The organism is Halomonas colorata (assembly GCF_014897985.1).
Lineage (GTDB): Bacteria > Pseudomonadota > Gammaproteobacteria > Pseudomonadales > Halomonadaceae > Vreelandella > Vreelandella colorata.
Genome location: NZ_JABUZA010000005.1, coordinates 1 through 57,671, shown reverse-complemented (window position 1 = coordinate 57,671; position 57,671 = coordinate 1). Strand labels below are relative to the sequence as shown.

49 protein-coding genes and 1 tRNA gene (1 of these 50 running past the window's edge) are annotated in these 57,671 nt (G+C 54.7%); 22 read left to right on the top strand and 28 right to left on the bottom strand.

The features are described 5' to 3' along the window. Both INT33_RS04160 and INT33_RS04155 read left to right on the top strand, forming a co-directional pair. Positions 1-688, top strand: partial view of a LysR family transcriptional regulator gene (locus INT33_RS04160; RefSeq protein ID WP_193091193.1) — the 3' portion only. The gene continues 182 nt to the left of window position 1, outside the view; 688 of the gene's 870 nt are visible here — the last part of the coding sequence; its start codon lies off the left edge, out of view; it ends in the stop codon at positions 686-688. A gap of 179 nt (positions 689-867) precedes the next feature. Further along, positions 868-2,277 carry a PhoH family protein gene (locus INT33_RS04155; protein ID WP_192536841.1) on the top strand — a complete coding sequence of 470 codons (1,410 nt, stop codon included), beginning with the start codon at positions 868-870 and terminating at the stop codon, positions 2,275-2,277. 72 nt (positions 2,278-2,349) lie between these two features. On the opposite strand, the gene INT33_RS04150 is transcribed toward INT33_RS04155, so the two are convergent. The 10 genes from INT33_RS04150 to INT33_RS04105 all read right to left on the bottom strand — a co-directional run bounded on the left by INT33_RS04150 (position 2,350) and on the right by INT33_RS04105 (position 15,181). Next, a complete protein-coding gene (locus INT33_RS04150) occupies positions 2,350-3,333 on the bottom strand; it encodes a YihY/virulence factor BrkB family protein (protein ID WP_193091192.1) in 984 nt (327 codons plus the stop codon). Further along, the gene (locus tag INT33_RS04145; protein WP_193091191.1) at positions 3,333-5,102 is read right to left on the bottom strand and encodes a proton-conducting transporter transmembrane domain-containing protein; all 1,770 of its coding nucleotides are present in this window, start codon (positions 5,100-5,102) and stop codon (positions 3,333-3,335) included. Before INT33_RS04145 ends, INT33_RS04150 begins: the two co-directional genes overlap by 1 nt. Next, positions 5,099-6,604 (bottom strand): proton-conducting transporter transmembrane domain-containing protein, encoded by a 1,506-nt coding sequence (locus INT33_RS04140; protein ID WP_193091190.1) that lies wholly within the window; start codon positions 6,602-6,604, stop codon positions 5,099-5,101. The genes INT33_RS04145 and INT33_RS04140 overlap by 4 nt, the downstream gene beginning before the upstream one ends. Continuing rightward, on the bottom strand, positions 6,601-8,091 hold the full coding sequence (locus INT33_RS04135; RefSeq protein ID WP_193091189.1) for a complex I subunit 5 family protein: 1,491 nt from the start codon (positions 8,089-8,091) through the stop codon (positions 6,601-6,603). The genes INT33_RS04140 and INT33_RS04135 overlap by 4 nt, the downstream gene beginning before the upstream one ends. Next, positions 8,088-8,768 (bottom strand): hydrogenase subunit MbhD domain-containing protein, encoded by a 681-nt coding sequence (locus tag INT33_RS04130; protein ID WP_193091188.1) that lies wholly within the window; start codon positions 8,766-8,768, stop codon positions 8,088-8,090. Before INT33_RS04130 ends, INT33_RS04135 begins: the two co-directional genes overlap by 4 nt. A 73-nt stretch (positions 8,769-8,841) precedes the next feature. Continuing rightward, the gene (locus INT33_RS04125) at positions 8,842-9,507 is read right to left on the bottom strand and encodes an alpha/beta hydrolase (protein WP_193091187.1); all 666 of its coding nucleotides are present in this window, start codon (positions 9,505-9,507) and stop codon (positions 8,842-8,844) included. 92 nt (positions 9,508-9,599) lie between these two features. After that, entirely contained in the window at positions 9,600-11,369 is a 1,770-nt protein-coding gene (locus INT33_RS04120; RefSeq protein ID WP_193091186.1) for an SLC13 family permease, read from the bottom strand. Positions 11,370-11,561: 192 nt separating this feature from the next. Next, the gene (locus INT33_RS04115) at positions 11,562-11,768 is read right to left on the bottom strand and encodes a cold-shock protein (RefSeq protein ID WP_018916514.1); all 207 of its coding nucleotides are present in this window, start codon (positions 11,766-11,768) and stop codon (positions 11,562-11,564) included. 208 nt (positions 11,769-11,976) lie between these two features. Next, entirely contained in the window at positions 11,977-13,632 is a 1,656-nt protein-coding gene (locus INT33_RS04110; protein ID WP_193091185.1) for a GMC family oxidoreductase, read from the bottom strand. Between the two features lie 37 nt (positions 13,633-13,669). After that, positions 13,670-15,181 (bottom strand): CoA-acylating methylmalonate-semialdehyde dehydrogenase, encoded by a 1,512-nt coding sequence (locus INT33_RS04105; RefSeq protein ID WP_193091184.1) that lies wholly within the window; start codon positions 15,179-15,181, stop codon positions 13,670-13,672. 129 nt (positions 15,182-15,310) lie between these two features. On the opposite strand from INT33_RS04105, the gene INT33_RS04100 reads away from it, so the two are divergent. Then, positions 15,311-16,207 (top strand): LysR family transcriptional regulator, encoded by an 897-nt coding sequence (locus INT33_RS04100; RefSeq protein WP_192536831.1) that lies wholly within the window; start codon positions 15,311-15,313, stop codon positions 16,205-16,207. Between the two features lie 250 nt (positions 16,208-16,457). Beyond that, complete coding sequence (locus INT33_RS04095; protein WP_193091183.1) at positions 16,458-17,840, top strand: NAD-dependent succinate-semialdehyde dehydrogenase; 1,383 nt, start codon at positions 16,458-16,460, stop codon at positions 17,838-17,840. 90 nt (positions 17,841-17,930) lie between these two features. On the opposite strand, the gene INT33_RS04090 is transcribed toward INT33_RS04095, so the two are convergent. The 6 genes from INT33_RS04090 to INT33_RS04065 form a co-directional block, all read right to left on the bottom strand. Beyond that, positions 17,931-18,650, bottom strand: coding sequence for a tellurite resistance TerB family protein (locus tag INT33_RS04090; protein ID WP_193091182.1), 720 nt, complete (start codon positions 18,648-18,650; stop codon positions 17,931-17,933). Positions 18,651-18,702: 52 nt separating this feature from the next. Next, entirely contained in the window at positions 18,703-21,765 is a 3,063-nt protein-coding gene (locus INT33_RS04085) for an AAA family ATPase (RefSeq protein ID WP_193091181.1), read from the bottom strand. Further along, entirely contained in the window at positions 21,762-22,910 is a 1,149-nt protein-coding gene (locus INT33_RS04080; RefSeq protein ID WP_193091180.1) for an exonuclease SbcCD subunit D, read from the bottom strand. The genes INT33_RS04085 and INT33_RS04080 overlap by 4 nt, the downstream gene beginning before the upstream one ends. A gap of 80 nt (positions 22,911-22,990) precedes the next feature. Then, complete coding sequence (gene nadE / locus INT33_RS04075) at positions 22,991-23,815, bottom strand: ammonia-dependent NAD(+) synthetase (RefSeq protein ID WP_193091179.1); 825 nt, start codon at positions 23,813-23,815, stop codon at positions 22,991-22,993. A gap of 78 nt (positions 23,816-23,893) precedes the next feature. Further along, the gene (locus tag INT33_RS04070) at positions 23,894-24,403 is read right to left on the bottom strand and encodes a CinA family protein (protein ID WP_192536825.1); all 510 of its coding nucleotides are present in this window, start codon (positions 24,401-24,403) and stop codon (positions 23,894-23,896) included. A gap of 195 nt (positions 24,404-24,598) precedes the next feature. Then, positions 24,599-26,239 (bottom strand): DASS family sodium-coupled anion symporter, encoded by a 1,641-nt coding sequence (locus INT33_RS04065; RefSeq protein ID WP_192537035.1) that lies wholly within the window; start codon positions 26,237-26,239, stop codon positions 24,599-24,601. Positions 26,240-27,129: 890 nt separating this feature from the next. Between INT33_RS04065 and INT33_RS04060 the strand changes: the two genes are divergently transcribed. After that, positions 27,130-27,441 carry a hypothetical protein gene (locus INT33_RS04060; RefSeq protein WP_193091178.1) on the top strand — a complete coding sequence of 104 codons (312 nt, stop codon included), beginning with the start codon at positions 27,130-27,132 and terminating at the stop codon, positions 27,439-27,441. A 64-nt stretch (positions 27,442-27,505) separates the two neighbouring features. Here INT33_RS04060 and INT33_RS04055 read toward each other — a convergent pair whose 3' ends face one another. Continuing rightward, a complete protein-coding gene (locus INT33_RS04055; protein ID WP_192537030.1) occupies positions 27,506-27,835 on the bottom strand; it encodes a hypothetical protein in 330 nt (109 codons plus the stop codon). A 258-nt stretch (positions 27,836-28,093) separates the two neighbouring features. Here INT33_RS04055 and sstT point away from each other — a divergent pair, with 258 nt between their 5' ends. The 4 genes from sstT to INT33_RS04035 all read left to right on the top strand — a co-directional run bounded on the left by sstT (position 28,094) and on the right by INT33_RS04035 (position 31,067). Continuing rightward, positions 28,094-29,323, top strand: a complete 1,230-nt coding sequence (sstT, locus tag INT33_RS04050; protein WP_192537029.1) for a serine/threonine transporter SstT — start codon at positions 28,094-28,096, stop codon at positions 29,321-29,323. Positions 29,324-29,482: 159 nt separating this feature from the next. Beyond that, entirely contained in the window at positions 29,483-30,013 is a 531-nt protein-coding gene (locus INT33_RS04045; protein WP_193091177.1) for a helix-turn-helix domain-containing protein, read from the top strand. Then, positions 30,010-30,732 carry an AzlC family ABC transporter permease gene (locus INT33_RS04040; RefSeq protein ID WP_193091176.1) on the top strand — a complete coding sequence of 241 codons (723 nt, stop codon included), beginning with the start codon at positions 30,010-30,012 and terminating at the stop codon, positions 30,730-30,732. The genes INT33_RS04045 and INT33_RS04040 overlap by 4 nt, the downstream gene beginning before the upstream one ends. Further along, entirely contained in the window at positions 30,729-31,067 is a 339-nt protein-coding gene (locus tag INT33_RS04035; RefSeq protein WP_192537026.1) for an AzlD domain-containing protein, read from the top strand. The genes INT33_RS04040 and INT33_RS04035 overlap by 4 nt, the downstream gene beginning before the upstream one ends. Positions 31,068-31,285: 218 nt before the next feature. Here the strand turns inward: INT33_RS04035 and INT33_RS04030 are convergent, their stop codons facing one another. Beyond that, a complete protein-coding gene (locus INT33_RS04030) occupies positions 31,286-32,080 on the bottom strand; it encodes an SDR family NAD(P)-dependent oxidoreductase (RefSeq protein WP_192537034.1) in 795 nt (264 codons plus the stop codon). A gap of 38 nt (positions 32,081-32,118) precedes the next feature. After that, on the bottom strand, positions 32,119-32,925 hold the full coding sequence (locus tag INT33_RS04025; RefSeq protein WP_192537025.1) for an aldo/keto reductase: 807 nt from the start codon (positions 32,923-32,925) through the stop codon (positions 32,119-32,121). 639 nt (positions 32,926-33,564) lie between these two features. Here INT33_RS04025 and INT33_RS04020 point away from each other — a divergent pair. Next, positions 33,565-34,167 (top strand): TetR/AcrR family transcriptional regulator, encoded by a 603-nt coding sequence (locus INT33_RS04020; protein WP_225736037.1) that lies wholly within the window; start codon positions 33,565-33,567, stop codon positions 34,165-34,167. A gap of 34 nt (positions 34,168-34,201) precedes the next feature. On the opposite strand, the gene INT33_RS21320 is transcribed toward INT33_RS04020, so the two are convergent. From INT33_RS21320 to INT33_RS04010, 3 genes are all read right to left on the bottom strand, one after another. Continuing rightward, a complete protein-coding gene (locus INT33_RS21320; RefSeq protein ID WP_264298929.1) occupies positions 34,202-34,333 on the bottom strand; it encodes a hypothetical protein in 132 nt (43 codons plus the stop codon). A gap of 138 nt (positions 34,334-34,471) precedes the next feature. Beyond that, complete coding sequence (locus INT33_RS04015; RefSeq protein ID WP_193091175.1) at positions 34,472-34,756, bottom strand: DUF2218 domain-containing protein; 285 nt, start codon at positions 34,754-34,756, stop codon at positions 34,472-34,474. Positions 34,757-34,845: 89 nt separating this feature from the next. Beyond that, a complete protein-coding gene (locus INT33_RS04010; RefSeq protein ID WP_193091174.1) occupies positions 34,846-37,017 on the bottom strand; it encodes a TonB-dependent receptor domain-containing protein in 2,172 nt (723 codons plus the stop codon). A 288-nt stretch (positions 37,018-37,305) separates the two neighbouring features. Here INT33_RS04010 and INT33_RS04005 point away from each other — a divergent pair, with 288 nt between their 5' ends. The 4 genes from INT33_RS04005 to nadS all read left to right on the top strand — a co-directional run bounded on the left by INT33_RS04005 (position 37,306) and on the right by nadS (position 41,070). Then, complete coding sequence (locus tag INT33_RS04005) at positions 37,306-38,229, top strand: LysR family transcriptional regulator (protein WP_193091173.1); 924 nt, start codon at positions 37,306-37,308, stop codon at positions 38,227-38,229. A gap of 376 nt (positions 38,230-38,605) precedes the next feature. Continuing rightward, the gene (locus INT33_RS04000) at positions 38,606-40,219 is read left to right on the top strand and encodes an endo-1,4-beta-xylanase (protein WP_193091172.1); all 1,614 of its coding nucleotides are present in this window, start codon (positions 38,606-38,608) and stop codon (positions 40,217-40,219) included. Positions 40,220-40,449: 230 nt separating this feature from the next. Further along, a complete protein-coding gene (locus INT33_RS03995; protein WP_226940068.1) occupies positions 40,450-40,689 on the top strand; it encodes a hypothetical protein in 240 nt (79 codons plus the stop codon). A gap of 96 nt (positions 40,690-40,785) precedes the next feature. Further along, entirely contained in the window at positions 40,786-41,070 is a 285-nt protein-coding gene (gene nadS, locus INT33_RS03990; protein ID WP_193091171.1) for a NadS family protein, read from the top strand. Positions 41,071-41,115: 45 nt separating this feature from the next. Here nadS and INT33_RS03985 read toward each other — a convergent pair whose 3' ends face one another. Beyond that, on the bottom strand, positions 41,116-41,373 hold the full coding sequence (locus tag INT33_RS03985) for a hypothetical protein (RefSeq protein ID WP_192537019.1): 258 nt from the start codon (positions 41,371-41,373) through the stop codon (positions 41,116-41,118). A 284-nt stretch (positions 41,374-41,657) separates the two neighbouring features. Further along, positions 41,658-41,734, bottom strand: a tRNA-Ile gene (locus INT33_RS03980). A 112-nt stretch (positions 41,735-41,846) separates the two neighbouring features. Here INT33_RS03980 and INT33_RS03975 point away from each other — a divergent pair. Beyond that, the gene (locus INT33_RS03975) at positions 41,847-42,437 is read left to right on the top strand and encodes a hypothetical protein (protein WP_193091170.1); all 591 of its coding nucleotides are present in this window, start codon (positions 41,847-41,849) and stop codon (positions 42,435-42,437) included. A gap of 19 nt (positions 42,438-42,456) precedes the next feature. On the opposite strand, the gene INT33_RS03970 is transcribed toward INT33_RS03975, so the two are convergent. From INT33_RS03970 to INT33_RS03955, 4 genes are read right to left on the bottom strand one after another with little or no spacing between them, the layout of a single operon-like run. Beyond that, positions 42,457-43,266: an ABC transporter ATP-binding protein gene (locus INT33_RS03970; protein WP_192537014.1), complete on the bottom strand. Its 810-nt coding sequence runs from the start codon at positions 43,264-43,266 to the stop codon at positions 42,457-42,459. Beyond that, entirely contained in the window at positions 43,263-44,396 is a 1,134-nt protein-coding gene (locus INT33_RS03965) for a FecCD family ABC transporter permease (protein WP_193091169.1), read from the bottom strand. Before INT33_RS03965 ends, INT33_RS03970 begins: the two co-directional genes overlap by 4 nt. 8 nt (positions 44,397-44,404) lie before the next feature. Further along, on the bottom strand, positions 44,405-45,418 hold the full coding sequence (locus INT33_RS03960) for a FecCD family ABC transporter permease (RefSeq protein WP_192537012.1): 1,014 nt from the start codon (positions 45,416-45,418) through the stop codon (positions 44,405-44,407). After that, positions 45,415-46,338 carry an ABC transporter substrate-binding protein gene (locus INT33_RS03955; protein WP_193091168.1) on the bottom strand — a complete coding sequence of 308 codons (924 nt, stop codon included), beginning with the start codon at positions 46,336-46,338 and terminating at the stop codon, positions 45,415-45,417. The genes INT33_RS03960 and INT33_RS03955 overlap by 4 nt, the downstream gene beginning before the upstream one ends. A 245-nt stretch (positions 46,339-46,583) precedes the next feature. Between INT33_RS03955 and INT33_RS03950 the strand changes: the two genes are divergently transcribed. The 7 genes from INT33_RS03950 (at position 46,584) to INT33_RS03920 (ending at position 57,561) form a co-directional block, all read left to right on the top strand. Continuing rightward, positions 46,584-48,800 carry a TonB-dependent receptor domain-containing protein gene (locus tag INT33_RS03950; RefSeq protein ID WP_193091167.1) on the top strand — a complete coding sequence of 739 codons (2,217 nt, stop codon included), beginning with the start codon at positions 46,584-46,586 and terminating at the stop codon, positions 48,798-48,800. Positions 48,801-49,238: 438 nt separating this feature from the next. Then, positions 49,239-51,296 carry a TonB-dependent receptor domain-containing protein gene (locus INT33_RS03945; protein WP_193091166.1) on the top strand — a complete coding sequence of 686 codons (2,058 nt, stop codon included), beginning with the start codon at positions 49,239-49,241 and terminating at the stop codon, positions 51,294-51,296. 179 nt (positions 51,297-51,475) lie between these two features. Beyond that, on the top strand, positions 51,476-52,390 hold the full coding sequence (locus INT33_RS03940; RefSeq protein ID WP_193091165.1) for a LysR family transcriptional regulator: 915 nt from the start codon (positions 51,476-51,478) through the stop codon (positions 52,388-52,390). Between the two features lie 77 nt (positions 52,391-52,467). Then, positions 52,468-53,343 carry an AEC family transporter gene (locus tag INT33_RS03935; protein WP_193091164.1) on the top strand — a complete coding sequence of 292 codons (876 nt, stop codon included), beginning with the start codon at positions 52,468-52,470 and terminating at the stop codon, positions 53,341-53,343. A gap of 134 nt (positions 53,344-53,477) precedes the next feature. Beyond that, positions 53,478-54,653 (top strand): PQQ-dependent sugar dehydrogenase, encoded by a 1,176-nt coding sequence (locus INT33_RS03930; RefSeq protein ID WP_193091163.1) that lies wholly within the window; start codon positions 53,478-53,480, stop codon positions 54,651-54,653. A gap of 50 nt (positions 54,654-54,703) precedes the next feature. After that, positions 54,704-56,149, top strand: a complete 1,446-nt coding sequence (locus INT33_RS03925; RefSeq protein ID WP_192537005.1) for a sensor histidine kinase — start codon at positions 54,704-54,706, stop codon at positions 56,147-56,149. An 11-nt stretch (positions 56,150-56,160) separates the two neighbouring features. Further along, positions 56,161-57,561 carry a sigma-54-dependent transcriptional regulator gene (locus INT33_RS03920; RefSeq protein WP_192537004.1) on the top strand — a complete coding sequence of 467 codons (1,401 nt, stop codon included), beginning with the start codon at positions 56,161-56,163 and terminating at the stop codon, positions 57,559-57,561. Positions 57,562-57,671: the final 110 nt, after the last annotated feature.

The following is a 57,671-nucleotide window of genomic DNA, read 5'->3' as shown; positions in this document are numbered from 1 at the left end:
TGAAAGTGTACTGCCCGACTGTTACCGGCTGCTGACCAGCGCCAGCCGCATTAAAAAGCACTGCCACCAGCACCTGCAAGGGGTTGAAAACCAGCTGTGCATCGCCCGCGACGATGCGCTTCCCGAGCGGTTCTGGCGCCAGGTAATGCACGATTTAAAGCAGCAGTTTCCGTTAACGGCCATATCGGTCTATCTCGTTCCCCCACAAGAGCACAGCCAATTTATTTTGCGCCAAACGGTGGATATCGCTTTTGGTTTATATACTGCTGAAGGCGTGGTTACCAGCGCAGCTAATCTCGCGCCGGTAGGGATGCGCTTAGTCGCCTCCCCTCAGCATCCGCTTAGTCGGCTACCCAGCGTTAATCGCGATGATTTGGCGCAATACACTCAGGTGTGCCTAACCCATATTCAGGACGACAAACTGGTCAGCGAAGCGCTTTTTTCGGCTAATTACCTGGGATTCACCATGTTTGAGGTGATTCGCGACGCGGTCATTAACGGCACGGGCTGGGCGCTGCTCCCCTATCCGCTGGTGAAGGAGGCGCTCAAGAAAAAAACGCTTTGCGCGCTTAATCATGACCTTGCGCTCGACAGCCATTATTACCGTTACGTTGAGGGCGAAAACCTTGGTGTAGTGGCCACCGCGCTACTAAATAATGTGGCGCGTTTTCTAGGTAATACGCGCTAACGGTCACTTCGTTGAAATATAGCAGTGGAAAAAAACGCGATTGCCTTCCACGCTATAAAAAAGTGCTAAAGAAGGAGACTTAAGGACACGCCAGAGGAACGACACAGGCAAGTGTCATATAGGCGTAAGATGTAACTGCCAGTGTCGATGTTGCCGTCAACCAAGGAGTTATTCCACCGATGGTAAGACTCGATAAGAAAGCGACTAGGCTTTATGTCCTGGACACCAATGTCCTGATCCATGACCCCGCTGCGCTCTATCACTTCGACGAGCATGACGTGGTTATCCCCATGACTGTCCTTGAGGAACTGGATAAGCACAAAAACGGAATTCGAGAAATCGCCCGTACGGCACGGCAAATTAGCCGTACGCTCTCTGACCTTACCAACCAAGTTACTTTTGATGAAATTCAGCGCGGCATTCCCATCCCCCGGATCAGTGGGGAAACCGGGCGCCTGCACTTTTTGTGCTACAACGACCTGAAACCGTTCGATGCATTAGACGATAGCCCCGATAACCGCATTTTGGCTGAAACCTGTCGCCTGCGTGACGAACGCCCTGACGCGTCCGTCATCCTGATCACCAAAGACATCAATCTACGCGTCAAGGCCGCGGCACTTAAGGTACCGGTAGAAGATTACTTTAACGACCGGGCATTCTCAGATAGTGACGCGATGATCGAAGGTGCCCAGATCTATGCCGATGCCGGGCATGATGGCGCCACGCTTTGGGAAACGCTCAATGTCGATGTCACCGTTGAACGGGTAGACCATCATACGTTTTATCAGCTAAGTGGTGACATGCCCCGCCATTGGCACTTGGGGATGCTGGTATCCGATTGCGAAAACGGCGCCGAGTTTGAAGCCATTATCCGTGAGCTTTCCCCCTCATCAGCCCGCTTGCAGCTCTTAACCAACTACCGCCACCACTCCGGCGTATGGGGAGTTCACGCTCACGATAGTCGTCAAAACTTTACCCTTAACCTACTGATGGACCCGGACATCGACCTGGTGACGATTGCCGGTAATGCAGGCACGGGCAAAACGTTCATGACCCTGGCGGCAGCTTTCCAGCAGACCCTGGATACCAAGCAGTTTGAACGCATTGTGTTTACCCGCGCCCCTATTCCCATGGGTGAGGACATCGGGTTTCTGCCCGGCACTGAAGAGGAGAAAATGTCGCCGTGGATGGGTGCCTTCCACGACAATATGGACAACCTGCTGCGCAATGACGAAGGGGAATCCACCTGGGATAATGGCGCCACACGGCAACTGATCGGCTCGCGGGTGCAAATTCGCTCGCCCAGCTTTATGCGCGGGCGCACCTTAAACGACACCTTTTTGATTATTGACGAGGCGCAGAACTTTACTCCTAAACAGCTTAAATCGCTGGTGACCCGAGCCGGGCGTAATACCAAGATTGTCTGTTTAGGCAACGTAGGGCAAATCGATACGCCTTACCTGACCGCCAATACCTGCGGCATGGCGGCCGTGGTCGAGCGTTTCCGTGATTGGCCGCATGCCGGGCACATTACGCTTAAAAGCGTTGAGCGCTCGCGCCTGGCGCTGGCGGCTGAAGAACTTCTGTAAAGAGCCTTATATAACGAGGGTAAATATCCTCGATAAGCGTACGGGAAACCCGCCAGCTAGCTACTGGCGGGTTTATTCTTTATCACCGTTCCAAGGGTTTTCAACACCTAGCGTATCGGCGGCAAAGGCTTCGCGTTCACCTAATGGACGATCCTCGCCTATGGTGGTGTCCCTATAGGTCTGGCGCTCCATCTCACTGTTCACTTCTGCGCCAAGCAATACCACAAAGGCAGAAAGCCAAAACCACATCATTAACACCACCACCGCGCCCAGTGAGCCGTAAAGCTCGCTGAAGCTTGTGAAGAAGCGCACATAAAGGGAAAGCCCACCCGATCCCAGTAGCCATAATATGGTGGCCAACAGCGTGCCGTAGCTTAACCAGCTCCACTGCGCTGCTCGTCGATACGGCGCAAACCGATACAATAAGGCAATTAAAAAGCTCATGATGACCAATAACGCAGGCCAGCGCAGCCACTTAAATAGCTGATCAAAGGGAGGTTCCACGATTAATGCGTCGACCAGCACCGGTACGATAGCGATAAAGCCAAGCGATATAAGCGTCATGCCGATCAGCCCAAACGTCAGCAGTGTTAATACAACGCCACGAAGAAAGACGTTACGCCGCTCCTTTTCGCCATAAACCACATTGAGTCCCACCACGAGCACACCTACCCCTTTGGAGGCGATATACATCGCGACCAAAAGCCCCACAAGCACCGTCATCACGCTGCCTGATTCGGTACTTTCAACCACTGCCTGGGTCTGCTGGTCAATAAGGTCTGCCGCATCAGGCGGCATAAAGCGGCTTATCTCATAAAGCTGCCGACCCGCTTCAACCGGGTCGAACAGTAATCCCCACAGCGAGATCACTGCGGCAATGGTTGGAAATAGCGCTAACAGTGCGTAAAACGCAACGCCAGCGGCCAGCATGGTAAGACGGTCACGCTTGGCGGCGCGCAGCACGCGCCACACGATGTCAAACCAACCACGGCGCGTAATTTCATCTGGCTTCTCGGCATCCCGTCCCCGATGGTTCGGTGCATTCTCGTGGCTCATTATGCCCCTTCCCAGATTAGTAACAGTGCCAGTGTGATAGCGAGCGCCATCATCAAACCGCTCGTATGGTGCCGCATCCAGCCTTCCATGCCCGTTAGTTGAGTTAAGCGCCTCATTACCTGCTTTTCAATCAATAGAGTGATATCAACAGATGTCGATTTAGCATTCTTAAGCCACGCGCCGCTTAAGCGCAGCGCATTCACCACTGTGTAACCGAGCGGTGCATAAAGCCACCACAAATCACCGGCAGGTGGCGTGCCGATACGCAGGCGGCGCGTTAATAGCAAGCCAAACCCAATCATTAACACCCCAGCAGGTAGCGGCCACATCAGGCTAACCCATTCTTTCAGCGGTGGGATGGCAACGCTTGCCTCGGGAAGTGGCAGCCACACCGGGGTCATTAGCGCAGCGACCAATGTCGCAAGCCAGGCGCCCCACTGGCCCGGATGGCTACCGCCTGCGCTACGCTGCTGCCATTGGCGCCATAAGCTAACGCTTACCAGTGCTGACGTACCAATGGCTGCCCAGGTTAACAGTGTAATCAACTGCTCATGGTGCATCTCATACAGAGCGCTCTTCACGGTCCACTTGCTGATCAGGCCCGCGCCAAACGCCCCGGTAAGCGATAACGCGGGGAGTGCCAGCAATATCCACACGACCGCTAACGGCCAGCGAGGTAAGTGTTCACTAATACTGGTACCCATAAACAGCGCCCCTTTCGCCAGCGCGTGATGGGCAGCAAACAGCACAACGCCCGGTAACAGCAAAGGCCATACGTCTGGCGCTGCCAACCCCATGGCAATCATCGCGGTGAGCATGCCCATCTGGCTGATACTGGAGTAGGCAAGTATTGCTTTGGGATGACGCTGCCACACGCCATATAGCGCCGCTCCAAAAGCCGCGGCTAATCCCGCTATCAGGATTATTTCACCCAGACGGACTAGCGCTTCTGACATGGCGGGCTCCCCAAGGGGCAGTACATAAATCCAGCCGAGCAACCCTGCCTTGATCATCGCCCCGCTTAATACGGCGCTAGCCGGTGCCGGGGCAGCGGGATGCGCCAGCGGCAGCCACACATGCAGGCCGATGACACCCGCTTTAATGCCCAGCCCCAGCCACAGCAAGCCCGCCATCAGAGCGCCATGCTCGGCAGTGGCGATACCTTCACGCACGCCCTCCAACAACAGCGTTTCCGCACTGCCCGCCGCCCAAAGTAGGCCACCCAAAATCAAGTTTTCACCGATGACCGCCAGAATCAGATAGGCTTTCGCGCCCAGCTTCGCCTCAGGCGTGCCGTTATGTATTACCAGGGCGTAGGCGGCAAACGTCATCACCGCGAACCCCAGGTAAAAGCTGGCGATATCCTGAGCGATAATCAGCAAAACATTGCCCACAAACGTCAGCGGCCATAGCAGGGCCAGGCGCAGCAAGCGGCGTTCGGCGGCATGATCGCCCGTCTGAGCCTTTGCCTGCTCCTTGGCAAAGTAACCCCGGGCATGAAAGGCCGCGAAGCTCCAGAGCAGCGCCGTGAATGCCAGCCATGGGCGGCTAAGCGCGTTCAGTGACCACTGCCCGCCCAGCATCCAGGCATCGATTATCCACTGGGATTCGCCTGCGTAAGCTAGCAAGAGCGCGGGCCACGCCGCACTTAACCACCACCATGAGAAATAACGCCGCTGAACAGCGGGAGTACGATAGGCCTGCCATATCCCCAGCAGCATCACGCACAGCGGCCAGCAGAGTGCACTTACCAGCAGCAGCGTTATCATTGTAAATACTCCCCTACCGCTACCCGGGTTGCCCAGTCCAGCGGGCTAAACGGCAGCCCGGCAAGCAGCCCCGCGGCCAGACTGATCACCGCGGTAAACACCGCCGGCCAAAGCAGCCAACCATGGGTTTCCAAACGCCCCAGGCGCTGCTCGTTTGGCCAGCGGCCATGGCCATGGGCAGGCCCCACACGAAACCACAGGCGATACACAATCGGCAGAAAATAGGCCGCATTCAGCGCACTACTGGCAACAAGTACGGCAATGACCCAGTACATTTCAGCCTGAATGGCGCCAATACCCAAATACCATTTGGTGATAAACCCAGCGAAGGGGGGTAAACCAATCATGCCTAGCGCCCCCACCGTAAAGGCCAAGCTGGTAAGCGGCATGCGCTTACCAGCTCCGTCCATCTCATCAATACGGTGAATGCCCAGCTCTTCTGCATAGATGCCCGCACAGAAAAACAGCGTCACCTTCATAAGTCCCTGGTGCAACAAATGGGCAAGCGCACCGATCGTTCCAAAGGGGCCAAATAAGCTTACGCCAAGCACGATATACGACACCTGACTGATGGTAGAGAAGGCGAGCCGAGGCTTTAACTCGTGCTGAGCGATGGCCCGCACCGAGCCATAAATAATGGTAATACAGGCCGCCACGGCAAGGGCTGTGGTCACGCCCAGCTCAACGCTTAGCTCGATACCGTAAAGATCATAAATAACCCGCAAGATCCCAAAGGCGCCGGCTTTTACCACGGCTACCGCGTGCAGCAGCGCGCTGACCGGCGCAGGCGCCACCATCGCCCTGGGCAGCCAACCATGCAGCGGTACCATGGCGGCCTTCACGGCAAACCCGCCCACCAGCAGGGCGAAGATAAACGTGAGTAAAGTGCGGTGATCGCCCAGGTAGTCACCCAGGCCTCGTTCAGAGGCAAACGAATGCTCGCCCGTTACGCTATATAACAGCACCACGCCGAAAAGCAGCACGACACCGGCGGTCAAGGTATAGCGCAGATAAATCCGCCCCGCATTCAGGGCTTTATCAGTGCCCGAATGAACCACGAGCGGATAGGTGGAAAGCGTCAGCATTTCGTAGAAAATCAGAAAGGTAAACAGATTTCCCGCAAGCGCGATGCCTAACGTACTCGCCACACACAGGCTGAAGAAGCCAAAGAAGCGCTTACGATTCGCAGTGCCCTCTAGATACCCGATAGCGTAAACCGTCGTACACAGCCAAAGCAGTGACGACAGCCCGGCAAACATCACCCCCAGCGCATCAGCACGCAGGACAAAATCAATATTGCCCACTATCTGAAAACTGAAAATAGCCTCATCGCCCGCCACTACCCGCTGAATCATCAACGTGACCAGCGTGATTTTAATCACGGCGGCCAGCAAGTTAATGCTGGTACGCAGCCGCCTTGACTCTTCAGGTAGGGAGAAAATAATCACGGCGGCCAACAGGGAGGCGGCAATGGCCGTTAAAGGTAGCCAAGCGGCGTTCATAAGCTACCCCCATGGAGAAGTTCTAACGGAAAGTGAGCGAGCAGCCCCAAGACAAAGGCTGCCAATGCCAAACAAAGCGCGATGATATCCATACCCGGGGAAAGCGGCTGATAGTGGTGGCGCGGGGCAGTTTCCATAAAAGAGTAGCGGAAAAACCGAAAAACATACGCAGCCGTTAACAGCGTGCCGATTAATAGCGCGGCCACCGCCCACCACTGCTGGGATATCACCATGGCCTGCAACAGCAGCCATTTGGCCGTAAAGCCTGCGCTAGGCGGCAGCCCCATTAATGTGACCGAGGCAATGCCAAACACTAATAACGAAAGCGGCAGCTTGCGGCTACAGCCTGCCAGCCCCTTCAGCGTGGTTTCACCGGTTGCCAGAATCAAATTGCCGGCGGCCAGAAACATGGCGGCTTTGGCTAACGCATGACCCATTAACTGCAGCCAGAACCCTTCCCAGGCCAGCGCCTTGGCAAGTGGCCCAACGTTTGGGCCTAACAACAACGGAAATACCACCATCAGGTACCCAAGCTGGGCAACCGTTGATGAAGCCACCAGCGTTTTAAGCGACTCGGCGCGCCAGGCAATCAATCCGCCCCAAATAATCGCCAGCATCCCCATCCAGGCGACTAGGCGAGGCGCCCAAAAGGTATCCGGTAGCAAAATACTCCACAGCTGCAGCAACACAAACAGCGAAGCTTTAACCACCAGCCCTGCATGCAGCGCGCTTACCGGTGTCCAGGCACTGGCATGCACCGGGGAAAGCCAGGCGTGCAGCGGAAACAAGGCAGCCTTTAAGGCAAGCCCGCCACCGATCAACGCCGCTGCCACCCAGGTAACCGGGCCTGGTTCAACCACCTGCGCAAGCCCGGCTAAATCAACTTGCCCCCAGTAGCCCAGCAGCAGCGCCACCCCTAATAAATAGGCAAGCGACCCCACCAGGGTGAGCAGTAAATAGCGCATGCTGGCAAAAAGCGCTGGCGTCTTACCTGACAATAACAGCATGCCGACGGCTGCCAACCCCATCAGCTCCAATGCGAGGTAGAGCGTAATAAGGTCGGTCGCCAGCCAAACCAATGAAAGCGCGCTGACTACCACGCCCATCAGCGGCCACAGCCAGCGGGCTAGGCGTTCCGGCGGCGAAACGCTCAGCAGGCCAGGCGTATAGAGTGCCGATGCCGCGCCCAGCCATTGCGTCAAGAGTAACAGCAGTATGCTTACCCCATTAAGGCGCAGTCCAATGCTGACTCCCAGCACCTCCTCTTGCCAACGCAGCAACCCTATCTGCGTAAAGTCGATCAATAATAAAAGCCCAGACACCAGCAGTGGAGCACACGCCAGGGCCACTACCCACATGCGCTTTGGAGGCCATACCGCCGCCAAACCACCCAATACAAGCGGCAGGCACAAGGCAATGGCCAACGCCCAGTGGCTGGTTAACAGCGGCTCAAACGTGCTGTCTGTTAGACCAAATCGCCACATCATTGCTTCGACTCCTGAGGCTCGCTGGCACCCAGTAACGCCGCTGGCCCTTCGCGCAGATAGAGCGTTCGAATCAACAAGGCGCTCAGCAAGGAGCCAAGCCAAGCGACCACCAGCCCAATGGTAATAAACGCTTGGCCTTGCACGCTCGTGCCCGCCATCCCCGCCAAGAGTAAAAACACACCGGAACCCATCACATTAAACGCCAGCAGACGGCGTAATAAATGCCGATGCCAGGCAAAAGCGCCCATCGCGGTGGCAACGATCACCACACCAACGAACAGCAATGGATGCTCAAGCGGGGAATAAACCATAGCGGGGAGTACAAAGCGGATGACTGTGCCAACCATGACGCACCAGGCAAGCGCCAACAGCGTGCGAGTCATGCCCCGTGTCAGCGACTCTTTAAAGTGATCATAGCGCGGTAAAGCAGACGAGTTGGTGGAAAAGATGCCTAACGCGTAAAAAAAGCAGGGTACGGTGAGTAGCGCGCCAATGATTGCTTCTGCAATTGCTAGCCAAGGCGCGCCTAATGTCAGCCAGGCCAGCGCCATGCTCAGGGTAAACACCCCAAAGCAGCAGCAGGCACGCACCAAGTGGCGATCAAATAAACACAACAGCGCTGCTGTCAGAAGACAAAGCGCTAATAGAACTTCTATAACATCAAGGGACGCTATCACTGCCTTTGCTATCCTTGCACCGGCTTTTCGATAGGTTACTGTGCCTGCCTTTTGATCACTTGTCGACGCAGCCTTACGCTAAACGCTCACTTAGCCAGCGGCCAATATCGCCTACCTGCTGGGGGCAAAGCGCGTGAGCCATCGGGTACTGACGGTAGTTAGCTGCGTAGCCCTGCGTCTTGAGCCGCTCAAGCGCTGCACGGCCTAAACTCTCCGCCACGATCGGGTCAAAGTTGCCGTGATGCACTTCGATAGGAATGTGCTGGTTCGCCTCGCTGGCTTCAATGCTGTCCGCGGTGGCAAAGTAGGTCGACATTGCCAACAGCCCGCCTAACGGCAGCGGAAACGATAACGCCGCCTGATAGGCAACCGCTCCACCCTGAGAGAAACCCGCCACGATAATCCGCTGGCTGTCGATACCTTGATCGATCTGTTCCTGAATCAGCGCCTGAATACGTTCAGCAGAGCGTTTGAGCTGAGCTTCATCCACCCTACGGCCTAAATCCATGGCTAATATATCGTACCAGGCAGGCATAACCATCCCGCCGTTAACGGTGACCGGCAGCCGAGGCGCGTGAGGCATGATAAAACGCACGCTGGCATCCTTGGGAAGGTTAAGCGCGGGTACCAGCGGCTCGAAATCATGCCCATCAGCGCCCAAGCCATGAATAATAAACACGCAGGCATCGGCGGGCTGCCCATTTTGCGGTTCAATAATCAGTTCGCCAGGTTCGGTCATGTTACTTGTCCTTACGTATTAATTAAAAAAGCACCCTAGCGCAAACCGGCAGTGGCGGCGAGCACTTGCGCTTAAAAGGGCTATATCCGAGCTTAAAAGGGCCACACCAAGGGAATCAGGGCCAGCGCGATTGCCCCGGTAATGACGTTTAAACCACCGCCTACGCGTAGAAAATCACTGATACGATAGCCGCCGGGGCCATACACCATCAAATTGGTTTGATAGCCGATCGGGGTTAAAAAGCTGGCCGAAGCGGCAAACATAACAGCGACCACATACGGCATGGGGTTTACTCCCAGGCTCTCGGCGGCGGCCATCACCACAGGGAAGATAATCACGGCAGCGCCGTTATTGGTCACCAGCTCAGTCAATAGCGCGACCACACAGTAAGTGCCTATCAAGAGCAGCCACGGATTACCGCCCACAATATTCAAAACGCCACCGGCAATAGCGTCAGCCGCTCCCGAACTTTGCAGCGCCGCCCCTACCCCGAACGATGCAGCAATAGTTAAAAGCACCTGACTATCCAGCCCGCGCTTGGCCGCTTCTACCGAGCAGCAGCCAGTAACAAGCGCCAGTGCCGCGCCCAGCATGGCGGCATTTAGCATGCTCACCACGCCGAATGCCGCCAGCAGCACCGCACCTAATAAAATTCCCCAGGCCAGCGGCGCCTTTTCATGAACCGGCCGTGCAGAGCCGTTCAACTCACTGATCAGCAGGAAGTCTTTTGACTGTCGATGACGCTCGATAAACGGCGGGCGAGCTTCCAACAGCAGCACGTCAGCAGACTGCAAACGCACCTGCCCAAGGTTACCGGTGACCCTTTCGCCGCCTCGGCAAATCGCCAGTACGGCCGCCCCGTAAAGCGTTCTAAAGCGCCCGTCGCGAATGCGCTGACCGATAAACTGACACTGGTTGGAGACTACGGCCTCGACCAGGCGGCGTTCTTTAAACTCTTTTTCCAGGCTTGAAGCGCTATCGCGCGAGGGTATCAGGCCACGAATCTGCTGAAGCTCCACGGCGGCATCGCTGGTACCGGCAAACACCAACCGGTCGCCGCCCTTTAACTGCTCCCCGGGCCCCACGACGCTTACCACGTTGCCATCGCGCTCGATTTCAACCAGAAAAAGCTCTTGGAGATGGCGCAAGCCTGCTTCTTCGACCGTGCGATTGACCAGGACGCCCTCCCGATCGACTTCCATTTCAATGGTGAACTCACGCGGATTGGCAAAGGCATTCCCCAAGCCCTCACGGGCAGGCAGCAGGCGTGGCCCTAACAGGATCAGGTAAGTCAGCCCCACCACGGCCACGGGGATCCCCACCCAGGCAAGATCAAACAGCCCCATGGTCAAATCAGGATAGCGATCAACCAGCAGCCCATGCACGACCAAGTTGGTGCTGGTACCGAACAGCGTAATAGTGCCGCCCAGAATGGAGGCAAAGCTTAACGGCATGAGTAGCCGTTGAGGTGAGCGCCGCAGCCGACGGCTCCAGCTCATCACGGCCGGTATGTAGGTAGCGACTACGGGCGTGTTATTCAAGAAACCGCTTAACGAGGCAACCGGTAACAGGAGCCGAACCAGGGCGCCGCGCTCGCTTTTCGGCCGCCCCAGAACATAACGAATAATCAGATCGATGCCGCCCGTTTCGCGGATGCTGGCCACCAGCACATACATAAAGGCGACCGTGAACAGACCGCTATTGGAAAAGCCGCTTAACGCCTGGGCGGGATCAATCACCCCCAGCGTCATCAGTAGAATAACGGCACCCAGCAGAATAATATCCGGCCCTAACCGCGATACGCTCATTAATGGAAAAATAGTGATAACAACAGCGATCGCAATCCAAGCATCCAGCGTCATAACGCAGCATCCCTAACAAAAAAGCATGCGCTATTGTGACGCCAACCTCATATTCTAAAAAGTTATTTTTAGAAACATTTAAATATCGAAATAGAATAAAAAGTTTTTCTTTGCCACACAAAAAACCCCGCACATGGCGGGGTCTTAAGCCAACTAGCGTTAACCGCTAGCTGCAAACATCAATAGTGAAACTTAGTTCACAACTTTGATGTTAGAAGCCTGAAGGCCTTTTTTACCCTGAGTGACGTCGAAGGAAACCTTCTGGCCGTCTTGCAGAGTTTTGAAACCGTCAGCTTGAATTTCGGAGAAGTGCGCGAACAGGTCGTCGCCATTGTCGTCCGGAGAAATGAAGCCGAAACCTTTAGTGTCGTTAAACCACTTAACGGTACCAGTTGCCATGATCGAAATCCTCGATGTAGCTTAATGTAAAGCCGGGAAATACCCGAATTGCAGTGGGTAGAACAAGAAACTTTCACCAGACTCACGCTTAGGCGTTCGATACTGCTGACAACGTTCGACTTGCTAACCAACTGCGTGAAGCATGCGCTTAACTCAGCCGCACGTCAACACTATGCTGAAAAAAAAACTTTATGCAACAATTTTTATTCTAAATCTCATTTAATATCCATTTAGCCGCTTTTTCGGCGATCATCAGGGTCGGAGAATTGGTGTTTCCGCTGGTAATCGTCGGCATGACTCCCGCATCAGCAACGCGTAGTCCCTTGATTCCATGCACTCTTAATTTTGCATCTACCACAGCCAAGGGATCATCTGCACGGCCCATTTTTGTAGTGCCTACCGGATGGAAGATAGTCGTGCCAATATCGCCGGCCAGACGCGTCAGTTCGTCATCGCTTTGATACGCAGGGCCAGGCTTCACTTCCTCCGGCGCGTATTTGGCAAACGCGGGCTGTTCGGCAATCCGGCGAGTCATTCTGAGCGAATCTGCGGCTACCTTGCGGTCTTCAGGCGTACTTAAATAGTTGGGCGCAATTGCCGGGGCCTGGGAAGGGTTGCGGCTTTTTAAACGCACCGTTCCGCGGCTGGTGAGATTTAAGTTGCATACACTGGCGGTAATGGCCGGATAAGGATGCAGCGGCTGCCCGAACGCCTCAAGACTTAATGGCTGAACGTGGTACTGAATATTAGCGTACTCATACTCGTTAGAACTGCGGGTAAAAGCGCCAAGTTGTGACGGCGCCATGCTCATGGGTCCAGTACGCTTGCATAAATACTCCCAGCCAATACCTGCCTTACCCAGCAAAGTGCCTGCTACAGCATTAAGCGTTTTTGCATTGGTGACACGATACACTGAGCGGATCTGGAGATGATCTTGCAGATTCTCACCTACCCCCGGCAGGTCATGCACCACCTCAATGGCGTGCTCTTCAAGATGCGCTTTAGGCCCGATACCCGATAGCTGCAAAATATGCGGCGAGCCAATGGCACCAGCGCACAAAATTACTTCTTTGCTGGCGCGGGCGTTCAGGTTTTTACCGCGCTGGGTAACGTCTACTCCTTTACAGCGTGGGCTGCCCTGATCATTTTCAAAGCAGAGCCGATTCACCTGGGTAGAGTGCCAAAGCGTCAGGTTTTTACGTTTAAGCGCGGGGCGCAAAAACGCCTTGGCCGTGTTCCAACGCCAACCATTGCGCTGGTTTACTTCAAAGTAGGCAACGCCTTCATTATTGCCGCGGTTAAAATCCTGGGTGCGGGGTATACCAGCCTGCACGGCCGCCTCGGCAAAATCGTCCAGCACATCCCATTTCAAGCGCTGCTTTTCAACCCGCCACTCACCGCCATCGCCGTGAAAGTCGCGCTGCTCGGCATCCGCATCGCCTCCTTCATCCAGCCGGTAGTGGCTTTCATGCTGCATAAAGTCCGGCAGGCAGTTCTCCCATCGCCAGTCATCATCACCCACGAATTCTGCCCAGTGGTTGTAATCGCGCGCCTGGCCGCGCATATAAATCATGCCGTTGATACTCGAACAGCCGCCCAGGGTTTTACCGCGCGGGTAAATCAGCGAGCGGCCGTTCAAGCCCTGCTCGGGTTCGGTACGAAACAGCCAGTCGGTGCGCGGGTTATTAATGCAGTACAGATACCCCACCGGAATATGGATCCAGTGATAGTTGTCGCGCCCGCCCGCCTCGATCAGCAGCACCCGATTATTCGGGTCGGCGCTTAACCGGTTGGCCATCAGGCACCCTGCGGTGCCTGCGCCTATCACGATGTAGTCAAATGCCAAGGTTTGTTGTTGTGTCATTTGCCTTGCTCCGCATCAACTTATTACTGCTTATTTATTACTTGGCAGTTGGCATCACAAACTCAGCCCCGTTATCGATCGACTCTGACCAGCGCTGCATAATCGACTTCTGCTTGGTATAAAAACGTACGCCCTCCTCACCGTAGGCGTGGGTATCGCCGAACAATGAACGCTTCCAACCACCAAAGCCATGCCACGCCATCGGCACCGGAATAGGTACATTGATCCCCACCATGCCGACCTGAATGCGGCGCCCAAACTCTCTTGCCACGCTGCCGCTTTCGGTAAAGCAGCTAACGCCATTGCCGAATTCGTGATCGTTGATTAACTGAATGGCCGTGGCGATATCCGGCACGCGCACACATACCAATACCGGGCCAAAGATCTCTTCTTTATAGATCGTCATTTCCGGCATGACGTGATCGAAGAGCGTTCCGCCCATCCAGAAGCCGTCGGCACAGTCATCACCTGCCTGGGCGGTATCAAAGCTGCGGCCATCCACAACCAGCTCAGCGCCTTCCGCTACGCCTTTTTCGATATAGCCGGTAATACGTTGGAGGGCCTGGCGCGTTACGATCGGCCCCATTTCGGCGTCCTGCTGCATGCCATCTTTTACTTTTAGCGTTTTGGCACGCTCGGCAAGCTTGGCCACCACGCTATCGGCCACGTCGCCAACCAGTACCGCCACGCTAATCGCCATGCAGCGTTCGCCCGCCGAGCCGTAGGCAGCGCCGATTAATGCATCCACCGCTTTATCGAGATGCGCATCGGGCATGACGACCATATGGTTTTTCGCCCCGCCCAGCGCCTGTACCCGCTTGCCGTGTTTGGCACCCCGCTCATAAATCAGGTTGGCAATTGGTGTAGAGCCGACAAACGAGAGCGCTTTTACCTCGGGGTGATCGATTAAGGCTTCGACAGCTTCTTTCCCCCCCTGCACCACATTAAACACGCCATCGGGTAAACCGGCCTGCTTTAGAAGATCTGCCAGCATTAATGAAGCGCTAGGGTCGAGCGGGCTGGGCTTGAGAATAAAGGTGTTACCCGTGGCGATGGCGATTGGGAACATCCACATCGGCACCATCACCGGGAAGTTAAACGGCGTGATACCCGCCACAACGCCAAGCGGTTGGCGGACAGTCCAGTTATCGATACCGGTACTCACCTGCTCGGTGTAGTCACCTTTAAGCAGTTGGGGGATGCCGCAGGCAAACTCGACAATATCGATTCCACGCGCCACCTCGCCCTGAGCATCGGTAAATACCTTGCCATGCTCCTGGGTAATCGCCTCGGCCAAGGCATCTTTATGGGTATTCAATAATTCCAGAAACTTGAATAACACCCGGGCCCGGCGAATGGGAGGCGTATCGGCCCACACAGGAAACGCTGCACTGGCTGCTTTTACGGCCGCATCCACATCGCTTGACGACGCTAGGGTAACGCGGCCGGTTACTTGGCCGGTGGCCGGATTGAACACATCCTGAGCATCGCCTGCGCTCCCGTCGCTGACTTGGCCATTAATAAAGTGCTGAATTGCTGTTGTTGTCATCACGGCTACCTTTATAAGCAGAGCAAATTAGATCTCCCCAGACTAGCGTGATTGCTTCTGCAAGCAATTGAGTAAATTTAAATTGGGATATAAGCTCTGCTAATAACAAAATAATAACGAGGAGGCGATATGCACGAATATGCGACGCTACGGGCATTTGTGACTGTGGCCCGGCTAGGCAGCGTCTCACGCGCGGCGGAACAGTTGCACCTTACCCAGCCGGCTATCAGTCTAAAGTTGAAGCAGCTTCAGCTAAATCTGGGGCTTACGTTGTTTGAACGCCGCTCACAGGGCTTAGCGTTAACCTCCGATGGCCATGCCCTCCTCCCCTCTGCCGAGAAAGCCCTGGCCAGCGCCTATGCTTTTGAGCAAACGGCCAATACCCTGCACAGCACACCAAGAGGCAAGCTCAAGATAGGTACAATTGTCGACCCGGAATTTATTCGCCTGGGCGCTTTTTTGCGCCGCTTAATGACACAGGCACCGCAGCTTGAAACCGAGCTTCATCACGGAATGAGCGGCAGTACGTTAAGACGTGTTGAGCAAGGTGATCTGGATGTAGGGTTTTATCTGGCGCCGCCCGGCCTGGGTACCAACCATGAAGCGCTTGCTTGGCGCGAGTTGACTCATTTTCACTATTATGTTGTTGCCCCAATGGGCTGGGATGCCCAGTTGGCCGATACACGTTGGGAAGCCTTGGCCCGGTTGCCCTGGATCGTCACGCCCGAGGACTCGGCCCATCACCGCCTTTTACACCACGCGCTTGCCAGCAGTGACGCCACGCCCAACCGCGTTGCCAAAGTCGATCAAGAAGCCTGCATGCTCGATTTAGTCCGCGCGGGCGTTGGCTTGAGCCTGGCACGCGACGCTCTGGCCATGACCGAGCGTCAGGAAAGCGGCCTTGTCGTTGCCAATGATATTCGCCTGCCTTGCGCACTTAGCCTGATCTGGCGTAAAGACCGCGCAGAAGAACCAACCATTGATGCAGCTCTACGTACGCTGGGCGAAGTATGGCCCTCTCTTTAAGTACTGGCTTTAAAAAGCGGGGCTGGGCCATTAGCGATAAATACGTCACGCAACAATTGATATAGAGCTTGCTAGCTTTTTATTAGCGCTTTCCGAACTCTTTAAAAATGTTACTGCCCCACTATTACGCATAAAGGCTGATTGTCTACTAAGGTAGATAGCCACCTTGATTAGACCAGTCGGTTTTAACCGATATGGACATTGAAGCGTTGATCTAACGATACGCGTTGATCTAAAGATAGGAGATCTTATGAGCAACAGCATCACGACCATTAACCCGACTACCGGTGAATCGCTAAATACCTATACGCTGATGGATTCCAGCCAGGCGAAGCAGGTTGTCGAAGCAAGCCATCAGGCATTTCTTGAATGGCGTTTAAAATCTCTTGAGCAGCGCGCCAAGGTCGTTAAAGCGATCGGCGAAGCGTTAAACGCCCATAAAGATGAACTGGCCGATCTAATGGTCAAAGAAATGGGCAAACCACCTGAGCAAGCCCGCCAGGAAGTTGACCTCTGTGCTGGAATCTGCGACTACACGGCAGAGAACGGCCCGACGAAACTGGCCGATGAAGAGCGCAAGCCCGGCAATGGCGAGCGCGGTTTTATTACCTACTCGCCGATGGGCGTTATTTACGGCATCCAGCCGTGGAACTTCCCGGCGTATCAAGTCGTACGCTACTCAATCGCCAATATCATGGCGGGCAACAGCGTACTGCTAAAACATGCTGAAAACGTGACCGGCAGCGGCCTGTTGCTTGAAAAGATTTACCGCGAGGCGGGCCTGCCTGAAAACGTCTTCCGCACGCTGGTCATATCCCACGATACGTCTGATGAAGTGATCGCTCACAAAGCCGTACGCGGTGTGACGCTCACGGGCAGCGACGGCGCAGGCCGTAAAGTGGCGGCCAAGGCAGCTGAGTATTTGAAAAAGACCGTGCTGGAGCTGGGCTCTAACGACGCCTTTTTGGTACTCGATGACGCCGATCTTGAGGTCGCGGTTAATACCTGCGTTCAGGGCCGGATATTCAACGGCGGCCAAACCTGTGTGGCGGCCAAGCGCTTTGTGGTCACAGATGCCAATTACGAAGCCTTTAAAGAGCGCTTCGTAGAGAAAATGAAATCGTTAAAAGTGGGTGATCCGAACGCTAGCGATACCGATCTTGGCCCGATGGCGCGCGTGGATTTGCGCGATGCGCTGCACGAACAGGTGGAGCAGAGTGTCAGCAAAGGCGCCAAAATACTCTGCGGCGGCGAAAAGCCAACCGGTAAAGGTGCTTTCTATCCGGTGACCGTGCTGGATAACGTCACCCCAGGCCAGCCCGCCTACGATGACGAACTGTTTGGCCCGGTGGCAGCACTGATTCGTGCCAAGGACGATGAAGACGCCATGCGCATCGCCAACGACAGCCGTTACGGCCTGGGCGGCGGAATCATCTCCAAAGATACCAAGCGTGCCACGGAGCTTGCCAGCAAGTACTTCGATACCGGTATGGTGTTTATCAATGGCTTTGGTGTTGCCACCCCGGAAATGCCGTTTGGCGGGGTCAAGGACTCAGGCTATGGGCGCGAACACGGCGGCTTTGGTATGCACGAATTCGTCAATGCGAAATCCGTTATTGTCGTTCAGGAATAATCGGTAACGCCGTTTAGGCGATTGCCACCGGTAAAAATGAAGCGCCGCCAGCACCCTGGCGGCGCTTTTAATGTGAAAATGAAAATGCTATCAGCCCGCCTGCTGAGCCTGATGCTCAAGCTCTTGGGTGACCTCTGGAGTAAGCTTTAACGCCTGTGCCAGCTGATCCAACCAGGCGCGCTCCATGGGGTTCTGGTCATCAGTTACCGCAACACTCATTAAATACATTTCCCGGGCGGCCTGGGGCGAGTCGGCTTCACGGGCAAGCGCTTCAGCATCCAGTGGAGCCTTTAGCTGTCTTTCGACCCAGTTATGCATCTCCTGATCGGCCCCTAGCGCATCAATCTGCTCAGTAATCAGCACCTGTTCCTGCTCATCAATATGCCCGTCAGCGCGGGCCGCCATTATCATGGCCTGCAATAGCTCAAGGCTACGGCGCTCTTGAATCTCGCCGCTTAATACATCAACGCGCTCGCCTTCTGCTTCACTGCTGGTGGCTGGCTGGTTTTTAGCCGCCTGTGAATTCTGCCAGGCCTTCCAGGCCAACATGCCAACACCTGCAATAGCACCATACTTGAGCGCTTTACCGCCCATGCTACGGCCACGTTTGGAGCCGACCAGCATGCCCATGGCGCCACCGCCCAAAAGGCTCTTAACATCAAAACCACTAGAGGAGCTACCACCCTGGCTGCTGCCACCTAACTGTTTAGAAAGCCCACCGAGGATGCCTTTAACATCGACACCACTGCCGCTTTTCTGACTACCGCCAGCTTGCTGCATAAGCTGCTGAAGAATTTTACTTGCGTTCATCCCTGTACTCCTTGAGCTGATAGACAGAACTGAGTTTAGTGCACTTAAAACGCTATAAAACGCCTTGTACTTGCACCGTGCTGCCTTGGCGGCTGGCACGTACCTCTATACGAACCGGCATTTGCTCTTTGAGTTCGCTGACATGCGAAATAATTCCAATCATGCGCCCGCCCATTTGCAGCTCGCTCAGCATGGCGATGGCTTGATCAAGGGCATCCTGGTCCAGGCTGCCAAAGCCTTCATCAATAAATAGCGTATCGAGCTGAATGCCCCCCGCATACGCCTGCACCACATCTGAAAGTCCCAGTGCCAGTGCCAATGCGGCCATAAACGATTCACCGCCCGAAAGCGTCGCAACGGGCCGATTTTTACCGGTATAGGTATCAGCAACATCAAGCTCCAAACCAGACGCCTTATTACCCTTGGAAGGGTCTTCACGGCGTACCAGCTGATAACGCCCCCGGCTCATCCGCACCAGCCGCTCGGATGCCTGAATAAGTACGTCGTCCAACAGTACCCCAAGCACAAAACGCTGCAGGCTAATGCGATGCCCGGTGCGTCCATTGGCAATCTCGCTCAGCGTTCCCCACAGCCGATACTCGGCTTCAAGCTCCGCCTCGGCAGCGTGGGCAGCCTTGAGCTTTTGCTGAGTGGCGGTTAGCTGAGTAATTCGCGCCGTCAAGCGCTGGTAGGTTTGATCGCAAACCTGCTCATGCGCCTGCGCGGCAGTCACTTGCTCAGCCAAGGCTGTCAAATCAGGCGGCGTTAGCCCCTCAAGGCGTGCCTGGCTTGCCTCAAGCTGACCATCCAGCTTGGCCAATGCCTGCTGAAAGTGGGTAACGCTTTCAATTAGCGCTTGACGCTCAGGCGCTTCCAGTCGGGCCTGAAGAAAGTCAGTGTCGCTGTCGAAAGCGCTACCGCTTAGCGCCAGCTGCCATTCGTTTTGGGCCGTGCTTAGCGCCTGAGTAGCGGCGCCAGCGCGCTGAACAATATCTGACAACGTGGTTTCAGCGCGGGCCAGCGCCGTTTGTGCGTGATGAGCACTCTCCTGAGCAGATTGCCACGCCGCCTCAGACTGCTGAATATCACCTTGCACTCGGCGAAGCTCTGCTTGCAGCGCTTCAAGTGACCCATGCGTCTCGGGCAACGTCCTGCGCAGCTGTTCACACTGGGCTTCCAACTGATGGCAGTGCTTTTGGGCGGCCTCTAACTCAGGCTGTTGAGACTTTATCTGGCTATCCAGCGCTTTCCATTCACTGCGCTGTTGTTCAAGCGTACGTTCCTGCGACGCAAGCTCTTGGGTAAGCACTTGATAGCGTTCAACATGCTGCTGGCTCTCCTGGCAGGCAGCCTCCAGCGCGCTTAACGATTTGGTGCTCCACTCGCCAAGCGTATGGCGCAAGTACTCGCTCTGCTCATCGTTATACTTAAGCTGTTGGGCCAAACGCTGCTGCAACTGTTGAGCCTGCATCAGCGCTTGGTGCGCCTGTTCATGCTCCGTGCGTGCTCGCTTCACATCCGCTTGGGTAACGGGGGGCTGTTCCTGTATGGCGGGCGCGGGGTGCTCACAGCTGCCGCACACCGGGCAAGGCTGCTGGGTTTGCAGCCGAGCGGCGAGTAACGCGGCCTGGCCATGATGCCAGTGCATCTCCTGTTCTGTGGCGCGACGCTTATAGCGTTCAACCGCTTGCTGATGATGCTCAATATCGCTTGCCGCCTGAGCCACTTGCTCAGCCAAGGCAGTGCGCTGGGATTCAAGCCCGGCCAGTGATTTCCGCTGCGCGTGCAGCGCCTGACGGCTTTTTAATACCTCACCGCAGCCCGCGAGGTTATTGCGCTCTATCTGTTCCGCTTTTAGCTTGGCGGCAAGCGCCTCGCCCTGCTCAGCGATGGTGTTGCGCTGCTGCGTTTGTTGGTCAAGCTTTTGATGCAGGCTTTGCCATGTTTGTTGCGCCTGCTGCAGCGACTGCTCTACACCAGTGAGCGCCTGAAACTGCTCCAATGCTTGCTGTAAACGACCCGCCTGTTCACGGCGTTCCGGCAACTGCTGGTAGCGGGTTTGTGCCTGGTGTAACGCTTGCTGAGCGTGTTGATGCGTCGCCTGCTGTTTTTCGACGGCCGTTTGAGCCTGAACGCTTTCTTGCTGAGTAGCGCGTGCCGTTTGCTGCGCCGTTTGCACGCGGTGAAAGGATTCGGCCAGCGCCTGGGTCTGTTCATGGGCGCTTAGGCGCTGCTGAGCGCGTTCTATTTCTGGCTGTTGGTGTAGCAGCTGGTTTTTTTCTGCGCCCAGAGCCGCATGGCGATCAAAAAGCGCTTGGCACTCCTGCCCTTGTCGCTCGGCAGCCTCTGCCTGTTCACGCTGCTGTTTGGCAATGGCTAACGCCTGTTCCGCAGCCTGATGCTCTGGCGCCAGCGTTTCCAGCGCTTCAATAAGCGCTGCTTCGCTTTCACTATCGCTTGCATCCAGAATGCCCTGCACGCGGTGCTGGTGATCTTTCACCGCCCGCTCTATTTGATTGGCCTGCGTGCGCAGATGCTCTTCAATGCGTTGAAAAATTTGGGTTTGAAATAGCTGGGAAAAAATCTTTTCGCGATCTTTCGACTCCGCCAGCAGCAGCTCTCTGAATTTTCCCTGGGGCAGCACCATTACCTGACGAAACTGGCTGGCATCCAACCCCAGCAGTGCCTGCACTTGAGCGGTAGCATCGTTAACGCTACGCGCGACGAGGCACTGATTTTCCTTCCCCTCAGCGGTTATCCGCCACAGCTGGGCTTCCGCATTTTGCGTCGTCGTCCCTTCGCCTCGCGCCTTGGGGCGTTCCTGCTGAGGCACGCGACGCACCCGATAGCTCTCTCCACGCAGGTAAAAATCCAGCGTTACTTCGGTTAGCAACGTATCCGCGGCCTGGTCGCAGCGCATCTGGGTGCCCGAGCGCTCTTCCCCCGTGGTCTGGCCATAAAGCGCGAAGCAGATGGCGTCCAGAATCGAGCTTTTTCCGGCGCCTGTCGGGCCGTTGATCAAAAACAGCGGGCTTCTACCCAGCTGAGCAAAGTTGATGCTCTCCTCTGCCGCAAAGGGGCCGAAAGCCTGCATGGTGAGTACGAGTGGCGTCATGGCTGGCCCTCTTCATCGCGGCTGAGGGAAGTAATCAAATCACTCATGGCGCGCGCCTGGTCAGCGCTCATGGTGTCACCGCTGGTTTGTTCGAAGAAGTCGCTGAACATGTCCAAGGCATTAAAGCGCAGCCGTTCGCGGTCCAGCTGCTGACGCTGTTCCCCACCCAGCATGCCAGGCTTTTCGAGATGCAAAACGTTAGGGTAAACCGCGCGCAGCTTGCCCATGGGGTCTAAAATGGCGTGGCGGTCGGTTAGTCTAACCAGCAAATAATCATCGGCACGTGAGTCCTCGCGCCCTTGCCGCAACAGCTCATCAAGCTCGCCTTCCAGCACGCGCACTTCACGCCTGGGCACCAGCGGGCGATGCTCAATGCCGGTAATGCCCTCTTTACCTATATCCACAAGCGTAACGCCTTTACGCTGCCGGGCTTCGGAAAAACTGTATTTAAGCAGTGAACCGCTGTAGCGAATATGCTCGCCGCCGCGGTATTGCGGACCATGTAAGTGACCAAGCGCGACATAGTCAAAGCCCTGCATGGGCTCCCAGGCAACGCTTTCTGCACCGCCCAGGGTTAACGGGCGCTCGGAATCAGACGCGCTGCCGCCATCTACAAAGCAGTGGCTCATCAGTATGGTCGGGCGGGTAGCATGGCGCTTTCCATCAATACGCTTTAGCAGGTAACGGTGGGCGCTATCAAAGTCGCGGACCAGCTCACCGAACTGGCTGCGTACGTATTCCGGGTCGGCGTAAGGCACGCCAAAAATATCCACCTCGACGCCGTTGATGGCGAGCGTAATAGGGGTATCGCATGCGCTCAAGTCAGAAAGAATATGCAGCCCAGCCTGACGCAGATGGCGTGCGCCAAAGCCCAAGCGCTCGGCACCGTCGTGGTTGCCGGAAATCATCACTACCGGCAAGCCACGCGCTTGGCAAAGCTCACCCAGCACATCATCGAGTAGCGTGACGGCCGCGGCAGGCGGCACCGAGCGGTCATAGATATCGCCTGCAATCAGCACAGCGTCTACGCCTTCGCGGTCAACGATCTCGATCAGCTGGTTTAGAACGTGGCGCTGGTCTTCAAGCAGTGAGATGTTGTGAAACAACCTTCCCAAGTGCCAGTCGGCGGTGTGGAGTAGACGCATAGCAGGCTCAACAGCAGGTTAGGTGGTAGCATCATAACAACCTAACCTGACGGCGTTTAGCCTTTACTGGTGAGAAACACTCAAGGGGTCTTGGGCAGCTGGCGTTTATGCTCAGTGCGGGTATAGGTGTCAATAATGGTGGTGTACGCCTCATCACTGATGGCATCGCCGACCAGGAAGGCATCAATATCGACATAAGTTACGCCTAGCGCTACTTCATCCGCCAGCTGGGGTTTGAGCGTTTCCAGATCAGCGGTGGGCTGCTTTTCAACCAAAGCGGCGGGGGCGCCCAGCGCCGCACCGACTTCACGAACCTGGCTTTTGGTTAGCCCGGTGAGTGGCGCAACGTCACAGGCACCGTCGCCATATTTGGTAAAAAAGCCCATTAGTGCTTCGGCGGCTTGATCCGTGCCGACCACCAGGCCGCTTCGCGCTCCCGCCGCCGCATATTGCGTCACCATACGCTGGCGCGCCTTGATATTGCCCAACACAAAATCGCGGTGAGCGTCGTCTCTAAACGTTAGCCCGCCCTCTTCCAGTGCGGCCAGAAGGGCATCGCTTGCCGGTTTAACGTTAACACTCAGCACATGGTCGGGGTCGATAAACGACAGCGCCTTCTGCGCATCGTCTTCATCCTGCTGGGTACCATAAGGCAGCCGCATTGCGTAAAAAGAAGCATCTACACCCTGCTCACGCGCCCTATTAACCGCCAGCTGCGCCAAACGGCCGCCTACCGTGGAATCCACACCGCCGCTAATGCCCAATACGAGCGCGTGCTGCCCTGTATCGATCATTTGACGACATAAGAAATCAACGCGCTTATCAACCTCTTGCTGAGGGTCAATACGCGGCTTTACCTGTAAAGTCGTTTGAATATGCGATTGGGTTGCCTGTCGATCTACCATCTTGGCCTCCTTGCGGGTCGAACGTTAATCCATAGCGGATAGCGTATGATTCAGGCTAGAGCAGAAATGGATTCGGTTCTACTCATCCAGTGGTGCGCTACCTTCCAGTACACTGCTGTGATGTCGAGGAATACACTCCAATGCATAGTGCGCGGCGGCTAGGCGTACCTCGTTACGATCACCGGAAAAGCGGCGCGTCTCAGTGATCATGTAAACCTTGTGGTCGTGGCGAAATGCCCAGGCAAAACATACCGTACCCACGGGAATATCATCATGCGGCTCAGGGCCTGCAATGCCAGTGTTGGCCACGGTGACGTTGGCATCGTTATTATTAAGTGCGCCCAAAGCCATTTCTCGGGACGTTTCTTCACTGGTAAGTCCGTACGTATCAACCGTATCGAAACTGACCGATAAGTAGCGATTTTTCGCTTCCGGTGAATAAACTGCCAGGCCGCAATCAATGCATTGGCCACTGCCAGGCACACGGGCCAGCTCAGAAACGATCAGCCCCGCAGTGCATGATTCGGCGGTGGCCAATTTGAGGTTTTGCTGCTGTAGATAATCAGTAATCTGCTTAAGCAATTCCATTGCATTACTCCTACCCAAACGACGTCCTTTTATTTGCACTTCTATTGAAATGTAGCCGTTCTTACAGAGGGTTAAAGGCTTGGTTACCAACTTCACTATTTGTTAATAGAGTGCTTAGGCGCGCATAAAAAAAGCCCTTATCGTTGATAAGGGCTGTTGATAAGAACTTCGATGAAACGCGATTAAGTGAACGGGTTAGTTGCGGAAGGCATCGGGGTAAACCGTTAGATCAACGCCCCACAGCATGGGCAGCAGGAAGTAAACGGCGGCCACGATCAGCAACATGGCGGCAATGTTAAGCCAGAAACCATTGCGCACCATTTCGATGATCTTGATTTTGCCTGTGGCAAAAATAATCGCGTTGGGCGGCGTGCCGACCGGCAGCATGAAAGCACAGTTAGCTGCCATCGCTGCAGGCACCATCAGTACGAAAGGATGGATATTTAGCGCCAGCGCCAGCGAGGCCAGCACGGGCAAAATCATCGTTGCGGTAGCAGTGTTTGAGGTGATTTCGGTAAGGAAAAGCACCATGCCAGTGGCAAGCAGAATCACGAGCAGGAAGTTAACCCCTTCCAGTACGCTCATTTGTTCGCCGATCCACGTTGCCAAGCCTGAAGAGCCAAAGCCCGCTGCAATCGCCAGGCCACCCCCGAACAGCAGCAGGATGCCCCAGGGAACGTCTTTAGCGACATCCCAACCCAACAGGCAACCGCCTTTATTGGGTGAAGGTATCAAAAACAGCAGAATTGCCGCAACAATCGCAATCATGGTGTCGTTAATGCCAGGAATATTGAGAATTTGGCCCTGCCATAAAAACGAACGGGTGATCCACATGAACGCCGCGAAAAGAAAAACGCCCAGCACAGCCTTCTCTTCAAAGGTGATATTACCGAGGGCAGCCTTCTCTTTTTGGATCATCTCCTTGCCGCCCGGCAGCTTGTTGAAGTTGATCGGGTAAATAACCCGGGTCAGCAACAACCAGCTTATTAATAGCAATATCACGACAACGGGGAAGGCAAACATCATCCAACTGGCAAAGGAAATCTCTACGTCAAACAGCTGCGTGACGACAGCCGCAAGAATAATATTGGGGGGTGTACCGATCAGCGTACCCAAACCACCAATAGTGCCGCCATAGCCGATGCCGAAAATTAGCGCTTTGCTGAACTTGTCGATCTCGGTGCTATGGTCCCCTTCGCTTTTATTAAGCTCTTGAGTCACTTGGTAAACAATCGCCGTACCAATGGGCAGCATCATCATCACTGAGGCAGTGTTTGACACCCACATTGATAAAAAGCCAGTAGCCGCCATAAAACCAAACACGATGCTATTAATGCTCGTGCCCAGTATGGAAATAATCGTCAGGGCAATGCGCTTATGCAGGTCCCACTTTTCCATGGCCAGTGCGATCATAAAACCGCCCAGGAAAAGAAAGATAATCGGATTGCCATAAGCCGCCGTGACCGCATTACTTTCCAAGGCACCGGTAATTGGCAACAACACAATGGGCAGTAGTGATGTAACGGGGATAGGTATCGCTTCGGTAATCCACCAAACGGCAACCCACAGCGTGGTAGCCAGCACCATACGGCCTTCGATGCTTAAGTCAGCCGGGTGGAAAAACATCAATACGAACGCAAACAGTAACGGGCCTAGAATCAAGCCAATCTTTTGCGGGGTGGTATAGGCCGGTGGTCGCGGCGGCTCCGAACCACTCCCCCCTTTTGTGTCGTTCGTGGACGTAGGGGCACGCGGTGTGCCGGATATTGGCAGCGCGCACATGAGTAGGTTTTTGACTTGATCGTGGGAATGCCAAAGCTGATCCCAGAGCGTCATCGTGGCAGTTCTGCGCATTGGAAAGGTACCGCTCTTGTCAGGTAAACGAAATAGCTTAGAAGGATAGCTGGCAACTCACTCTTCTACTCAGCAAGAGCCCAACTGTTTCTTGGCGCCCTTTATTCACTGCAATAGAACATTAGTCCAGCAAATCACCTAAAATTACGACCAAAGTCTAACAACTTTGGTTGTAATAGCTCAGCATACTTTATGCTGATGATCGCCATTTTGTGATTTTTTATATTGCGGTAGTTACTGCTTGAAAGAGCTGAAAAAAGCCAAACGCTAACCGTTATCATCGCCGCTCTATAAACCACTAACCGAGCATTAGTGACACACGCATGACAATATTGTTAATTTTTTGTATAGCTTTTTATGCCTAGTTTTTCTGGTTTTGGTCTATGCTTAGGCTTCGAACGATATTTACAACGCTAGTTAAAACAGACAGTAAAACGCTCGAGTGCAAGGATTTTATAGGCGGGAACGAGGAAATCACTAACCGCAACGCTCAAGGAGTCAAGATGATACGCCAACATCTTTTCAATGGAGCAAAACCAGGCAGCCGCGAACACCTTGAAAAATATCTTATGGAACAGCGGCATAGGCGCTCAAAAAACCAAGAAGCAGACATTATCAAGCTTGCTTCTCTCGCTTTTTTGGCAGGCTGTGTGGTTACCGTACTCGCGATGCTCCCCCTGTAGCCGTATAAACCCTATAGTAGCGGCATGAAAAAGTGCAGCGAAATCCCTCTACGTTAAGTGGAGGGATTTTTTTATAGTGTCCATTTAAGCCATTCGACCAATTCGGGTTTGCATCTGAAAAAAAGCTATATTACTCTCCAAGAGTACAATTTGCGTACAAATAAACCAGCATTCACAAGGAGTAGTGGCATGCAACATATCCATTTAGCAGAGATTTCCCAAGCCGGTCTTCAACTTGCTATCCAGGAAATCAAGGATGAAATGTTCGACACCCCAGAATGCGATTACACCATCGCTAAACTGCTGTGTCATTGCAGCCAGTTTGAAGCCGCAGAACGTCAGCTTGACGATATGCTGCTGAAATGGGGCTCTTCACCAGACGTCGTGGAACTGACTGAAAAAGGGTATGCCATGGTAGCTACCATGAGCGCTAACGTTGCAACACCGGCCCCGCACAGCACTACACGACAAGCGGCACGTCAAACGATGGTCGCTGCTTAATTAGGTCTTAACCTTTCCTGATGCTTCCCTTGCCGTTGCAATACGACGGCAAGGGAAGCAAGCATCAATCGAGATGGTCAAGCGTTACCACGATATCCTGCGTTGACACATCAATCGTCCAGAAGGTGTAGCTGTCGTTATCTTGATCGACCAAGCGAATATCAAAGTATGGATTTGTGTAACCCGTTAAGGTTACCCGCTGAGTTTCACCGTTCTCTAGCACTGTTTCTCCCAATACATCTTCTTCCCAACTCTTTGAACTCGCTGGGCTAACATACATATAAAAGATGGTATAGCCAGTGCGATTGGTAACATCGACGTAGTAGTCAGAGGCGTTAGCCACCGTCGATAAACAAAGCATTATCAATGCCACCAACCTTAATGTGATACGCATTCGTTCGTTCCCTTCTAGTTTTTTGAGTGTCATGTAGTCAATATCAATTTTTATGTAAACCGTACCGGTCTGACGATTCGATTATAAAATATCAAAATGCCAATACGGCCAACTGCATATAAAATTTATTTTCTTTTCGCCCATGTAGAGAAACTTACCCGCCAAAAAGCCCGCGCGATAACCGCAAGTGATAGAATGCTGCCCCTTTCAGGAGGCGTCCACGGCGCCAATCACATTCTACTACCTGAGTGACGCGCGATGATTGCAACCGCCACAGGCTTGTTCCGCCCCCTTTTACAGCTGGGCCTTATTTCTCAGATTTTTATCGGTATCGTGATAGGTGCCCTACTTGGGGTATTCGCGCCTTCTCTTGCTAGCGACATAGCGCTATTGGGTCAGCTATTTATTGCTGCACTGCAGGCCGTCGCGCCTATTCTGGTGTTTGTTCTGGTGGCGGCCGCGATTTCTGCGCATCGGCAAGGGCAGCCTACTCATATTCGCTCGGTACTGGTGCTTTATATTGTTGGCACGCTGGTAGCGGCGCTGATTGCCGTTGCAGCAAGCTTTGCATTTCCAACGGAGCTTGCGCTTAATGCCCCCCAAGCGGAGGGCAACCCGCCTGGCGATATCTTCCAGATCCTGCGCCACCTGCTGCTAAACGCGGTAGCCAACCCCGTCAGTGCGCTAATGGAAGGTAATTTTATCGCCATTCTTGCCTGGGCCGTTGGCCTTGGCCTGATGCTGCGCCAAGCAAGTGACACTACCCGCCTTGCCCTTAGCGATCTTTCTGACGCCATCTCACGTATTGTTGCGCTGGTAATTCGTCTGGCCCCGCTGGGTATTTTAGGCCTAGTGGCCGGTACGCTGGCAGAGTCAGGCATTGAGTCGCTGGTTAACTATGCCCAGCTGCTCGCGGTTATCGTTGGGTGCATGATGTTTGTTGCTCTGGTGAGCAATCCGCTGCTGGTATACATCGCCACCCGTCAGAACCCCTACCCGCTGGTATTTGCCTGCCTGCGCGGCAGCGCGATTACCGCCTTCTTTACACGCAGCTCAGCGGCCAATATTCCGGTCAACCTTGAGCTCTGCCGCCGACTGAAGTTGGACGCTGATACTTACTCGATTTCCATTCCGTTAGGCGCGACGATCAACATGTGCGGTGCGGCAATCACCATCACCGTGATCACGCTGGCGACCACCCATACGCTGGGCATTAACGTTGATTTCCCCACTGCCTTACTGCTGTGCATCGTCTCTGCGCTGGCAGCTTGCGGCGTTTCCGGCGTAGCCGGTGGCTCTCTGATGCTGATTCCGATGGCCGCCAACCTGTTTGGTATTCCAACTGAAGTGGCCATGCAGGCAGTCGCGATCGGCTTTGTGATTAGCGTAGTGCAGGACTCCACAGAAACCGCGCTTAACTCCTCAACTGACGTGCTGTTTACTGCCGCTGCATGCCGCGCACGTAGCAACCCTCTCACTTCCTCCTAGCTGCACGCCAAAATGGGAGCGCTCTCGCCTTAATTGGCTGGCGCTCCCAGCCCCCTGTCGTCTTTCCAGCTGAGCTTCTTTCCATCCATTAACAGTAATCATTGACACACACTCGTCCCTTATATAGAACGTTCTATATAAAGAACACTAGAGTACGTCATGGATAAGCTTTCACTGAGTACATTGGGCCAGCACCTTCAAACGCTTCGTACGGAGCGAGGCCTTTCGCTGTCGCAGTTGGCCAATGAAGCGGGCATCGCCAAATCCAATCTTTGCCGACTTGAACAGGGCAATGGCAACCCCACCTTGGATACTATCTGGCGGCTGGCCGTTCAGCTCAACGTGCCGTTTGGTACGTTAGTGGCACCAATTACCGTGCCGCTGGGTGAAGATGGCGTGCAGGTCCGGCTTATTGATCAGGGCAAAGACTCGCCCCAAGTGGACGCTTACTGGATGCGCTGCGCGCCGAACACGCTGCGCCATGCCGAGGCGCATACGCCGGGTGCGCAGGAATCACTCACGCTGATCAGCGGCAGGCTGGAAGCTGGGCCGGATGGCAACACTACAGCGCTTATGCCTGGAGAGACCCTCACCTTCCCGGCCGACCAGCCACACCTTTACCGCACCCAGGCAGCAGAGGCGACGCTGATTTTAACCATTACTTACGCTGAAAAAGGCGGTACGCCATGAACCAGCTTACCAAGCTTACTTCTGGTCGTTCGACACTGCGTGGCGTGCGCGAAGCGATTCCTTTGCTGGGCGGCTATATACCCGTTTCGCTCTCGTTTGGTTTAGTGGCGACACAGGCAGGTTTTAGCACCTGGGAAGCGGCGGTCATATCGCTGTTAATTTATGCGGGTGCCTCACAGTTTCTATTCGTCGGCATGGTCGCGGCGGGCTCGCCGCTGTGGCTGGTGGTCGTGTTGACGCTACTGATTAACGTGCGCCATGTGGTTTACGGCCCGAACATCGCGGCCTGGCTACCCCGCAGCCGCCACTGGCCCTGGCTTATGCACGGCCTTACCGATCAGGTCTTTGCCCTGGCGCATACGCGTCTGCCTCAACTGCCTGAATCTGAACGTTTCGGCTGGTTTTTGGGAGTAGCACTGCTGGCCTGGGGCGTGTGGATTGTGGGTACCGTGGTAGGCGCCACAGCCGGAGAAACGTTAACGGCCTACTGGCCGCTGCTGGGTGAAATTATGCCCTTTGCCCTACCCGCGCTTTTTTTAACCATGGTAGCGCCACGCGTCACGGATAAACGCTGGGCATTAGCCTTGGGCTGCACCATTGCATCCGCCCTTTTCTTTACCCTTTATGGCTGGAGCAACGTTGCCATCCCGTTGGCAGCTGCCTGCGGTGCCATCTGTTTTTATATGGTGAGATTTTATCCCAGGAAGAGCACATTATGAGCACAGGACTGTGGTTAGCCGTAATCGCTTCAGCATTGGGTACGCTACTCATACGCGTTGTGCCGTTTCTATGGATGCAGCGCCGCCTGGGAAGTGAAACCGGCCTAAACAGCATTCCTCAATGGATCAGCATTTTAGGCCCGCTGATGATCGCGGCGGTGCTCGGCGTCTCGCTCGTTCCCGTTAATCCTGGCGTTATTTCATGGGCAGCAACGGCCATCGGACTATTCGTGACGCTGCTTGTATGGCTGCGCGTACGCACAATGGGCCTGCCTGTGGCAGCGGGTGTAGCAGTGTTTGGATTAGTACTAATAGGGGTAGCGCTAGCAGGGTGATGTCGCAGAAGACTTGAGAAAATGGTGTGCCCAGTAGGATTTGAACCTACGATCATGAACTCTAGAGGCAGGTCGTTCATCCTTTGAGCCACAACCAGCTAGGTCATTGATTGAAGGGGGAGCTGGACAGGCGGCGCCGCACGGAGATGGTCCCGGCCTGAATGTCGTCTTGTCCAATCCAGTGCTCCCCCGCTTGCTATTCGGCGCCGGTCAGCTAATCAGGCAATGCTTTCGACGATGCCGCCCTCGACACGAAGCGCCGCTCCGGTTGTGGCGCTGGCCTGGGGCGAGGCTGTGTAGACGCAGAGGTTAGCCACCTCCTCCGGCGTCGCGAAGCGCTTGAGCAACGTCGAGGGACGGTTCTCGTTAAGAAACAGAATCTCCGCCTCATCGGTCGAGACACCACGCTCTTCAGCAAGCTTCGCCAACATCGCCTGGGCCCCTTCCGTGCGAGTCGGTCCGGGTAAGATGGTGTTGACGGTCACACCGCTTCCGGCCAGCACCTTGGCCAGCCCGCGGGAGACGCCTTGCATAGCTGCCTTGCTGACGCCGTAATGCACCATCTCTGCGGGGATATTGAGTGCCGACTCGCTGGAAATGAACTGGATACGACCCCAGCCACGTTCTTGCATACCTCTGGCATAGTGGCGCGCCAGACGCACGCCGCTCATGACGTTCACCTGAAAGATTTCCTCCCAGGCAGCGTCGTCAATGTCAAAAAAGGAGCAGCCACCGTAGATGCCTAAATTGTTGATCAGGATGTCCGCATCGGGTACGGCAGCAATCAGCGTCTGCGAACCCTCGGCATTAGCAAAATCGGCGGCAACGCCCGATAGGCGCGCCCCGGGCACTGCCTTGCCGATGCTCTCGACGGCCCTATCCACGGTATTCTGCTTACGCCCCGTGACTACCACCTTGGCGCCGGCACGCGCTAGCCCCTCGGCAATGGCAAAGCCGATTCCGGCGGTCGATCCGGTGACAATGGCGCGCTTTCCTTTCAAGTCGATCTGCATGAACGCTTTCCTTATTTCGTCTTTATATGAGGCTGATGTTACTGGTCCCACGTAGGGGCAAGATTGCCCGGACTAAGGATGCGGCCTTCCGTGTGCGCTAAGCCATCAATCATCGCCATCTCATCGGGTGACAGGGAAAAATCGAAGATGGCGATATTCTCCGCGATGCGCGTGGGCTTGGTGGTACGGGTAAGGGGCACATCACCCTTTTGATGCGCCCACCTCAGGACCACTTGTGCCGCGTTTTTGCCATGTGCCGCGCCAATCCGGGCCAGTATCGGATCACGCGGCACCGCCCCCATCGCCATCACGAAGAACCCAGTCAGCGGCACGCCAAGCTTATGTGCCTGCTGGCGAAGCGTAGATTGATCAAGATAGGGGTGGATCTCGACCTGGTTTGTGGCAATCGGTGCTTCGCTTATCTCGGCTGCGCGAGCAAGCTGAGTGGCATTATAGTTGCTGACGCCGATATGGCGCGTCCAACCGCGTGCGCGGGCTTCATTCAATAGCTCAATTTGGCGCTCGATCGGCATGCCATGACCGGGCCAATGTACCAACAGCAGATCGACCGTATCCAGTTCGAGCCTTGCGAGGCTTTCCTGAATCGAAGGCAGAAAACGCGCTTCAGAGAAATTGCTATTCATCACCTTGGTGGTGACGAACACCGCATCGCGATCCATGCCGATGTCGCGCAGGGTACGGCCGAGCGCGGCCTCGTTGCCGTAAAGCTGGGCCGTATCGAAGGCACGAAAACCTGCCTGCCAGGCGGCAGGAATCAGGTGTGCGACTTGTTGATCGTCTAGCTCATCAAGACCAAAGCCAATCGGGGGAAGTAAGGTATTCATCCAGCCGCTCCTGTGCGTTTATATATCCCTTTTCCGGGCAGATTATCTCGATCATGCGCTCGCTCAAGGTCCAGTTCAGGGCCCAGCGGCACGACAAGTGTCGGGTTGAGGGCGGTATTAGTGTAGTAACCGATTTTGGTATGTTCGAGATTGACCGTCTCGCTCATCCCCGCCCACTGATAGAGTTCGCGCAGATAGCTCGCGTAGATAGTTCGCCAAGTGCGGGTAGCCTTCGATGCGGCGAATATTGCACTTGAAGGCGCCATTATCCGTTGATAAGACCTGGCATAACGCTCTCCCAAAAACTAGATAGCGGCTGGGCCATACCGACCATCACCCAAGCACGTTGACTAGGCCATGTGAATAGTGTGAAGTAGTTTCCATATGGATGTAAGACGCCAGAAATGGAACTGATGGTTGATGAAATGGAAACCATTGACGGAGCGCTTGCAGGCATTCGTGTATTCTTGTGCGGACGCTGAATGCGGCAAGATGTGGGCGCAGCGAGAGAAGCCGTGCCACCTCGCCTTGGCGAGAGGTTTTACAATATACTAGGCTGGCTGTCCCACATCATCGCTTTGGCCCCTTGAATAAGGAGGTGAGTGTGGCCCCCCATAACGGATACGAGTTGGATTGGATTTGACGACGCTGACCGCATCACGATTACAAGATGCCGCGCTTGCGCGATTTGCCAAACAGGGGTTCGATGCGACCTCAATGAACGAGATTGCGGCGGACGTTGGCATCAAGAAACCTTCCGTATACGCGCATTTTCGTAATAAAGAGGAACTGTTTCTTAGTCTTATTCCTTTGGTCATCGAGGCCGAGCAGGAGTACGCCAAAAGCACGCTGCGCGGTGGGGACGATATGAAACAGCAACTCCTGGCGTATCTACAAGGTATTGAAGAGCGATTCAATAGCTCTTATAGGGTTCAGTTCTGGGTACGGATTCTTCTCGCACCTCCGGTGCATTTGTACGATATGGTCATGGATCCGATGCACATTTTCATGGATGATCTTGAGCGCATCCTCAAGAATGCGCTGCAAGCGTCGCCGCTCGTCCCAAATGCCAGCCAGCTGAGTGCCGATGTACTAGCGATGACCTGCATGAGCATGATCGACAGCCTGCAAAGTGAACTGCTTTTTGGCGGTGCGAAGAAGTATCAAAGACGCCTCGAATCCACCTGGGCAGTCTTTGAAGCGGCTATCGCGTCGCCCTCTGATGGCAACGCAGATAACTAATCTGTGAGTCAGCCGACTTATTACTACGATTGGATCAGTAGTAATGGGCGACGCGCCGATCATCGCGGTTAGATACGTCAATCGCCATATCATGGATAGATCGTAGAGCATCCGAGTGGATGACTTCGTCAGGCGTCCCTTGTACTGCCATTCGGTCATTGCGCATGGACGACGCTGCGCTGTTGCACGGTGAGCAAAGGACCCGCGTTTCTCCGCAATTTCTACCAGGATCGCTGCCACGATCAGAACCTATCCTACGCGCACTCACGATCCTGCTTCCTCTTCATTGGGTTCGATATCGGTACTAGATACGCTCCCATGCGAATTGCAGCTCTTCGCCGCGTGGCGCGAAGCGCTGGATATGCTCCGCGACCACGTTCTCCATCTCATCCAGTTCGGCCTCAGGCGCGAACACCGAGACGTGCAACACCATGTCCTCCGCCTGTAATTCGCACGATGAGCCGCCGAAGTCGATGTGTCCGCGCTGTGCATCGAAATCCACAGAAAATTTGTGCCCCCAGTGCTTACATAGCCGGGTGATGTAGCGACTGGCATTCGGTGTTTCAAGCGTTGTTCGGGTCTGGATCATGAAGTCTCCGATCAAAAAAGTAGTAGAAAAAAAACCCGCACCATACGCATGGAAAGGTGCAGAAAATCTTCCATCATGGTGTAGGGGCGTCAGAAACTGGCAGTCAGTGTTGTGAAGTAACGACGCCCTGGTGTGTAAAAATTATTCCCACTGTCCACGTCACCATTGGGGTTGTGATCGAACAGGTTGCGAACACCGGCATTAACGCGCACCCGCTGGTTGATCTGGTAGTTCAGACCTAGGTCATAGATGGTATAGCTGTTCTGGATACGTTGATCACCGAAGCGATCCGCGTTGTTAGCATTGCGCCAGTCGAGATGTACCTGCTTGCCTACAAACTCGGCTTGCAGTGTTGCGCCCAGTGCATCCGTGATCTGCCAGTCGAGTCCGGAGCTGGCGGCCCATTTTGGCACCGCACTCAGTGGTTCACCTGTCGCCTTATTCTCGGCCTTCAACATATGAGTGATATTGGTATTCCACATCACACTCTGGAGCCCGGGGATGGAGGAATGCTCAACCAGTGGCACGGTGAAGTTGGCCTCAAAGCCACGGGTTTCGGCTTCGGCGATGTTCACATACTCTTGCCAGTAGCCCGCCCCGCCCAGGTAGCCCAGACCACGCACATGGATCTTGTCATCGAAGTCGGTGTTGAAGAAAGTCAGCCCGCCCTGCCAAGTATTGCGCTCCCAGCTAGTGCCTAACTCCCAGCTTTGCGTAGTCTCTGGATTTAGATTGGCGTTGCCGCGTGTATAGCAACCACCACCCTGATAGCCATCCGCGCAGCCGGCTCCCCGCGACTCGCTGACGAAGTTCGGATTCGATTCCCGCAGCGTAGGCGCACGAAAGCCCTCGGAATAACCGCCTCGAATTGTCCATTCGCTGGTCGGGTGATAGACCAGGTAACTACGCGGACTGACGTGAGTTCCATGTTCGTCGTGTTGGTCCACCCGCAGACCCAAGGTCAGGCTCAAGCTGTCGCTCAGGAAGATCTCGTCTTCAGCGAAAAGCGCGGAGGCGTTGACCTGTTTGTGCGACAGGCCGACGACGCCATCGGCGTTAGGTAGCGCCCCCACGGAATTAGGGTTATCCAGTTCGGAGCGCTTCCATTGTCCACCGACCGTCAGAAACTGGTCCATCCCGAACGTAACGGGCATGGATAGACTTCCATCCACGACCAGATCTTTCGCCACTGCCTGCGTGTCATAGGCCACATAGGGGTCGCGCTGATCGGGCGGATCCTTTTCAACCAACTGACCGTCACGGATAATCGGTGCAGTGGTGTCATTCCTGTATTCGACCTGGTTGACGGAAAGTTTGGACGTACCGAAATCGTGTCGGCCAGCATAGCTCAGGCCGACGTTTTCGCGCTCCATCTTTGCTGGCCCGCGTGTAAAGGTGGATGTTGAAAATCCACCTGGATTGCTAGCGTCGCCTTCCGGCGCTGGCAGCGTACGCCACTCGCCATGCTGGTAGTCGAAGGAGAGCTGGTGATCGGGGTTGATGTCCCAGTCCAAGCGCCCTCCAAATGAGCGTCGCTTGCTGCCTTCACGGCCGCCTCCCCAGCGGAAGGCGCCATCGGCGCTATCCGGCAGGCCGCTGTCGGCCTGCTGGTATGTCTGCTGGCCGTTGAGGCGTAACGCCAGCCCGTCGGCTAGTGGACCACCAATAGAGAAGCTGCCGTTGTAGTCATTACCGCGAATCGAATCCTCATCGACCACCACACCCGTAGCAAAGCTTCCTCCCCACGTGTCTTCCGTCTTTTTGGTAATGATGTTGATGACACCGCCCATTGCATCCGAACCGTAGAGTGAGGACATCGGCCCGCGCACCACCTCGATGCGCTCGATGGACTCTACTGGAACCCAGTTGAGTTCATTGCGCGTGTAGCGATCGAATGTCTCGCTTGAACTTCCAGTGCGCTGACCATCGATCAGGACCAAGGTGTAGCGCTGCGGCAGACCACGGATCTGGATGCTAGTGCCGCCGTCGGGCGTTGTGCCCTGGGATAGGCCAGGGACGCGGCGCAGCACTTCATTGAGGTCGTTCGTGGGAATTTTTTTGATGTCTTCGGCCGTGATGATCGACACGCTGGCGGGGGCATCCCGAACATCCAACTCGTTGGCCGTTGCCGTCACGGTCACTGCGGGCAGTTCGGTGACCACCCCATCGGAAGATTGTGCATAAGCCGCCATGGTGAGCATTGCCAGAGCAATTGCTGATGCAATCCTATGCAGTTTGAAACGAGAAGAGTGTGCGTTCATGCCAATGCCTTTAAGAAAGCTGGGAGGAAGCGTTAGCGGATGCTGTTCTTTAGGATTGGATTTAAAAGAACAGAACCCGACCTACCGGACGGATGGCAAATATTAGCACTATCGCTTTTTCATCTTCAACATAAATGTTAATCGTTCGCGTTTTGTTATTTTTTGGTTACCACGACAGATTACTCGACGGCCAATGTCAGCCAATTGGTCCTCAAGCATTCGCACTAGCGAAAACGCACAACATGCATTAGTTTCCGCGTGCACGTAATACTTCAGGAGTTGCATCTCATGGTTGATGATTCAGAAACCATCGGCGGAGCATTAGAAGACATTCGCGCGTTCTGCGCGGTCGCCGAGTTTGGAACGGTCTCGGCCGCAGCAAGACAGCTGGGCGAGACCAAGGGAAGTATCAGTCGTCGACTATCACGGCTGGAACATCGGCTTGGCGTGGCCTTGTTGGCACGTGCTCCTCGGGCAGTCTCTCCAACCGAGGAAGGCACCGCCTTTTATATCAAGGCGAGAGAAGCCCTGGCGTGGCTGGACGATGCTGCAGAAGACGCACGTCAATCTCAAGACGTGCCCCAAGGGCATCTACGTGTGACAGCCCCGGTGGATATCGGAATAGAGTTGATGCCCCCCATAGTGGCAAAATTCCGGGCACTTCATCCCCAGATTACCATTGAGCTTCTGTTGACAGATACGCCGCTGGATCTTGCAGCCAATCGCATCGACCTGGCACTGAGAGCGCAAGACGGAAACCTGCCGGATATGGTCTACCGCGCCTCATCGGTAGCTCAATTGCGTGTGGGACTTTATGCCGCCCCCGACTATCTCGAGGCGAACGGATGGTCAGGTGATACACCCGCCGCGCTTGCAGAGCATCATTTTGTCATCTCACGTGAGTTTACGGGGGCCGCACAATTGGTGCTGACCGATCGCCGAGGCCGCACACACGAGGTGGTTATCCGCCCGAGTATTCGTACCAGTGACTATGCCAGCGTGTTGCGCTTGGCGATAGCGGGTGCCGGGATTGGCCCCATTCCCGACTTGGTGGCAGCGGCCCATGTTGCCTCCAGAGCTCTGGTACCGGTGCTGGCGGATTGGAGTCTATCGGAAGGCCAACTCTATGCGATCAGCCTGAATGGTCAGAAGGCACCGGCGCGAGTGCGTGTCTTTCGAGAATTCGTTCGTAGGGAGCTGAATGCCGTTTAGGAAGAAACTTAAGGTTTGCTCACTCTACCGAACCATCAAACATAGTGCCTACGTCTAGAACTGTTGGTCGCCCTTGCTATCCTCCATTGCAAGGGTAAAGACATAGCGAGTGTCGAGGATACTGCGCGGTGGTATAAAGCAATGGGCGAATCAAGCAGTGCTATTAGCGAAGACCCGGCCGAAGACGCATTTGTAAGTTTGTTGTTAAACAATACAGGCGGCTTATGTGGCGAGATTAAGGTCAAGCTGAAGAGCATCACGATAAGAAATATCGTAATGGCGGAAGGAGGATAGCGGAATTGAGCCACAAGGCCACCTAGCGTCTCAATGTTATACGACCTACTACGCACTGGTTCATTTCTTTGGAGGTATTCTCATGACTTCTTCTCCATTAACTTTGTGGGAAGGCTTTTCTGGGGCCACCGTGCAATCTAATGGTGTGCTGTTTGAAGGCCTCGACCGTAAGCTATCGCCGTTGCCTGACTCTGAGGATGCACCGGTACACAACCCATCTCTTAACCTGGCGATGCGCTTTCAGATGGCGGGGGACTTTGAGATCAATATCACCGCTACGTTGTCCGCCGCCAACTCTACTTACTTCATGTTCCACGGGGTTATCCCGATGGTGCAGGATGAGTGGTACTACGCGCTGAGTACCTTCAAGGCCCAGATCGTCAATGGTGACTGGTGCTACTGGTCGCTGTACCACCCTGACAATACCGAGGGGGGTAATGCTGCTGCCAGTGTAGGTAGCAATGTGATTTACACCTTCAAGCGTGAGGGCACCGAGCTTGTGTTTCTGACTAACGGTGTGGAAGTTACCCGTCAGTCGGATCTGGGCCTGTTTGACGATGGGGTGGTTTACCTAAGCCTGGATGAAGCGAACGTGGGTGCGACGTTTCTTGTCACCGAGATCACCACTACCGGTACCGTGGAAGAGACTCCTGTGCGTAGAGTGCCTAAGACAGCGGGCACCTTGCGTGATAAGGCCGGTAAGTTCCGCATGGGTACCGCGGTGTCCACCTATCCGATGGTGTTCGATGAGCAGTACCGTACGATTCTGGGCAATGAGTTTAACCAGATCACCCCTGAGAACTGCATGAAATTCCAGTTCATCCAGCCTGCCCGTGGGGTCTACGACTTCTATGAGTCGGATAAGCTGATCGACTACGCCGAACGTAATGGCATGGACGTGCATGGTCACACGGTGGCGTGGAACGAAGCGACCCCGCAATGGCTGTGGGATGGCTGGCTCGATGGGACCATCACCGCTACCGAAGTAGGTGAGATCCTCGATGAGCATATCGAGATGTTGTTCGGTCGCTATAAGGGCCGCATGGTCTCTTTCGATTTGATCAACGAGCCATTCCTGGACTGGACAGACCAGCTCCGTGATTCCGTCTGGTTCCAGGCATTAGGACGTGGCTACATTGAACGGGCATTACGTAAAGCTCATGAAGTGGATCCGGACGTATTGCTGTTCATTAACGAGTGGGGCTGTGAAGAAGCGGGTGACAAACAGGACTTCCTGTTCAATCTCGTGGTCGAGTTGCAAACCGCCGGCGTGCCCATTCATGGCATTGGCTTGCAGATGCACGAAGACGTGAATGCTGAGTACCAGGCCTCCTGGGATGCGGATAGTACGTCGGTCAGCAAGACGCACTTGACATCAGCGATCGCTCGCTTCCATGCCATTGGCATTGAGGTACGGGTATCTGAGTTGGATATCAACCAGCACCAGATCTTCGCCACCACACCGAAAGCGGTAGCGGCGTGGTACGCGACCTACCTGGAAGCATGCATCGAAGCGGGAGCACACTCATTTACCATGTGGGGCTTCACTGATCGCTGGTCATCGCTTAACGAGTGGTACAACTATTGCGGGCATGGTAACGGGTTGATTTACGATGCCCAGTATCGACCCAAGCTGTCCTACCAAGCGCTTTCAAAAAAATTGGATGAGATGGCAAGTTCTCTTACCCGCCTCTGAAAGGAATGATCTTAAGAACATCGCCTGAATCGCTTCGTGTGAAATATCTAGAACACTGATATTCAGGTAGCTGAGCGTGAGATCATCCACCAGCGTCGATTACCCCTCGGCGCCCCAAACTGTTTAAACGCTTGCCGCGGTAGATAGCGGCAAGATGAAGGATCGATAGTTGATGATCCATAATGTACTATGTACACTAAAAGACGCACTGGCTAAAGGAATGCCCCAACGTGAGCCATGCGATCGAGTTTATCGAAACCCCGACGTTCACACGCCAGATCCAGGCCACTGCAACAGACGACGAATTAAAGGAACTGCAGCGCACCCTGATTGCTCAACCCTACAAAGGTGACCTGATTCAGGGTACAGGCGGGCTACGCAAAATACGCATGGCGTTGGGTAACCAAGGCAAGAGCGGCGGTGCAAGGGGGTTATCTACTTTTTGGCAACGGCAGAGAGAATCTACCTGATACTGGCCTACCCCAAGAGCGTGAAGGACAGCTTAACGCCCGCTGAAAAGGCCGCACTGAAAACACTTACCTACCAATTAAAGGGGAGGTTTCCAAATGAGCATTTTTGACGAACTGCAAACATCGCTGCAGGAAGCCGTTGAGATCAAACAGGGCAAAACTAAGGCTAGCCGTATCACACGCCACGAAGTAGCCGATGTACGAGCTATTCGCGCCAAGCTTCATGTATCTCAGGCAGAATTTGCCAGCGCCATGGGAACCAGCGTTGATACGATTAAAAGCTGGGAAGCCAAGCGTCGCAACCCTACGGGACTAGCCGCTAAGGTACTGGCGACGATTCAGGATAATCCTGCTTTTTTCAATGAGCTTGCCGCACATTAGCACTTCTTTTTCAGTGCAAATGCAGTATCAACATTGAATCGATTTTCATACAGAAGCCTGCTCAATATCTAAAAAATATTTCCCGTAGGAAATGCGCCGATTAAACGAGCCTTTTACGCTGACCACTGCCCGCGCCGGAATATGTGTGGAAGCCTTTTCTGTACTGGATGGCTCCCACTGTACTCCTAGTCGGCTCAATGCCTCTTTAGCAACTTGGTCAAAGCCACCGGGTGCCGCAATCATTGGCTTTCCCATGATATGGTTCTGGCGTGCCTTAGCGTAAAGCCCCTTACCAATACGCACAAGCCTCCCCTGCGCTTCTAATTTTCGAAGCACCCAGCCAACTTGATCATACCCCTCAGAGCAGCGAAATCGTCACGTATAAATACCATACGCCGACTTGTGCGAATCCTAGTACGTATACGCGACTCTAAGATTTCGGCGCACATCAGATATTTAGATTGTATTAGGAAGCTAAACCGGATCATTTAAAGGAAGCAATCACATATGGCCCGAAAATCTTCGGTTGACACTTTGAGGAAAAGTACAGAAAGGAAGGGGAAGCGCGAGGATAAGTCGTTGATAAATGGTGGGCCCAGTAGGACTTGAACCTACGACCAAGGGATTATGAGTCCCCTGCTCTAACCAACTGAGCTATAGGCCCGAAAAGCGTGCATATAATAGCGAATGTGGCGGGGCGAGGCTACCCCTACGCGCGTATCTTGGCGCACTAATGGCACTTTTTGCAGGTTTGCGGGTCTTGAAGGAAGTCCTTTATGCGGAGACGCGCCTTGAAAGCTTTGATTGCTCTTTTCCCGCTGCTGCTAACGGTGCCTGTTCAGGCAGATTGGCAGCTCGATCCTGGTCAGTCTCGCGTTGAGGCGGCAATTACCCAGTTAAACGGGGCGACGCCCCAAACGCATCATCATCAGGTGCGCGATTTACAGGGGGATATTTCGCCGGATGGCACACTGCGCTTGCCGCTGAAACTCAGCCAGACCGACCTGCTTTCGCGTTTTAGTGATCTGCCGCCGTGGGTCGCTTTGCTTTCCAATACGACCCTGGTCACTCTGGTTGGCCAGATGTCGCCGGAGCGGCTAGATGCGCTGGATATCAATGAGTCGTTGGTCGAGACCATTACCTTTCGCGTGCAGAGCGATATGGTGAACCAGGAGGAGTCGGTGCCCTTGCGCTTTACTCGTGAAGGCTTGAATCAGGTGCGGGTGACTCACGCGGAACCCATGGCGCTGGATGGCAAGGCGTTAATGGCCAACAGTACGGTTCGCACACTTCTTACCATGCTGGGTTATCAGCAAATTGATGATCACGTTCCCATTACGCTGGACGCCCTGCTAATCAACCGCTAGTTTTCTGGGCGCCGCTCCTTCAGGCAGGTTCGGTAGCCCGGCGCACGTTTGCGAGTAACGGGCTACCGGTATCAGGGTCAGACAGCAGCGTGCAATCCACCTGATACAGCTTGCGCACCAGCTGAGGGGTGACCACTGTGGCGGGTGCCCCCTGGTCGATAATCTTGCCATCGCACATGGCGATTAAATGATCGGCATAACGGCAGGCGCTAGCTAAATCGTGCAGTACCATCACGACGGTGCGCCCGTGCCCTGCCAGGTGTCGCACCAGCTCGAACACTTCAATCTGATGGCCCAGATCCAGCGCAGAGGTAGGTTCATCCAGCAGCAAAAGCGGGGTTTGCTGGGCGATGGTCATGGCGATCCAGGCGCGCTGGCGTTGGCCGCCGGAAAGCGCATCGATGGGCCGGTCAGCCAAATTTTCAAGCCCCGCTGCGGTCAGCGCATGCTGTACAACGCGCTGGTCTTCCGCCGACCATTGGCGTAGCCAGCCTTGGTGCGGCTGGCGTCCAAAACGAATCAGCTCAGTGACCGTCAGCCCCTCAGGGGCAATGGCTTCCTGGGGCAATAGCGCCAACTGCGTAGCGAGTTGGCGCGACGGCAGGCGCTGAATATCCTCACCGTTAAGCAATACGTTGCCGCCATCAGGTTTATGTAGGCGCGCAAGCCCTGCCAGCAGGGTCGATTTTCCACATCCGTTAGGCCCGACAATCGCCGTCACTTTGGCGCTGGGCAGCGCCACATCCAGGCCGTCGATAACTCGCCGTGTGCCATAGCCCATATCCAACGCTTCGGTGGCAAGGGTCGGCGGGGTTCGAAAATTGTTCATGCGTGACTCCGTTGCGGGCGCATCAAAATCCATAAAAGCCAGGGGCCACCAATAATCGCGGTCACAATCCCTACTGGAAGTTCAATAGGCGCCAGTAGCGTGCGCCCTGCCAGATCCGCCAGTACCATCACTAACGCGCCGGCAAGCGTCGCGGCGACCACCGGCACATGCCGCGGAGTAGACAGCGCGCGAGCAATTTCAGGGCCGATTAGCCCCACCATGCCGACAGGCCCGGCCACGGCTACAGCCAGTGCCGTGAGGACCACCGAAAGCAGGAGTATTTGAACTCGTCGGGCCTTGGCGTTCACGCCCAGGCCGTTGGCCGTGGCTTCGGAAAACCGCAGGATGGTCAGCGAACGGGCCAGCGCCAATGCCGCCACAAAGCCCAGCATCAGCCCGATGCCCAGCAGTTGCACCGAACCACCGGAGCGAGCATTCAGCGAGCCGACCGTCCAGGGATAAGCGGCGTTGGCGGTGTCAATCGCGACCCGCGCCAGCAGCAGTTGAGTGATGGCTCCAAAAACGGCCCCCACGCCGATACCCGCGACAATAAAACGGTAGCCCTGGGTGCCACTGCCTGCCGCCAACCCAAAGGTCAGTACGGCGGCAGTAACCGCACCGGTCAAGGCCATGGCAGACGGTGCTAATGAAACACTCATGCCTACCACAGAAGCCACCGCAAACGCGGTGGCGCCGTTATCGATTCCGATAATGCCCGGTGTCGCCAACCGGTTGCGGGCCAGAGTTTGCATGAGAATACCCGCCAGCGCGAATGCCCCGCCGGTGAGACATGCCGCCACGAGCCGCGGCAGGCGAAGCTCCTGCACCATGAACCCGGTCATCATATCGCCCTGCCCGGCCAGTGCGCTGATCACCTCTCGCGGGTCAAGCGTCAGGCTGCCCAGGCAGAGGTACGCAATACCCGCCAGCAGCAGCGCCAGCAACAGCCCCGTGTTGACCCAGACGGCACGCCGCTCAATCAGAATGCTGGTGCCACGTCCACTCCACCGCCAATAGCCGGTGGGCGGGATTACCGACACCTCATCCGCTGCTTTTATCGAGGGAGCGCTGAAGAGCAGTGCGGCAGTATCCTGTTTTCGGAATTCAGTTTTTAAGCAGCGAGGGGGCATAGACAGGCTCATAACATGGGTAACCGGCGGGCACGTACGGCGGCAATCAACACAGGCGCTCCGCATAATGCAGTCAGCACGCCGAGCGGCAGCTCAGAAGGCGACACCACCACACGCGAAATGATATCGGCCGCCAAAATAATCAAGGGCCCTATCGGCAGGCAAAACCACAGGGTACGCCGGATATCCGGCCCGGCAAAGGCGCGAGCGATAAACGGCACGACCAGGCCCACGAAAATGATCGGCCCGGCAATCGCCGTTGCCGCTCCCACCAGCAGGGCAACACAAAGAACCACCATCGCACGGATAAGCTGAGGGTGATGGCCAAGCCCAGAGGCCATGCGCTCACCCAGCGCCAGCGCCGAAAGCGGCCGCGCAATAAGAGCAATAAGCACCGTACAAAACGCCATGGAAGGCAAGACTGCCCATAGATCCTCCAGGCGACGCCCGGCCAGACTTCCAATGACCCAGAAGCGCACTTCATCGGCCGAGCGCTGGTCGAACAGCAGTATCATGGATGTCATTGCGCCCAAGAGTGCAGAAAAGGCCGCCCCAGCGAGCACCAAGCGTATGGGGTCGTTACCCACTCCGCGCCATCGGGCAACGCCCAGGACGCACAGGCACCCCACCAACGCGCCTACTTGGGCAACGGAAATACGCAATGAGGCAGCGCTTGCGCCCAGCACCAATGCCAGCGCTACGGCAAAGGCGGCGCCTGCGCTTACTCCCAGCAAGCCGGGTTCGGCAAGCGGGTTGCGCGCCACCGCCTGAAGCAGCGCCCCGGATACACCCAGTGCCATGCCCACAGCAATGCCAATCAGAGTACGCGGCGCACGCAGCTCCCAGACCACGAAATACGCCTCGCTGTTCTCATTGCCCAACAGCATCGAAAGCGCCTGCGAAGGCGAAACGGTGCCGGCGCCAACGAGTAGGCTAACGACACTCACCGCCACAAGGGCGGTGAGCAGTAATGCGAGCAGCGTTCGTTGTTCAAGACGCCGCGTTATCAGCGCAACCTTCACGGCAATAAGGCTTCTTCGATATCGTCAAGAAGTGCCTGCGCGGCCAAGGGACCCGATGCGCTGCTCCAGACCTGACCATTGACGGGCACCACGTGACCCTGCTCCACCACGTTCAGGCGAGTAAAGGCGCTGCTTTGCTTGGCGGCGTCTAAAGCCTGCTGCCCTTCTTCGTTGAGCGTGGCAAGGAACAGCCAATCGCCATCGATTAGCGAAAGGTTCTCAAGGCTCAAAATATCGCTGTGCGCACTGCCTTCTTTCACCAGCCCCTGGTCATCAACCGTTAATCCGGTAGAGGCAAGAACACCGGTCGAGAACAGTTCTGATGACATGACCATCGGGCCTGCCGGCATCCAGCGGACGATGTAAGCACTGCCGCCAACCTCGGCTTCACTAAGGCGCTGATTAAGTTCAGCAGCGCGCTGCTCAACGGCTTCGAGCACCTCATTAATCTCAGCATCCTTACCCAACGCCTGGCCGAAAAGGCGTGATTCATCTTTCCAGCCTTCCTTGGAAAGACCTGTGGTGTTGGGCACAACAGTAGGAGCAATGCGGGAAAGCAGACGGTACTGCTCTTCAGGAAGCTGGGGAGCGGCAAGAATCAGATCTGGCTGCAGGCGGAGGATAGCTTCAATGTTGGTTTCACGGGCAACGCCTACCATTTCCAACTGGCTGGTATCGATGTGCTCCCCCATGTAAGTCGCCACCTCGTTGCCGCCACGCGTGGCGATGGCGCCAATCGGCGTGACACCCGCCGCGACCGATGCATCCAGCGCGCCTTCGTAAAGCGTCACGATACGCTCTGGCGAGTCGGGCACTTCCACTTCGCCAAACGCGGTATCAAGTTCCCGCGCTTGCGCATTGGCGGCCAAACTACTTAACAACACACCGGTCAGGCTAAGGCGCAGTACTGTACGCAGCATTGTGAACCCCTACTGTTAATTTATTTCTTTAATAGTAACGATTCTCAAAAGCAAATGCAGTACTATTTCATAGAATAACTCGTTCCATTTCTAGCAACACCAGATCCTATCGATAAACGTTGCCGTTATTGCAACAGATTGTTCCTTGATATTAACTCGCGCATGGGAACTTTTCTTCTTAGAATCCCCGCCTTATTTGATAATAAATATCATTAGCAAGTAAATCATAAACATGGGGGATCGCTATGCCACGCTTTACTCGTAATGCTTTAGCCAGCGCTGTTGCTCTTGGACTTGCTGCCGGAGTGGCCAATGCCCAGGAAAATACTCAGCTTAATAATATGGTGGTTACCGCTACTGGGTATGAGCAGTCGCTGAATAGTGCCCCTGCGAGTATCTCTGTGGTAACGCGAGAAGAATTAGAGCAAAAGCAGTTCTCCAATATCGCCGAGGCGATTGCTGATGTACCAGGAGTCGATGTACGTTCCGGCACAGGCAAGACCGGCGGCTACAATATCTCCATTCGCGGCATGCCGAGTGCTTATACGCTGATTCTGATTGATGGCCGTCGCCAAAATACCTCCGGCGATGTTACGCCCAACGGTTTTGGTGAAACCTCAACAAGCTTTATGCCGCCGCTTTCGGCCATTGAGCGTATCGAAGTGATTCGCGGCCCGATGTCGACGCTTTACGGCTCAGACGCCATGGGCGGCGTTATCAATATTATCACCCGCCGCGTGGGTACCGACTGGGCAGGCTCTGTCTCGGTTGAAAACACCTTCCAACAAGATCGCGATGCGGGCAACGACTCAGCGATCAATCTGTATGTTTCCGGCCCGCTCGTCGAAGACACCCTGGGCCTGCAGCTACGTGGTCGAGTATATGACCGCGACAGCTCTGAGCGCATGGTCGAAAACAGTGTCGGGCGCGACCCGCGCCCTTCCGAAGCGCGCATCTACTCAATTGGCGGGCGCTTGAACCTCACGCCGGATGACACTAACGAGGTGTGGCTGGACGCCGAGCGCTCCCGCCAGGTTTACGACAATTCAGATTGCCGCCTGGGCAGCCTGGACGGTCTGAGACGTAACGACTGCGCCACCCCCGACCCAAGCCCAAGCGCCAACTTCGGCTACGAGGATGAGCTGCGTTTCAACCGCGACCAGATCGCTGTAGGCCATACCGGCCGTTACGCAGCCGGTACGCTGGAGAGTAGCGTTACCCACAATTTTACCGAATCGCTTGGCCGCACACTGCCAGCAGGCAACGCGCCCGACTACGGTTATGTCGCTCAGGGAGGCGAGCCGCGCCTTCTGGAAAACCGCGATATCGTGGTCGACAGCAAATTTGTTGCGCCGCTGGATAACCACATGGTGACCGTGGGCGGCCAGTACATCGATGCCGAACTCAAGGACGGCACGGCAGGTAACGAGAAGTTCTCGCAATCCAGCTGGGCAATGTTTCTTGAAGATGAGTGGTTTCTAAGACACGACCTGGCGCTGACGCTGGGCGGGCGCTATGAGCACCATAACGCCTTTGGCGGCCACTTTAGCCCGCGTGGCTATCTGGTTTGGGAAACCACGGATAACTGGACGCTTAAAGGTGGTATTAGCCAAGGTTATAAAACACCTACGCTCAACCAGCTTCACGACGGTATTAATGGTTTCGGTAACCAGGGTCAGTCAATTAGCCTGGGCTCTCCCAACCTGAAGCCTGAAAAGAGTACCAACTATGAGCTGGGCGCTATTTACGACAACCTTGACGGTTTCTCTGTCGGCGCAACGGCCTTCTTCACCCAGTTCCGTGACCGCATTTCGTCTGGCGACGACCTGCCCAACTGCCAATTCATCGACGCTGATGGTAACCAGCCGTTTGCCAATGCCGCGAACTGCTTGAGCGTGGGCAACTTTACCCAGCAGGATAGCTTCGGCCAGTCGGTCAATGTGGATCGCGCGGAAACTCGCGGTGTTGAGCTGAACACCAGCTACCAGATTGCGCCTGCCTGGACAATCAGCGGTGGTTATACCTATACCGACACCGAAATCACTTCCGGTGAAAATGAAGGCCAAGCGCTCACCAATGCGCCCAAGCACAAGCTGACGGCCGATCTTAACTGGGCGATCAACGAGCGCTGGAATACGGCCTTGGAAGGTGAGTACTACTCTTCGCGTGAGCGCTTTAGTAGCGGCGTCACCGGCTCATCAGCTGCTCTGGTCGAAGAACTGGGCAATAACCTGAAAGGCTATACGCTGTTTAATCTGCGCAGCTCCTACCAGGTTTCTGACAACGTTCGTTTGTCTGGCACTATTTACAACCTCTTTGATAAGGATTTTTCCGCGTACGACACTTATCAATACGACGGCGATACTTACATTGCTTATGAATATACCCAGACAGGTCGCGCCACTGACGGCGTGGCGCTTGATGGCCGCAGCCTGTGGGTTTCGGCAACCTATGACTTTTAACCGTCGATAGCCCTTTGAAACAGTCCTTTGAAACAGTCCTTTGAAATAGTCTTCGAAGTCGCTCGGACAATAGGTTCTCGAAAATCGCTCGCAACGTTCCACTTATTGTTTCAATGCTGACTTGACGCCCTGGCCTAGTGCCGGGGCTTTTTTTATGGACTTGTTTAATCAACCGACCAAGCTATTGGCGTCCTTCTGAGGCCAGCCTCCGCCCTCTTTAATGATCACCAACGTCACAGAACACGACAGGTGATTACATCTACGCCTTTAAAAAATTACGAAGTTATTACAGTTGCGTACATCACAACAGTTTGTTCATGGTTTCATCCTCGATTAATGGAACCTTTAACAATAGAATACAAATCTCATATGAGAATACATAACAGATGTAAACATTATTCATAAAAGCAAACTGCAATATCATTTCAAGGGAAAAACATGGCTTATTTTTCACGTCGCGCCTTGGCTAATGCCATTAGCCTGTCTTCAATGGCCATCGCTGCCGCTGCTACCGCACAGGAAAACACCTCGCTTGATCCGGTTGTGGTGACTGCATCGGGCTTTGAGCAGTCCATCGCGGATGCGCCCGCAAGTATTTCCGTGATCAGCGGTGAAGAGCTGAACCGCCAGTCCTATAGCGATATTACGGATGCGGTTAAGAACATCCCGGGCGTCTACGTGACCGGTGGCGGTGAAGCACAGGACATCAGCATCCGCGGAATGGACAATAGCTACACGCTGTACCTGATCGATGGTCGCCCTATTTCGGCCGGACGAGCGGTTAATACTAACGGGCAGGACGAAGGCAAGCAGATCGGGCTTCCGCCCATTTCAATGATTGAGCGTGTTGAAGTCATTCGTGGCCCCATGTCCTCGCTCTATGGTTCGCAGGCAATGGGCGGTGTGATCAACATCATTACCAAGCGCGTGCCAGATGAGTGGTCGGGCCAGGTGACGACTGAGTACACTCACTCGCTCAACGATATCAACAACGACTCGCAACAGATTAGCTTCTATACCGGAGGCGCTCTGATCGAAGGGCTGCTCGGCTTACGCGTGCATGGCAGTTGGCGCGGCACGGAAGAGAGTGATTACGAGGGTGGTGGCGACAACGCTGAAAGTACGCCTGACAGCGATACGCGCCAGATCGGTGCCGAACTCGTTTTGACCCCGGATGAACTGAACGAATACAGCTTCGGCTATACTGCTTCCACCAAAGAGTTCACCCATACGCCTGGGCGAAGCGTTCCCGAAATTGATAGCCGCGGGAACCCCGCCAGCGCCAGCACCTACCGCTATGACAAGGATGTATTTACGTTAGGCCATAAAGGCACCTATGGCGCCTTTATGACAGATACCTACCTGCAGCACGATATTTCAGAGCGGGTAAATACCACGCCCGATGAGAAGCGCGAAGAAGTAACGACGCTTAACAACCAGTCGACCTACTTCTGGGGCGACCATATGCTGACCTTTGGCGGTCAATACCGGATAGAAGATTTGGTCGATGACACGAATGGACTGCTCGGCAATAGCCCTAACGCCATGCGCAGCGTTGACCGCTGGATTGCCGCGCTATTCGTCGAAATGGAGTGGAGTCTTACGGATGCCTTCAGTGTCACCACCGGCATGCGTTACGATGACGACGAGCTCTTCGGCGGCCACCTTTCTCCGCGTATCTATGCAAACTATCACCTGACGCCCGAATGGACATTTAAAGGCGGTGTATCTACTGGTTACTCCCAGCCTGGCCTTGCCGCAGCCACTGAAGGCTTTGGTCGCGGCACGGGTGGCGGTGGCTCCCCGGCGCCCCATGCACGCGCGCTGATCATCGGTAATGAAAATCTCGATCCTGAAACCAGCACTAACTATGAAGCCGGGTTTGTCTTTACTAGCGATGATCGCCGCCTTACCTCAAGCATGATGCTGTTCCACACCCAGTTTGAGGACAAGATCGCAGAAGACCGCTACTGCAACACGGCGGATGCCGATCGCAATGATCCGTCTACCTGGGAGTGCCCCTACGCCGGTAACGAGTATGTGTTCATCAGCACTTACCGCAATATCGATGAAGCGCAAATGCAGGGCGTAGAATTCACATTAGATTACGACGTTACCCAGGACGTACGCCTAAGCTCCAGCTATACCTATACCGACTCTGAGCAGAAGTCGGGTGAGTTTGCTGGCGAGCCGCTTAATAAGATCCCCGAGCATATGTTTAACCTCGCGGTGGATTGGCAGGCCACACCTGAAATGAACCTGTGGACTCAAGGAAATTATCGCGGCTCCACAAGCGATTTCCTATCACGTACCAGCATGAGTGACGGCACGCCAGGATACGGCTTTGTCGATGCCGGTCTGGTTTATAGACTGACGGACCGCGCGCAAGTTAAAGCAGGGATCTATAATATTGCCAACAAAGAAGTGACGAACGATGAGTACGGGGTAGTACTGGATGGACGTCGGTACAACCTGGGCCTCACGTTCGACTTCTAATGGTTGTTTGACTGGCCATACTCTCTCGATTCTTTTGCCTCGCTTAACGCGGGGCTTTTCTTTTTTCTTTGACTTAGATTGCAACATTTACCTAACCGCAAACTGTGAAATGCATATTATTTGCATCCCCGTTTTTAAGTGGCACAATAGACGACTCTTAATTGCTGTGTGATCTGACAATGTATGACTTTGACGAACTCGCTGCTTTCGCTGACGTAATGGCAACAGGCAGCTTGACACGCAGTGCCCAAAAGCTGGGGTTAGCCAAATCGACCCTGAGCCGCCGCATCAGCCAATTGGAAACGCGACTCAATCAACCGCTATTAAGGCGCCAGGCTAACCGGTTGATTCCTACCGAAGCTGGCCTACTGTTTCATACGTACTGTACTGAACTGCTGACAATGGCCAATCACAGCCAAGAAGCCCTGGCGGAGCTGCGCGAAGAGATCAGCGGTCTCGTTACGCTTGAGGCCCATGGCGCATTGGCACGCAGTTGGATGTCTGAGACCGTCAACGCGTTTTTAAATCGTTACCCAAAGGTAGAGCTGGCCCTTCATACACGCGAAACGCCGCCTTCCAAGATGCACAGCAATAGCGTGCACGTGTGGTTAGGCCATACGCACGAATGCGGCCTTAATCAGGAACGGCTCGGCCATTTAGCCCGCGGCCTGTATGCCAGCCCGCGCTATTTAGCCGGGGCCTGCGCGCTAACCCGCCCAGATGAGCTTGAACACCATGCGTGGGTTGATTTACTGGATAGCGCACCCAATGGGCTATTGTTAGGCCACTCAGAACATGGCGAGTACCTTTTCACACCCCCACATTCGCGTCTGCGGGTGGATTTAACCGCGTTGCATATTGATGCGATTGCGAGCGGCCAAGGCATAGGGCTGTTGCCACACTGGCTAGTAGAAAGACGCGAGCAACACCACCCCGGTGATTTAATTAACTGCCTACCTGGCTGGGAGCCGGCGCCGCTGCCTGTCACGCTACTCTACGCCTATGGTTATCAGTCTAGACGCATCAACGCGCTGCTTGAATTTCTGCGTGAGTACACACCCAAGCAATGGCGTATACCGGTAAGCACCACTTAATCAATTTATCTATTTGCCTTGCCAGTTAGTCTGCTCATTAACGACAATGGGCAACGAATGATTGCCAGGGATAACCAATGCTTGCCGAACTTTTTGCCGTCATGGCCCCCGTACTTGCTGGTGCGGGGCTGGGTTTTTTATGGATTCGCTTAGGGCATCCATACCCTGTCGATTTCGTGACTCGCTTGGTTTTCAACATCGGAACTCCTGCGCTCGTGCTTGCTTCATTAGCAGGTGCCGACATCGATGCCAGTACCTTTGGCCGCACCATGCTCGCCACCGCACTGGTGATTATTACGATGGGGGTAGCAACGTTCGGTGTTGCCAAGCTGCTGCGCCGTGATTGGCGGGTATTACTGGCGCCCATGATGTATCCCAATACCGGCAACATGGGTCTTCCCGTGGTGCTTTATGCGTTTGGTAGCGCTGGCTTTGCATATGGCATCACAGCGATGATTACCGTATCGCTGTTTCAGTTCACCTTGGGTGCTGCCCTCCAAAGTCGTGGCAATCCGCTTAAAACTCTGGTTAAAACACCCACGGTTTATGCCATATTGATTTCGATGGTGCTGCTGCTGACCAATACTTCATTGCCACCTTGGCTCTCCAACACAGTGGGCCTAATGTCTGGTTTTACCGTACCGTTGATGTTGATTACCCTAGGTGTTTCTCTGGCAAGTATTCAGGTCAAAAACCTACGTTCAGGGCTTGGCTTTAGCTTGGTGCGTATCCCCTTGGCGGCCGGTGCTGCTTGGCTGATTGCCGGTTGGCTGGGGCTTCCGCCGCTCGCGCAAAGTATTTTGGTCGTGCAGATGTGCATGCCAGTGGCTGTGTTCAACTATTTGTTTGCCCAGCGCGCCCAGCGTGAGCCCGCCTATGTAGCGAGTCTGGTATTTTGCTCTACCCTATTAGCACTGTTCTATCTTCCTGTTCTATTGGCTCTATTGATGTAGCCTGGAAGAGCCTTCCCGAAAGGCAATGCGTCACTGCTAAACTAAAAGCCTGGCAACTATCGCTATACTGACCGTTACGAAAACGGTTTCAACGACGGTTTCAGTGCGGTCCCGTCATTACCGGAGAGCTCTTTATGCAAAATGCAAACAAGGCTTATGCGCTACCCCGCTGGCTAGCGCCTGGACTTACCACACTCTGCCTAGCTGCAAGCTTAAGTAGCGCCCATGCAGAAACCGTGGGTGAGGTGGTCCAGACCGAGTATCTTGATTTTACGATTGAGCGGATAGCCGGAGATTTTGAACATCCCTGGGCGGTGGCGTTTTTACCGGATGGCCGTTTTCTGGTCAGTGAGCGTAACGGCCAGTTGAATCTGGTTGATGAAGAAGGCCACTCAAGAGCGCTTGAGGGCATGCCGCGCGTCAACCATCACGGTCAGGGCGGGCTGCTGGATGTTGTACTCCACCCTGAGTTTGGTGACGCCAGCGGCGAGCATGACTGGATTTACTTTACCTGGAGCAAGCCAGATGACAATGGCAGCCGCAGTGCGCTCTCCCGGGTAAAATGGCAGGGTGATGCGCTGGGCGATGTGGAACACCTGTTTGAACAGGATCGCGCATCCGGCCCCGGCCGCCATTACGGTTCACGTATTGCCTGGTTAACCGATGGCACGCTTTTAATGAGCGTTGGCGATCGTGGCTCCGACCCATCTAGAGCCCAGGCAAGCGACGATCATGCGGGCTCTACGCTGCGCCTGACGGAAAACGGCGATGTGCCAGAAGATAACCCGTTTGTGGACAATACCAATACCCTGGATGAGATTTACTCCATGGGGAATCGCAATATTCAAGGCATGATCGTACGCAGCAACGGTGAGGCATGGGTAACAGAACATGGCCCGCTTACCGGCGATGAGCTGAATCATATTCAGGCAGGCCTTAACTATGGCTGGCCGGAAGTCACGCTAGGCAACGATTACGCTACCAATGAGCCGCTAGGGGCAGACTCACTCCCCGGCATGGTCGATCCTCACTATGCTTTTGAAGGCCGCTTTGCGCCTTCAGGTTTGGCAGAAGTCAGTGGCGAGCGCTTTAGCGACTGGGAAGGTGATTTACTCGCTGGCGGTTTGAGTAGCGAGCAACTGCTGCGCCTGCGCCTTGACGGCGAGGAAGTGACGGAAAACGAGCGCCTTCTGGATGGCCAGATCGGGCGTATTCGCGATGTTCGCCAAGGCCCCGATGGCGCAATTTACTTGCTAACTGACGAGACCCAAGGCAGCCTTTACCGTCTTCTGCCCACAGAGCAACCTTAAAACACTGTGCTTTTCATTGATGAAAGGCTTGATACCCATACGGAAGCAGCATGCGACTTCGTAATTTAATTATCTTAACCGTTATCGTACCGCTGTTTGTTGTATTGGTGGTATTTAGCATCGTCGCCATCAAATCGCTGGAAGACAATGTTCGCTCCAAACTGCAAACCGAAGTCGAAATTATTACTCGGGCGCTGAGCACCTCTTTAAGCTATGCCGTTACACGAGAAAGCCCGGCCCCTTTGGAAGAGGCGCTACAGTCAGCGTTCTCTTTTCACCGTATCTATGGGGCCTATGTTTTTGATCTGCAGGGGCGTGAAGTTTACGGGCTGGGGTTAGGCAAAGATCTCTTCACACCCGAGGAGATCCGCCAGGTTATCGAACGTGACGACCTTTACAGCAATTACCGCCAGCAAGAGGGCTGGACTTACTATTCAGCCATCACACCGTTGCGCACCCAGGACGGCACGGTACACGGCGTACTTCAGGTAAACCGTTTGAATACCGGTATCGAGAACTACACCGGGTTCATCAGTATCGTGGCGGTCCTTGTGTTTGTGATTGGCGCGGCCGGCATCGTGTTCAGCATCTGGTGGGGGTTCAGGCGCTATATAGAGCGCCCGCTAAACCGCTTATTGCACGTTATGCTTTTGGTGGAAGACGGCGATCGGAGCCAGCGCGCTACCGTAGACGGCCCCACTGAGTATCGTCGGCTTGCCTCGGGCTTAAACGGTATGCTCGACGCTATGGCAGAAAAAGATCGCGATATTGAAGTGCGTCAGCACAGGGAGATCGAGCTTGAAAAACGCCTGCGCAAATCTAAAAAATTAGCCGAACTAGGCGTTTTAGCCGCAGGAGTTGCCCACGAAATCGGGGCGCCGCTGACGGTTATTAATGGCCAGGCCCAGCGTTTAGCGCGCCGTGACGTAATTGGTGATGATGAACGCGCAAAATTAGGGCGTATTCGTAATGAAGTAGAGCGCATTGTTGAAATCGTGCGCCAGCTGATGGAATTAGGTCGCCAGCATAATGTCGAAAAAGGCGAACTGGCATTAGATCAACTTATCCAAAATGCCAGCGAGTTAGTGGAAGAGGAGCTGGAGCCAAGAAATATACGGCTGGACGTTGATCTTCCGTTGCCCACCCCCCATTTATTAGCAAATGGTCAGCAAATCGTTCAGGTGCTTACCAACTTATTGCGCAATGCCGCGCAGGCGCCTGGGGTTTCTCATGTTCGCGTTCGAGCGCGCAAGAATGAACATGAACTAACGCTCTGGGTGGAAGACAACGGGCCCGGGATCCCCGTCGCAAATCATCAGCACGTTTTTGATCCCTTTTTTACCACCAAGCCGGTGGGCCAAGGCAGCGGCTTAGGACTTTCTATGGTGCACCGTATTATTAATGATCACGGCGGTACGATTGGCGTATTTAACAGTACTCTTGGCGGTGCTGGGTTTGAAATCACGCTACCCCTTAGTGAAACCGCATCCGCTTGAGGACAACATTTGTGACCCATCAGGAACACCCTTTACCGTTGTTGGTAGTGGAAGATGACCCCGCGATACGAGAGCTGTTAGAGGAAGAGTTGAACGATGCGGGCTATCAGACGCTTGGCGTGCCTAGCGCTGAAGAGGCAATCGCCCTATTAAGCCATACGCCAGTGGCCATGATGATTACCGATGTACGTCTGCCCGGAATGACCGGCATTCAGCTTCTTCAGCAGCTTCGCCAAAGTGGCAGTGAGCTGGGGATTATTGTGATTACCGCTTTTGGTACGATTGACCAGGCAGTAGAAGCACTCAAGCTGGGAGCGGATGATTTTTTAACCAAGCCGCTTGATCTGGACGCTATTCGTGAAGCCGTCTTTCGGGTGCTGGAGCGTCAGCGCCTATCGCTCTCCCATGATACGGAGCTCAGCCATTTTCATGGCATTGTGGGTAAAAGCCATGTGATGCAGTCGCTTTTTCATGACGCCTCACGCTTGGCTAAAAGCAATGCCCCTATTCTGATTCTGGGCGAAAGCGGCACCGGCAAGGAGCTGCTGGCGCGTGCAATCCATCAAGAAAGTCCACGCCATGACGCCCCCTTTATAGCCGTCAACTGTGCCAGCATTCCTGCTGATCTAATGGAAAGCGAGTTTTTTGGTCATGTAAAAGGTGCTTTCACAGGGGCTAACGAAGCGCGGAAAGGACTGTTTCATACCGCCCAGGGCGGCAGCTTGTTTTTGGATGAGATCGGTGAAATGCCGATTAACCTACAGGCTAAACTGCTCCGTGCGCTTCAGGAAAAAACCGTACGCCCGGTGGGCGGCGAGCGCGAAGAGCCGGTGGATGTGCGCATCATTGCCGCCACACACCGTAACCTGGATAAAGAAATCGAGCAGGAGAGCTTTCGTAGCGATTTATTTTATCGACTGGAAACCTTTTCGCTGCGGATTCCGCCCCTGCGTGAGCGGGGCACCGATATTGAACATCTGATTTTTGCGCTTATTGATAAGCATTCAGAAGCGCAGAACAAGCAGATTGAACAGATTGAGCCTGATGCTTTAAATAGCCTTCTGAACTACACCTACCCAGGTAACGTGCGCGAGTTGGAAAACGCGGTAATGCGCGCTGTCACACTTAGCGAAGACGGCATTCTGCAGCATCAAGACCTACCTGAAAGGCTGCGCGAACACGCATCCCAAGAAACCAGTGTGGAAATCACCCCTACGTTGAGCGGTGAAATACTCCCAGGCACACAACTACCGGCCCCCTCACCTACCCGCTGGCCAAGCCTTGAGGAAGTAGAAAAGCGCTATATACGCAAAGTATTGGAAGCAACTGGCGGCAATAAACGCCGCACAGCAGAGCTTCTGGGGATTGCGCGACGAACGCTGTATCGCCGTCTTGAAGATACGGAAGAGTAAGAACTTTTTTATCTAGGAGGCCAAATTAGCTACGGTAGATTCAATCGGTCAGTGCAACATAATGCACACTGGTAACTATCGGGGCTTTCAGAATGCAGAAGCAAGTATCA

Bases quoted from the DNA above. Each gene is read 5' to 3' on its own strand.
- INT33_RS04155 (WP_192536841.1), top strand. From the start codon at position 868: ATGGTAAGACTCGATAAGAAAGCGACTAGGCTTTATGTCCTGGACACC.
- INT33_RS04150 (WP_193091192.1), bottom strand. From the start codon at position 3,333: ATGAGCCACGAGAATGCACCGAACCATCGGGGACGGGATGCCGAGAAG.
- INT33_RS04145 (WP_193091191.1), bottom strand. From the start codon at position 5,102: ATGATAACGCTGCTGCTGGTAAGTGCACTCTGCTGGCCGCTGTGCGTG.
- INT33_RS04140 (WP_193091190.1), bottom strand. From the start codon at position 6,604: ATGAACGCCGCTTGGCTACCTTTAACGGCCATTGCCGCCTCCCTGTTG.
- INT33_RS04135 (WP_193091189.1), bottom strand. From the start codon at position 8,091: ATGATGTGGCGATTTGGTCTAACAGACAGCACGTTTGAGCCGCTGTTA.
- INT33_RS04125 (WP_193091187.1), bottom strand. From the start codon at position 9,507: ATGACCGAACCTGGCGAACTGATTATTGAACCGCAAAATGGGCAGCCC.
- INT33_RS04120 (WP_193091186.1), bottom strand. From the start codon at position 11,369: ATGACGCTGGATGCTTGGATTGCGATCGCTGTTGTTATCACTATTTTT.
- INT33_RS04115 (WP_018916514.1), bottom strand. From the start codon at position 11,768: ATGGCAACTGGTACCGTTAAGTGGTTTAACGACACTAAAGGTTTCGGC.
- INT33_RS04110 (WP_193091185.1), bottom strand. From the start codon at position 13,632: ATGACACAACAACAAACCTTGGCATTTGACTACATCGTGATAGGCGCA.
- INT33_RS04105 (WP_193091184.1), bottom strand. From the start codon at position 15,181: ATGACAACAACAGCAATTCAGCACTTTATTAATGGCCAAGTCAGCGAC.
- INT33_RS04100 (WP_192536831.1), top strand. From the start codon at position 15,311: ATGCACGAATATGCGACGCTACGGGCATTTGTGACTGTGGCCCGGCTA.
- INT33_RS04095 (WP_193091183.1), top strand. From the start codon at position 16,458: ATGAGCAACAGCATCACGACCATTAACCCGACTACCGGTGAATCGCTA.
- INT33_RS04090 (WP_193091182.1), bottom strand. From the start codon at position 18,650: ATGAACGCAAGTAAAATTCTTCAGCAGCTTATGCAGCAAGCTGGCGGT.
- INT33_RS04085 (WP_193091181.1), bottom strand. From the start codon at position 21,765: ATGACGCCACTCGTACTCACCATGCAGGCTTTCGGCCCCTTTGCGGCA.
- INT33_RS04080 (WP_193091180.1), bottom strand. From the start codon at position 22,910: ATGCGTCTACTCCACACCGCCGACTGGCACTTGGGAAGGTTGTTTCAC.
- nadE (WP_193091179.1), bottom strand. From the start codon at position 23,815: ATGGTAGATCGACAGGCAACCCAATCGCATATTCAAACGACTTTACAG.
- INT33_RS04070 (WP_192536825.1), bottom strand. From the start codon at position 24,403: ATGGAATTGCTTAAGCAGATTACTGATTATCTACAGCAGCAAAACCTC.
- INT33_RS04065 (WP_192537035.1), bottom strand. From the start codon at position 26,239: ATGACGCTCTGGGATCAGCTTTGGCATTCCCACGATCAAGTCAAAAAC.
- INT33_RS04060 (WP_193091178.1), top strand. From the start codon at position 27,130: ATGCAACATATCCATTTAGCAGAGATTTCCCAAGCCGGTCTTCAACTT.
- INT33_RS04055 (WP_192537030.1), bottom strand. From the start codon at position 27,835: ATGCGTATCACATTAAGGTTGGTGGCATTGATAATGCTTTGTTTATCG.
- sstT (WP_192537029.1), top strand. From the start codon at position 28,094: ATGATTGCAACCGCCACAGGCTTGTTCCGCCCCCTTTTACAGCTGGGC.
- INT33_RS04045 (WP_193091177.1), top strand. From the start codon at position 29,483: ATGGATAAGCTTTCACTGAGTACATTGGGCCAGCACCTTCAAACGCTT.
- INT33_RS04040 (WP_193091176.1), top strand. From the start codon at position 30,010: ATGAACCAGCTTACCAAGCTTACTTCTGGTCGTTCGACACTGCGTGGC.
- INT33_RS04035 (WP_192537026.1), top strand. From the start codon at position 30,729: ATGAGCACAGGACTGTGGTTAGCCGTAATCGCTTCAGCATTGGGTACG.
- INT33_RS04030 (WP_192537034.1), bottom strand. From the start codon at position 32,080: ATGCAGATCGACTTGAAAGGAAAGCGCGCCATTGTCACCGGATCGACC.
- INT33_RS04025 (WP_192537025.1), bottom strand. From the start codon at position 32,925: ATGAATACCTTACTTCCCCCGATTGGCTTTGGTCTTGATGAGCTAGAC.
- INT33_RS21320 (WP_264298929.1), bottom strand. From the start codon at position 34,333: ATGCGCAATGACCGAATGGCAGTACAAGGGACGCCTGACGAAGTCATC.
- INT33_RS04015 (WP_193091175.1), bottom strand. From the start codon at position 34,756: ATGATCCAGACCCGAACAACGCTTGAAACACCGAATGCCAGTCGCTAC.
- INT33_RS04010 (WP_193091174.1), bottom strand. From the start codon at position 37,017: ATGAACGCACACTCTTCTCGTTTCAAACTGCATAGGATTGCATCAGCA.
- INT33_RS04005 (WP_193091173.1), top strand. From the start codon at position 37,306: ATGGTTGATGATTCAGAAACCATCGGCGGAGCATTAGAAGACATTCGC.
- INT33_RS04000 (WP_193091172.1), top strand. From the start codon at position 38,606: ATGACTTCTTCTCCATTAACTTTGTGGGAAGGCTTTTCTGGGGCCACC.
- nadS (WP_193091171.1), top strand. From the start codon at position 40,786: ATGAGCATTTTTGACGAACTGCAAACATCGCTGCAGGAAGCCGTTGAG.
- INT33_RS03975 (WP_193091170.1), top strand. From the start codon at position 41,847: ATGCGGAGACGCGCCTTGAAAGCTTTGATTGCTCTTTTCCCGCTGCTG.
- INT33_RS03970 (WP_192537014.1), bottom strand. From the start codon at position 43,266: ATGAACAATTTTCGAACCCCGCCGACCCTTGCCACCGAAGCGTTGGAT.
- INT33_RS03965 (WP_193091169.1), bottom strand. From the start codon at position 44,396: ATGCCCCCTCGCTGCTTAAAAACTGAATTCCGAAAACAGGATACTGCC.
- INT33_RS03955 (WP_193091168.1), bottom strand. From the start codon at position 46,338: ATGCTGCGTACAGTACTGCGCCTTAGCCTGACCGGTGTGTTGTTAAGT.
- INT33_RS03950 (WP_193091167.1), top strand. From the start codon at position 46,584: ATGCCACGCTTTACTCGTAATGCTTTAGCCAGCGCTGTTGCTCTTGGA.
- INT33_RS03945 (WP_193091166.1), top strand. From the start codon at position 49,239: ATGGCTTATTTTTCACGTCGCGCCTTGGCTAATGCCATTAGCCTGTCT.
- INT33_RS03940 (WP_193091165.1), top strand. From the start codon at position 51,476: ATGTATGACTTTGACGAACTCGCTGCTTTCGCTGACGTAATGGCAACA.
- INT33_RS03935 (WP_193091164.1), top strand. From the start codon at position 52,468: ATGCTTGCCGAACTTTTTGCCGTCATGGCCCCCGTACTTGCTGGTGCG.
- INT33_RS03930 (WP_193091163.1), top strand. From the start codon at position 53,478: ATGCAAAATGCAAACAAGGCTTATGCGCTACCCCGCTGGCTAGCGCCT.
- INT33_RS03925 (WP_192537005.1), top strand. From the start codon at position 54,704: ATGCGACTTCGTAATTTAATTATCTTAACCGTTATCGTACCGCTGTTT.